The organism is Herbaspirillum frisingense (assembly GCF_047325095.1).
GTDB lineage: Bacteria > Pseudomonadota > Gammaproteobacteria > Burkholderiales > Burkholderiaceae_D > Herbaspirillum > Herbaspirillum frisingense.
On the sequence record NZ_CP168558.1, the window covers coordinates 3582299 to 3637817 of the forward strand.

57 protein-coding genes (2 of these 57 cut by a window edge) are annotated in these 55519 nt (G+C 63.6%); 25 read left to right on the top strand and 32 right to left on the bottom strand.

What is annotated here, in order from left to right; all coding sequences use genetic code 11:
- Positions 1-9: the 5' portion of a winged helix DNA-binding protein gene (locus ACEOAC_RS16490; protein ID WP_006712932.1), read on the bottom strand. It extends 519 nt beyond the left edge of the window; the window shows 9 of its 528 coding nt (coding positions 1-9); it begins with the start codon at positions 7-9; its stop codon lies beyond the left edge, outside the window.
- 211 nt (positions 10-220) lie between these two features.
- Between ACEOAC_RS16490 and pxpB the strand changes: the two genes are divergently transcribed.
- The 6 genes from pxpB to ACEOAC_RS16520 all read left to right on the top strand — a co-directional run bounded on the left by pxpB (position 221) and on the right by ACEOAC_RS16520 (position 5663).
- On the top strand, positions 221-874 hold the full coding sequence (pxpB, locus tag ACEOAC_RS16495; RefSeq protein ID WP_077235629.1) for a 5-oxoprolinase subunit PxpB: 654 nt from the start codon (positions 221-223) through the stop codon (positions 872-874).
- Complete coding sequence (locus ACEOAC_RS16500; RefSeq protein WP_413443473.1) at positions 871-1905, top strand: biotin-dependent carboxyltransferase family protein; 1035 nt, start codon at positions 871-873, stop codon at positions 1903-1905. Before pxpB ends, ACEOAC_RS16500 begins: the two co-directional genes overlap by 4 nt.
- 10 nt (positions 1906-1915) lie before the next feature.
- Entirely contained in the window at positions 1916-2656 is a 741-nt protein-coding gene (pxpA, locus tag ACEOAC_RS16505) for a 5-oxoprolinase subunit PxpA (RefSeq protein ID WP_413443474.1), read from the top strand.
- 213 nt (positions 2657-2869) lie between these two features.
- Positions 2870-3598, top strand: a complete 729-nt coding sequence (locus ACEOAC_RS16510) for a DUF969 domain-containing protein (protein ID WP_324879952.1) — start codon at positions 2870-2872, stop codon at positions 3596-3598.
- Positions 3595-4581, top strand: a complete 987-nt coding sequence (locus ACEOAC_RS16515; RefSeq protein ID WP_413443475.1) for a DUF979 domain-containing protein — start codon at positions 3595-3597, stop codon at positions 4579-4581. Before ACEOAC_RS16510 ends, ACEOAC_RS16515 begins: the two co-directional genes overlap by 4 nt.
- 77 nt (positions 4582-4658) lie before the next feature.
- A complete protein-coding gene (locus tag ACEOAC_RS16520) occupies positions 4659-5663 on the top strand; it encodes a DUF2891 domain-containing protein (protein WP_241813742.1) in 1005 nt (334 codons plus the stop codon).
- Between the two features lie 84 nt (positions 5664-5747).
- Here the strand turns inward: ACEOAC_RS16520 and ACEOAC_RS16525 are convergent, their stop codons facing one another.
- From ACEOAC_RS16525 to rpsO, 3 genes are all read right to left on the bottom strand, one after another.
- On the bottom strand, positions 5748-7040 hold the full coding sequence (locus ACEOAC_RS16525) for an NAD(P)/FAD-dependent oxidoreductase (protein WP_413443476.1): 1293 nt from the start codon (positions 7038-7040) through the stop codon (positions 5748-5750).
- 354 nt (positions 7041-7394) lie between these two features.
- Complete coding sequence (gene pnp / locus ACEOAC_RS16530) at positions 7395-9530, bottom strand: polyribonucleotide nucleotidyltransferase (RefSeq protein ID WP_077235622.1); 2136 nt, start codon at positions 9528-9530, stop codon at positions 7395-7397.
- Positions 9531-9860: 330 nt separating this feature from the next.
- Entirely contained in the window at positions 9861-10130 is a 270-nt protein-coding gene (gene rpsO / locus ACEOAC_RS16535) for a 30S ribosomal protein S15 (protein WP_006712917.1), read from the bottom strand.
- Between the two features lie 214 nt (positions 10131-10344).
- On the opposite strand from rpsO, the gene ACEOAC_RS16540 reads away from it, so the two are divergent.
- Complete coding sequence (locus ACEOAC_RS16540) at positions 10345-10869, top strand: hypothetical protein (RefSeq protein ID WP_241813743.1); 525 nt, start codon at positions 10345-10347, stop codon at positions 10867-10869.
- Between the two features lie 80 nt (positions 10870-10949).
- On the opposite strand, the gene ACEOAC_RS16545 is transcribed toward ACEOAC_RS16540, so the two are convergent.
- From ACEOAC_RS16545 to ACEOAC_RS16560, 4 genes are all read right to left on the bottom strand, one after another.
- Positions 10950-12302, bottom strand: coding sequence for a GntP family permease (locus tag ACEOAC_RS16545; protein ID WP_006712915.1), 1353 nt, complete (start codon positions 12300-12302; stop codon positions 10950-10952).
- Positions 12303-12542: 240 nt separating this feature from the next.
- Positions 12543-12926 (bottom strand): RidA family protein, encoded by a 384-nt coding sequence (locus tag ACEOAC_RS16550; RefSeq protein WP_006712914.1) that lies wholly within the window; start codon positions 12924-12926, stop codon positions 12543-12545.
- Between the two features lie 72 nt (positions 12927-12998).
- Positions 12999-14489, bottom strand: coding sequence for an N-acyl-D-amino-acid deacylase family protein (locus ACEOAC_RS16555; protein WP_413443477.1), 1491 nt, complete (start codon positions 14487-14489; stop codon positions 12999-13001).
- 1 nt (position 14490) lies between these two features.
- Positions 14491-15375: a MurR/RpiR family transcriptional regulator gene (locus ACEOAC_RS16560; protein ID WP_006712912.1), complete on the bottom strand. Its 885-nt coding sequence runs from the start codon at positions 15373-15375 to the stop codon at positions 14491-14493.
- A gap of 161 nt (positions 15376-15536) precedes the next feature.
- On the opposite strand from ACEOAC_RS16560, the gene ACEOAC_RS16565 reads away from it, so the two are divergent.
- Both ACEOAC_RS16565 and ACEOAC_RS16570 read left to right on the top strand, forming a co-directional pair.
- Positions 15537-16829: an amino acid deaminase gene (locus ACEOAC_RS16565; protein ID WP_413443478.1), complete on the top strand. Its 1293-nt coding sequence runs from the start codon at positions 15537-15539 to the stop codon at positions 16827-16829.
- 81 nt (positions 16830-16910) lie between these two features.
- Positions 16911-17834 (top strand): sugar kinase, encoded by a 924-nt coding sequence (locus ACEOAC_RS16570; RefSeq protein WP_413443479.1) that lies wholly within the window; start codon positions 16911-16913, stop codon positions 17832-17834.
- Between the two features lie 14 nt (positions 17835-17848).
- Here ACEOAC_RS16570 and ACEOAC_RS16575 read toward each other — a convergent pair whose 3' ends face one another.
- Complete coding sequence (locus ACEOAC_RS16575; protein ID WP_413443480.1) at positions 17849-19177, bottom strand: tetratricopeptide repeat protein; 1329 nt, start codon at positions 19175-19177, stop codon at positions 17849-17851.
- A gap of 217 nt (positions 19178-19394) precedes the next feature.
- Positions 19395-20960, bottom strand: coding sequence for a PLP-dependent aminotransferase family protein (locus ACEOAC_RS16580; protein ID WP_413443481.1), 1566 nt, complete (start codon positions 20958-20960; stop codon positions 19395-19397).
- Positions 20961-21135: 175 nt separating this feature from the next.
- Between ACEOAC_RS16580 and ACEOAC_RS16585 the strand changes: the two genes are divergently transcribed.
- From ACEOAC_RS16585 to ACEOAC_RS16595, 3 genes are all read left to right on the top strand, one after another.
- Complete coding sequence (locus tag ACEOAC_RS16585) at positions 21136-21504, top strand: hypothetical protein (protein WP_413628456.1); 369 nt, start codon at positions 21136-21138, stop codon at positions 21502-21504.
- A 210-nt stretch (positions 21505-21714) separates the two neighbouring features.
- Positions 21715-23214 (top strand): sensor domain-containing diguanylate cyclase, encoded by a 1500-nt coding sequence (locus ACEOAC_RS16590; RefSeq protein WP_102664712.1) that lies wholly within the window; start codon positions 21715-21717, stop codon positions 23212-23214.
- Positions 23171-23950 carry an alpha/beta hydrolase gene (locus ACEOAC_RS16595; RefSeq protein ID WP_413628457.1) on the top strand — a complete coding sequence of 260 codons (780 nt, stop codon included), beginning with the start codon at positions 23171-23173 and terminating at the stop codon, positions 23948-23950. Before ACEOAC_RS16590 ends, ACEOAC_RS16595 begins: the two co-directional genes overlap by 44 nt.
- 4 nt (positions 23951-23954) lie before the next feature.
- Here ACEOAC_RS16595 and ACEOAC_RS16600 read toward each other — a convergent pair whose 3' ends face one another.
- From ACEOAC_RS16600 to ACEOAC_RS16635, 8 genes are all read right to left on the bottom strand, one after another.
- Positions 23955-24455 (bottom strand): hypothetical protein, encoded by a 501-nt coding sequence (locus ACEOAC_RS16600; RefSeq protein WP_413445425.1) that lies wholly within the window; start codon positions 24453-24455, stop codon positions 23955-23957.
- A gap of 197 nt (positions 24456-24652) precedes the next feature.
- Entirely contained in the window at positions 24653-25513 is an 861-nt protein-coding gene (gene pssA, locus ACEOAC_RS16605) for a CDP-diacylglycerol--serine O-phosphatidyltransferase (protein ID WP_006712897.1), read from the bottom strand.
- A gap of 76 nt (positions 25514-25589) precedes the next feature.
- Positions 25590-26234: a phosphatidylserine decarboxylase gene (locus ACEOAC_RS16610; RefSeq protein ID WP_006712895.1), complete on the bottom strand. Its 645-nt coding sequence runs from the start codon at positions 26232-26234 to the stop codon at positions 25590-25592.
- A gap of 226 nt (positions 26235-26460) precedes the next feature.
- Positions 26461-26991: a hypothetical protein gene (locus tag ACEOAC_RS16615; RefSeq protein ID WP_006712893.1), complete on the bottom strand. Its 531-nt coding sequence runs from the start codon at positions 26989-26991 to the stop codon at positions 26461-26463.
- A gap of 89 nt (positions 26992-27080) precedes the next feature.
- On the bottom strand, positions 27081-27890 hold the full coding sequence (locus ACEOAC_RS16620) for an SIMPL domain-containing protein (RefSeq protein WP_241813752.1): 810 nt from the start codon (positions 27888-27890) through the stop codon (positions 27081-27083).
- A 235-nt stretch (positions 27891-28125) separates the two neighbouring features.
- The gene (gene ilvC / locus ACEOAC_RS16625; protein WP_006712890.1) at positions 28126-29142 is read right to left on the bottom strand and encodes a ketol-acid reductoisomerase; all 1017 of its coding nucleotides are present in this window, start codon (positions 29140-29142) and stop codon (positions 28126-28128) included.
- 72 nt (positions 29143-29214) lie between these two features.
- The gene (ilvN, locus tag ACEOAC_RS16630; RefSeq protein WP_006712888.1) at positions 29215-29706 is read right to left on the bottom strand and encodes an acetolactate synthase small subunit; all 492 of its coding nucleotides are present in this window, start codon (positions 29704-29706) and stop codon (positions 29215-29217) included.
- 2 nt (positions 29707-29708) lie between these two features.
- Positions 29709-31427: an acetolactate synthase 3 catalytic subunit gene (locus ACEOAC_RS16635; RefSeq protein ID WP_077238202.1), complete on the bottom strand. Its 1719-nt coding sequence runs from the start codon at positions 31425-31427 to the stop codon at positions 29709-29711.
- Positions 31428-31983: 556 nt separating this feature from the next.
- Here ACEOAC_RS16635 and ACEOAC_RS16640 point away from each other — a divergent pair.
- The 5 genes from ACEOAC_RS16640 (at position 31984) to ACEOAC_RS16660 (ending at position 35688) form a co-directional block, all read left to right on the top strand.
- Positions 31984-32562 carry an RNA polymerase sigma factor gene (locus ACEOAC_RS16640; protein WP_413445447.1) on the top strand — a complete coding sequence of 193 codons (579 nt, stop codon included), beginning with the start codon at positions 31984-31986 and terminating at the stop codon, positions 32560-32562.
- Positions 32559-32966 (top strand): DUF3619 family protein, encoded by a 408-nt coding sequence (locus tag ACEOAC_RS16645; RefSeq protein ID WP_413445446.1) that lies wholly within the window; start codon positions 32559-32561, stop codon positions 32964-32966. The genes ACEOAC_RS16640 and ACEOAC_RS16645 overlap by 4 nt, the downstream gene beginning before the upstream one ends.
- Before the next feature lie 4 nt (positions 32967-32970).
- Positions 32971-33852, top strand: a complete 882-nt coding sequence (locus ACEOAC_RS16650) for a DUF3106 domain-containing protein (RefSeq protein ID WP_413628458.1) — start codon at positions 32971-32973, stop codon at positions 33850-33852.
- A gap of 285 nt (positions 33853-34137) precedes the next feature.
- Positions 34138-34662: an RDD family protein gene (locus ACEOAC_RS16655; RefSeq protein ID WP_241812812.1), complete on the top strand. Its 525-nt coding sequence runs from the start codon at positions 34138-34140 to the stop codon at positions 34660-34662.
- A gap of 96 nt (positions 34663-34758) precedes the next feature.
- Positions 34759-35688, top strand: a complete 930-nt coding sequence (locus ACEOAC_RS16660; protein ID WP_413445631.1) for an esterase/lipase family protein — start codon at positions 34759-34761, stop codon at positions 35686-35688.
- Between the two features lie 121 nt (positions 35689-35809).
- Here ACEOAC_RS16660 and ACEOAC_RS16665 read toward each other — a convergent pair whose 3' ends face one another.
- Together ACEOAC_RS16665 and ACEOAC_RS16670 are read right to left on the bottom strand one after the other, a co-directional pair.
- A complete protein-coding gene (locus tag ACEOAC_RS16665) occupies positions 35810-36157 on the bottom strand; it encodes a hypothetical protein (protein WP_241812814.1) in 348 nt (115 codons plus the stop codon).
- A gap of 124 nt (positions 36158-36281) precedes the next feature.
- Positions 36282-37127, bottom strand: coding sequence for a ferritin-like domain-containing protein (locus ACEOAC_RS16670; protein WP_413628459.1), 846 nt, complete (start codon positions 37125-37127; stop codon positions 36282-36284).
- A gap of 128 nt (positions 37128-37255) precedes the next feature.
- On the opposite strand from ACEOAC_RS16670, the gene ACEOAC_RS16675 reads away from it, so the two are divergent.
- Together ACEOAC_RS16675 and hslO are read left to right on the top strand one after the other, a co-directional pair.
- Positions 37256-37780 carry a gamma carbonic anhydrase family protein gene (locus ACEOAC_RS16675; RefSeq protein ID WP_006712877.1) on the top strand — a complete coding sequence of 175 codons (525 nt, stop codon included), beginning with the start codon at positions 37256-37258 and terminating at the stop codon, positions 37778-37780.
- Between the two features lie 20 nt (positions 37781-37800).
- On the top strand, positions 37801-38730 hold the full coding sequence (hslO, locus tag ACEOAC_RS16680) for an Hsp33 family molecular chaperone HslO (protein ID WP_077238207.1): 930 nt from the start codon (positions 37801-37803) through the stop codon (positions 38728-38730).
- An 81-nt stretch (positions 38731-38811) separates the two neighbouring features.
- Here hslO and ACEOAC_RS16685 read toward each other — a convergent pair whose 3' ends face one another.
- Positions 38812-39534, bottom strand: a complete 723-nt coding sequence (locus ACEOAC_RS16685; RefSeq protein WP_102664723.1) for a pseudouridine synthase — start codon at positions 39532-39534, stop codon at positions 38812-38814.
- Between the two features lies 1 nt (position 39535).
- On the bottom strand, positions 39536-40363 hold the full coding sequence (locus ACEOAC_RS16690; protein ID WP_077238211.1) for an RNA methyltransferase: 828 nt from the start codon (positions 40361-40363) through the stop codon (positions 39536-39538).
- A gap of 307 nt (positions 40364-40670) precedes the next feature.
- Between ACEOAC_RS16690 and ACEOAC_RS16695 the strand changes: the two genes are divergently transcribed.
- The 5 genes from ACEOAC_RS16695 to ACEOAC_RS16715 all read left to right on the top strand — a co-directional run bounded on the left by ACEOAC_RS16695 (position 40671) and on the right by ACEOAC_RS16715 (position 45137).
- Positions 40671-41468 carry an inositol monophosphatase family protein gene (locus tag ACEOAC_RS16695; protein ID WP_006712869.1) on the top strand — a complete coding sequence of 266 codons (798 nt, stop codon included), beginning with the start codon at positions 40671-40673 and terminating at the stop codon, positions 41466-41468.
- 99 nt (positions 41469-41567) lie between these two features.
- Complete coding sequence (locus ACEOAC_RS16700) at positions 41568-42101, top strand: VOC family protein (RefSeq protein ID WP_102664725.1); 534 nt, start codon at positions 41568-41570, stop codon at positions 42099-42101.
- A gap of 30 nt (positions 42102-42131) precedes the next feature.
- Positions 42132-42887, top strand: a complete 756-nt coding sequence (locus ACEOAC_RS16705; protein ID WP_413445804.1) for an alpha/beta fold hydrolase — start codon at positions 42132-42134, stop codon at positions 42885-42887.
- A 171-nt stretch (positions 42888-43058) separates the two neighbouring features.
- On the top strand, positions 43059-44609 hold the full coding sequence (locus tag ACEOAC_RS16710) for a DEAD/DEAH box helicase (RefSeq protein WP_006464568.1): 1551 nt from the start codon (positions 43059-43061) through the stop codon (positions 44607-44609).
- Between the two features lie 42 nt (positions 44610-44651).
- Positions 44652-45137, top strand: coding sequence for a GNAT family N-acetyltransferase (locus ACEOAC_RS16715; protein WP_413444263.1), 486 nt, complete (start codon positions 44652-44654; stop codon positions 45135-45137).
- A 91-nt stretch (positions 45138-45228) separates the two neighbouring features.
- Here the strand turns inward: ACEOAC_RS16715 and ACEOAC_RS16720 are convergent, their stop codons facing one another.
- The 6 genes from ACEOAC_RS16720 to speB form a co-directional block, all read right to left on the bottom strand.
- Positions 45229-46038, bottom strand: coding sequence for a class II aldolase/adducin family protein (locus ACEOAC_RS16720; protein WP_413444262.1), 810 nt, complete (start codon positions 46036-46038; stop codon positions 45229-45231).
- 3 nt (positions 46039-46041) lie between these two features.
- Positions 46042-46884 (bottom strand): ABC transporter substrate-binding protein, encoded by an 843-nt coding sequence (locus ACEOAC_RS16725; protein ID WP_413444261.1) that lies wholly within the window; start codon positions 46882-46884, stop codon positions 46042-46044.
- A 37-nt stretch (positions 46885-46921) separates the two neighbouring features.
- Positions 46922-47689, bottom strand: coding sequence for an amino acid ABC transporter ATP-binding protein (locus ACEOAC_RS16730; protein WP_413444260.1), 768 nt, complete (start codon positions 47687-47689; stop codon positions 46922-46924).
- Complete coding sequence (locus ACEOAC_RS16735; protein ID WP_413444259.1) at positions 47686-48561, bottom strand: amino acid ABC transporter permease; 876 nt, start codon at positions 48559-48561, stop codon at positions 47686-47688. The genes ACEOAC_RS16730 and ACEOAC_RS16735 overlap by 4 nt, the downstream gene beginning before the upstream one ends.
- Positions 48558-49994: an argininosuccinate lyase gene (gene argH / locus ACEOAC_RS16740; RefSeq protein ID WP_413444258.1), complete on the bottom strand. Its 1437-nt coding sequence runs from the start codon at positions 49992-49994 to the stop codon at positions 48558-48560. Before argH ends, ACEOAC_RS16735 begins: the two co-directional genes overlap by 4 nt.
- A 75-nt stretch (positions 49995-50069) precedes the next feature.
- Complete coding sequence (speB, locus tag ACEOAC_RS16745) at positions 50070-51023, bottom strand: agmatinase (protein ID WP_006464558.1); 954 nt, start codon at positions 51021-51023, stop codon at positions 50070-50072.
- A gap of 158 nt (positions 51024-51181) precedes the next feature.
- Between speB and ACEOAC_RS16750 the strand changes: the two genes are divergently transcribed.
- The gene (locus ACEOAC_RS16750) at positions 51182-52075 is read left to right on the top strand and encodes a LysR family transcriptional regulator (protein ID WP_413444257.1); all 894 of its coding nucleotides are present in this window, start codon (positions 51182-51184) and stop codon (positions 52073-52075) included.
- Positions 52076-52303: 228 nt separating this feature from the next.
- On the opposite strand, the gene ACEOAC_RS16755 is transcribed toward ACEOAC_RS16750, so the two are convergent.
- The 4 genes from ACEOAC_RS16755 to ACEOAC_RS16770 all read right to left on the bottom strand — a co-directional run.
- Positions 52304-53437, bottom strand: a complete 1134-nt coding sequence (locus tag ACEOAC_RS16755; protein WP_182994498.1) for an ABC transporter ATP-binding protein — start codon at positions 53435-53437, stop codon at positions 52304-52306.
- The gene (locus tag ACEOAC_RS16760) at positions 53434-54084 is read right to left on the bottom strand and encodes an ABC transporter permease (protein ID WP_006464554.1); all 651 of its coding nucleotides are present in this window, start codon (positions 54082-54084) and stop codon (positions 53434-53436) included. Before ACEOAC_RS16760 ends, ACEOAC_RS16755 begins: the two co-directional genes overlap by 4 nt.
- A 10-nt stretch (positions 54085-54094) precedes the next feature.
- Positions 54095-55009, bottom strand: a complete 915-nt coding sequence (locus tag ACEOAC_RS16765) for a glycine betaine ABC transporter substrate-binding protein (protein WP_006464553.1) — start codon at positions 55007-55009, stop codon at positions 54095-54097.
- Positions 55010-55083: 74 nt separating this feature from the next.
- Positions 55084-55519, bottom strand: partial view of an ABC transporter permease gene (locus ACEOAC_RS16770; protein ID WP_077238220.1) — the 3' portion only. Its footprint extends 278 nt past the window's final position; the window shows 436 of its 714 coding nt (coding positions 279-714); its start codon lies beyond the right edge, outside the window; the stop codon is at positions 55084-55086.

A 55519-nucleotide genomic window follows, 5' to 3' on the forward strand; every position in this document is an offset into this window, starting at 1 on the left:
CTGGTTCATCAGGGCAAGTTCAGTCACGACAAAATGGCAACACTATATCGCAAAGCAAAATAAATAATTTATCGACACATTGTCTGTATTTTGCGCGGAAGGTAATATCGGCATCCAGGTAGTCGCCTTAAATTTACAAGCCGACAAGAACTGCCGCCGATTCACGCGCCGACGCCATCACGGGCCGATCGCTTCATCCATACCGAGCAACAACAAGAACATGCAGCCCCCGAAGATTCATCCGCTAGGCGACAGCGCGCTGCTCTGCAGCCTGCCCGCGCCTGCGAGCCTGCCCCAGCAGCAACGCATCTGGAACCTGGCCCAATTGGCCGCCCAATGGGACGAAGTCAGCGAAGTGGTCCCCGGCATGAACAACCTGACCCTGTTCCTGCACCGCCCGGTGCGTGATCTGGACACCTTGCGCGAACGCATCACGCAAGCCTGGCCCGGTCTGCATGCCAGCCGCTACCAGGGCCGCGTGGTCGAGATCCCGGTGGTCTACGGCGGCGATGCTGGCCCCGACCTGGAGAACGTGGCGCGCCACACCGGCCTGTCCAGGGAGGAAGTGATCCGCCGCCATAGCGCCGGTGACTACGTGGTCTATTTCCTCGGCTTCATGCCGGGCTTTGCCTACATGGGTGGCCTGGCCCCGGAACTGGCCACGCCACGCCACACCACCCCGCGCATGACCATTCCTGCCGGTTCGGTGGGCATCGGCGGCGAGCAGACCGGCGTCTACCCGATGCCCTCACCCGGTGGCTGGCAGGTGATCGGCCAGACCGCCCTGCACCTGTTCGACCCGGCCCAGGAACCACCGACGCTGCTGCGTCCGGGCGACCATGTGCGCTTCACCGTGGAAAGGATCGACGCATGATCGAGATCCTCCAACCCGGCATGCTGGCCTCAGTACAAGACCTCGGACGGCCCGGCCATCGCAGCCAGGGCATCCATCCCGGTGGCGCCCTGAACGCACTGGCCCTGGCCAGCGCCAACCTGCTGGTCGGCAATGCGCCCGGCGCCGCCGGCATCGAGATCACCATGGGCCTCTGCGAACTGCGCTTCGGTCGCGCCACCCGCATTGCACTGGGTGGCGACGATATCGGTGCCACGCTCGACGGCAAACCGATATCGGCCTATTGGAGCCTGCCGGTCAGCGCCGGCAGTGTACTGCGCTTGGCCCCCGTGGCGTCCGACCTGCCACAGCACCCGGCGCGCCACAGCATGCGCAGCTACCTGGCCGTGGCCGGTGGCATCGATGTGCCCGTGGTCCTGGATTCACGCAGCACCGACCTGAAAGCCGGCTTCGGTGGGCATCAGGGACGCGCCCTCAAGCGTGGCGACAAACTCGCCGTCGGTGACGACCAGGCCGCCCTGCGCGCAGTCAGCGGCCCAGCCTTCGGTGTCCGCGCCCCCGACTGGCGCCGCAGCGACCTGCCAGCGCATCAGCGCGGCGGGCATATCACGCTGCGCGTCTTGCCCGGCCCCGAGATCGAGGAATTCACCAAGGCCGCACGCGAAGCCTTCTGGTCCACGCCCTGGCGTATCACCCCCAGCAGCAACCGCATGGGCTACCGGCTGGAAGGCGAAGAACTCAAGCGCAAGCACGCCCGCGACATGCTCTCCCATGGCGTGGTACCGGGCGTGATCCAGGTCCCCCCTTCGGGCCAGCCCATCATCCTGATGGGTGACGCCCAGACCACCGGAGGCTATCCCAAGATCGGCGTGGTCATCGGCGCCGACCTGTGGAAGCTGGCGCAGGCACCGCTCAATGCCACCCTGCGGCTTGAGCCCTGCACCCTGGAACAAGCCCTGCTCGCGGCCGAGCAACAGCAGCGCTATCTCGATACCATCCGCGATACCGTGGCGGCACTGGACTGGTCGCGCGCCACGCTCTACAAGAAATGAGGATTACGCCATGCACATCGACCTGAATGCCGATCTCGGCGAAGGCTGCGACACCGATGAAGAACTGCTGACCCTGGTCAGCTCGGCCAACATCGCCTGCGGCTGGCATGCCGGCGACGCCGCCACCATGCGCCGCTGCGTGCGCTGGGCGATCCAGAACCACGTCGCCATCGGTGCCCACCCCAGCTTCCCCGATCGCGAAAACTTCGGCCGCAGCACCATGCACCTGCCGCCCGAGGAAATCGTCAGCGGCATGCTCTACCAACTCGGTGCACTGGACGCCATCGTGCGCGCCGAAGGCGGCCGCCTGCGCCACGTCAAGCCGCATGGTGCGCTCTACAACCAGGCCGCCAAGGATGCCGTGCTGGCCAACGCCATCTGCGCCGCCATCCGCACCTTCAATCCGGAACTGAGCCTGGTTGGCCTGGCCGGCAGCGAACTGATTGCCGCCGCCCGTCATGCCGACCTCAACGCGGTGGAAGAAGTCTTCGCCGATCGCGCCTACGAGGCCGATGGCAGCCTGGTGGCACGCAGCAAGCCGGGCGCCATGATCGAGAACGATCAGGACGCCATCGCCCAGACCCTGATGCTGGTCCAGCAGAAGCAGGTCAAGGCCGTCGACGGCAGCATTGTCAGCGTGAACGCCCAGACCGTCTGCCTGCATGGAGACGGCCCGCATGCGCTGGATTTTGCGCGGCAGATCCGCGCCCGCCTGCATGAAGAACGCATCGCCGTGCGTGCCGCGGCCTGAACAGCTTGTCGGCGCTAGCGCGCCTCACGAATTGCCCGGTCCTCCGGACAAATTGCAGTACCCATAACAATTAAAAATGTCGACGCAGGGAGACCATGAGATCGCGGCTACACCATGCCTGCGCCCACCAGGGCGTATCAGCAGGGAGGCCACGATCAGGCTGGCATGGCCCTTGCAGCGACTGGTTCAACTCATTCACAACCAGGAGTCTTCATGGAGAGCACGACACTATTGCCACTGATCGGGATACCGATTGTCGTGGCCGGATTTGCACTACGTTTCAACCCGCTGCTGGTGGTCACGGTCGCGGGGCTGACGACCGGACTCTCGGTCGGCATGGATTTCGGCATGCTGCTGGAAACCTTCGGCGAGAAGTTCGTCAACAGCCGTTCCCTGGCGACCTTCCTGCTGATCCTGCCCATTATCGGGCTGCTCGAACACTACGGTCTGAAGGAACGTGCACAAGCCTGGATTTCAGGCATTGCCAGCGCCACTTCCGCGCGCATCCTGATGCTCTATTTCCTACTGCGTGAAGGAACTGCCGCGCTGGGTCTGATCTATCTCGGCGGCCAGGCGCAGACCGTGCGTCCGCTGCTGGCGCCGATGGCCGAGGGTGCCGCCGTCAATGCCTATGGCGAAGACCTGCCGCAACCCATCCGCGACAAGATCAAGGCGCACGCTGCCGCCTGCGACAACATCGCCGTGTTCTTCGGCGAAGACATCTTTATCGCCTTCGGCGCCGTCCTGCTGATGGATGCCTTCCTCAAGGAAAACGGCATCACCAACATCGAACCCCTGCACATCGGCCTATGGGCCATTCCCACCGCCCTCTCGGCGCTGGTGATCCACATGTTCCGCCTGACCCGCCTGGACGCCTCCATCCGCCGCGACGTGGATGCCTGGAAAGCCGGCCAAAACGACTCTTCCAAGGTGGCCGCATGAACACGCTCATTTCCATCAACCGCATCTACTACCTCATCGGCATCATCGTCATGATGCTGGTGGTGATGACCCTGCGCGACAAGGGCAACCCCAAGCGCCTGAGCACGGCACTGTTCTGGTTCCTGTTCGGCGCCGTCTTCCTGTTCGGCGACCTGCTGGTGGAGAACCTGGGCAAGTCCATGGGTCACCGCATCATCGGCGCTACCGTCATCATCATCTCGCTCATCGCCGGCACCGGCATGCTTTCCATGGGCAGCTACGCCACTTCGAGCTACGAAGAACGCGTGAGCTCGGCCAAGCGTCTGGGCAACTGGCTGTTCTTCCCGGCCGTGCTGATCCCGGTGATCACGGTGGCCTGTACCGTGCTGCTCAAGGGCGTATCGGTTGGCGGCGTGATGCTGCTGGACCAGAAGCAACTGACCCTGGCCGCACTCTGCGTAGCCTGTATCTTCGCCCTCATCGCCGGTTGCGTGCTGACCCGTGGCACGCCGCTGCAGGCAGTGCGCCAGTCGCGCCGGCTGGTGGACTCGATCGGCTGGGCCGCCATCCTGCCGCTGATGCTGGCCATGCTGGGAGGCGTCTTCGTGGCCGCCAAGACCGGTACCTCGGTGCAGCAGGTGGTGAGCCTGTTCGTCAATCCGGACAACCGCTTCCTGGTGGTGGTGATCTATTGCGTGGGCATGGCACTGTTCACCATGGTGATGGGGAACGCCTTTGCCGCCTTCCCGGTGATGAGCGCGGGCATCGCCCTGCCCTTCCTGATCGTCGGCCATCATGCCGACCCGGCACCGCTGGTGGCCATCGGCATGTACTCCGGCTACTGCGGGACCCTGATGACCCCCATGGCCGCCAACTACAACATCGTGCCGGCTGCACTGCTGGAACTGAAGAACAAGTACCAGGTCATCAAGGTACAGATTCCGACCGCCCTGACGCTGCTGACGGTCAACGTGTTCCTGATGTACTTCCTCGCCTTCCGCTGATCCCAGCGATGGGCAAGACGCCGCCATGCACCCATCGGCGCTGGCGGCGTCGCCTCCCCTAGCCTCAAGGAGTCCCCATGCAACTCACCCTCGAACGGGCCGATGCCTTCGCCCGCATGCCACTGGCCTATCTGCGCCAGGAATATCCCAACCACATCATGCATGTGCTCCATGGCGCAGCAGACGTGCTCTCGCCGCGCGCCATGCATCCGGTGTTCTACGGCTGCTACGACTGGCACTCGGCGGTCCATGGCTTCTGGCTGCTGCTGCGCTGCGTGCAACGTTTCCCGGCCCTGCCGGCGCGCAGCGACATCGAAGACATCTTCGATGAGCACTTCACGCGGGAACTGATGGAACGCGAGACCGATTACTTCCGCGTCGGCGGTCGCGGCCCCTTCGAACGCCCCTATGGCTTCGGCTGGATCCTGGCGCTGGACCAGGAACTGGCACAGTCGGCCCTGCCCCGCGCTGCTGCCTGGCGCAGCGCCATGGCGCCGCTGACCATGGAAATCCGCAGCCGCCTGCTGGACTATCTCTCCAAGCTCAGCTATCCCATCCGCGTGGGTACCCACTACAACACCGCCTTCGCACTGGCGCTTTCGCTGGACTATGCGCGCCACGTGCAGGACAGCGAACTGGAAACGGTCATCGTAGACAGCGCCCTGCGGTATTTCAGCAAGGACACCGACTATCCCGCTCACTATGAACCGGGCGGTGACGAGTACATTTCCGGCGCGCTGACCGAAGCACTCCTGATGAGCAAGGCACTTCCCACAGCGGACTTCCCCGCCTGGTTCGACCGCTACCTGCCGCGCGTGGCCGAGGTCTCGCAGATCATGCAGCCGGCGCATGTCTCGGACCCCACCGATCCCAAGATCGCCCACCTGGATGGCCTGAACCTGTCCCGCGCCTGGTGCATGAAGACCGTGCTGCGACACCTGCCCGCCACCCACGCGGCACGCGCTGCCATGGAGACCTCCGTACAGCGTCACATCGGCGCCTCCATCGATCAGGTGGTCGGCAGCCACTACAGCGGCGGACACTGGCTGGCCAGCTTCGCCATGCTGGCGCTGGAAGACTGAGGCCGACACCCTGTCTCCACACAGCACAACGCCCGCGCTTCCAGCCATGGAAACGCGGGCGTTGTTTCTGCGACGCGGCGAAAACTACTCGGCCACTTCCTTGCGCAATGAGGGCGCTTCGGCCTGCGTGGGCATGGTCGCCGAGATCACCCGCGCGCTGCGCTTGAAGGTGAAATAGGCCCAGGCCCAGTCGGCCATCACCATGATGCGGTTGCGGAAGCCGATCAGGAAGTACACGTGCACGAACAGCCAGAACAACCAGGCCGGGTAGCCCGAGAACTTCAGCTTGCCGACCATGGCGATGGCGGCCTTGCGACCGATGGTGGCCAGCGAACCGTAGTCCTGATAGACGAAGGTCTCGGGCTTCTGTCCCGCGACGCGATGCTTGATATTGCGCGCCGCCACCCGCCCCATCTGCTTGGCCGCCGGCGATACGCCCGGTACCGGCTTGCCATCGGACTGCGCGGCCGCCAGGTCACCGATCACATACACATCCTCATGCCCGGCGATATTGAGCTCCGGCGACACCGGTACGCGACCGGCACGGTCCACCTCGACCCCGAGCTGCTTGCCCAGCGGCGAGGCCGCGACCCCCGCCGACCAGATCACGGTGCGCGTGGCCAGGCTCTGCTCGCCGTCGAAATTGGCATAGCGCACGCAGGTCTCGTCGATATGCACCACGCGACAGCCGGTACGCACATCCACGCCCAGCTTTTGCAACTGCTCGCGCGCCTTTTCTGACAGGTCCGGCGGATAGGCCGCCAGCACCCGCTCCGAGCCTTCCACCAGCACCACCCGCGCCGAATGCGGATCGATATTGCGGAATTCGCCGGACAAGGTATGCCGGGCGATTTCCACCAGCGTCCCGGCCATTTCCACGCCGGTGGCACCACCGCCGATGACGGTAAAGGTCAGCCACTCCTGGCGGCGCCGCGCATCGGTTTCGCGCTCGGCCCGCTCGAAGGCCATCAGGATGCGCTTGCGGATCTCGAAGGCATCTTCCAGCGTCTTCAGACCCGGCGCCAGCGCGCTCCACTCGTCGTGACCGAAATAGCTGTGGGTGGAGCCGGCCGCGACGATCAGATGGTCATAGGACAGCACGCTGCCGTCTTCCAGCGTGACGCTCTTGCCGGCGGTATCGATGCCGGTGACCGCGGCCATCAGGGTGGTCAGATTGCTCTGGTGCGCCAGGATGGCGCGGATCGGCGCACTGATGGCCGGCGCCGACAAGCCGGCCGTCGCCACCTGGTACAGCAGCGGCTGGAACAGGTGGTGGTTGCTGCGATCGATCATGGTGATGCGCAGGTCGGCACTGGCCAGCTCGCGCGCGGCAGCCAGGCCGCCGAATCCACAACCGATGATGATGACATGGGGCATCGCCTTCCTTTCAAAAGTAATGTGTTGTTCTGCCTGTATGTACCCACCGGCTCGCGCCGGATCAGGCACTACAGATGTCCCCTACTCTCTATTCGGATGCACCTGCAGACTGGCGCGCGGCTCCCCTTGCGGCCGTGACACCCGGGGACATCGCAGCAAGCTTGATGTCCCTCATTGCAGAAGGACAGGTTCTCATACTTTTGGTTCGAAATCACTGGGACAGATTGTCCCGGCCGGCAAGCACACAAGCGCAAGCGCATGCGCCCAAAGAAAAATCCCCCACGCCGCGAGGCATGGGGGATTTTTCTGTCGGTCACTCGCCGGCAGCCTTGTCAGCGCCGGCAGAGCACGGACTTACTGCGGGTCTTGCGGAGCAGCTTCGCCACCCTCTTCAGCCTGGGCAGCCTTCATCGACAGCTTCAGGCGACCGCGGTCGTCGGTCTCCAGGACCTTCACGCGCACTTGCTGGCCTTCCTTCAGGTAGTCAGCCACGGCATTGACGCGCTCGTTGGCGATCTGGCTGATGTGCAGCAGACCATCCTTGCCCGGCAGGACCTGGACGATGGCGCCGAAGTCCAGCAGCTTCAGGACGGTGCCTTCGTAGATCTTGCCCACTTCCACGGAAGCGGTCAGCTCTTCGATACGGCGCTTGGCTTCCTGGCCAGCCGATGCATCCACGGAGGCGATGGTGACCACGCCTTCGTCGCTGATGTCGATCTGGGTGCCGGTTTCTTCGGTCAGCGCGCGGATCACCGCGCCGCCCTTGCCGATCACGTCACGGATCTTTTCCGGATTGATCTTGATGGTGATCAGGCGCGGTGCGAAGTCGGACAGCTCGGCACGACCGGCCGGGACGGCTTCCTGCATCTTGTCCAGGATGTGGTGGCGGCCTTCCTTGGCCTGCTCCAGCGCGACCTGCATGATTTCCTTGGTGATGCCCTGAATCTTGATGTCCATCTGCAGTGCGGTGATGCCATTGGCAGTACCGGCCACCTTGAAGTCCATGTCGCCCAGGTGATCTTCATCGCCCAGGATGTCGGTCAGCACGGCAAACTTGTTGCCTTCCTTGATCAGGCCCATGGCGATACCGGCCACGTGCGACTTCATCGGCACGCCGGCGTCCATCAGTGCCAGGCAGCCGCCGCAGACCGATGCCATCGAGGAGGAGCCGTTGGACTCGGTGATTTCCGAGACCAGGCGCACCGAGTAGCTGAACTCGTCAGCCGCCGGCAGTGCGGCGATCAGCGCGCGCTTGGCCAGGCGGCCGTGACCGATTTCACGACGCTTCGGGGTACCCACGCGACCGGTTTCGCCGGTGGCGAACGGAGGCATGTTGTAGTGAAGCATGAAGCGGTCGGTGTATTCGCCCAAGAGGCCGTCGATCTTCTGCTCGTCACGGGCGGTACCCAGGGTCGCGATGACCAGGGCCTGGGTTTCGCCACGGGTGAACAGGGCCGAGCCGTGGGTACGCGGCAGCACGCCGGTACGGATCGAGATCGGACGCACGGTGCGGGTGTCACGACCGTCGATACGCGGTTCGCCTTCCAGGATCTGCGAACGCACGATCTTGGCTTCCAGGTCGAACAGGATGGAACCGACTTCGGCAGCGTCAGCAGCCACGCCGTTGTTGGCAGCGGCTTCAGCGACCAGGGCTTCGTTGACCTGGGCCGAGACGGCCTTCAGCTTCTCGGTACGGGCTTGCTTGTCCTTGGTCTGGTAGGCTTCGCGCAGCGGGCCTTCGGCCAGTTGCGACACGCGGGCGATCAGGGCTTCGTTCTTGGCCGGCGCGGTCCACTGGACTTCCGGCTTGCCACCGTCGCGCACCAGCGCGTGGATGGCTTCGATGACGGCCTTGGACTGTTCGTGACCGAACACGACCGCGCCCAGCATCACTTCTTCGGACAGTTGGTCGGCTTCGGATTCCACCATCAGCACGGCGGTTTCGGTACCGGCCACCACCAGATCCAGTTGCGAGGACTTCAGCTGGGTCTGGGTCGGGTTCAGGACGTACTGGCCGTCGATGTAGGCCACGCGGGCGGCGCCCACCGGGCCGTTGAAGGGGATGCCGGCCAGCGACAGGGCAGCCGAGGCGCCGATCATGGCGGGGATGTCCGGATCGATTTCAGGGTTCACCGACAGCACGTGGATGATGACCTGGACTTCGTTGAGGTAGCCTTCCGGGAACAGCGGGCGGATCGGACGATCGATCAGGCGCGAGGTCAGGGTTTCCTTTTCGGAGGGCTTGCCTTCACGCTTGAAGAAACCACCGGGGATACGGCCGGCAGCATAGGTCTTCTCGATGTAGTCGACCGTCAGGGGGAAGAAATCCTGGCCGGGCTTGGCTTCCTTGCGGGCCACCACGGTAGCCAGGATCACGGTGTCTTCCACCGAGACCACGACGGCGCCGGAGGCCTGGCGGGCGATTTCGCCGGTTTCCAGGGTGACTTGATGCTGACCGTACTGGAAGGTCTTGCTTACTTTATTGAACACGGTATTTCCTTTCTTTTATGGAGCCTGCCCCGACTGTGTCCGCGGTGCGCGACTTCCTTTTGCCGACAGATTTTCAGGCGCTGTCGTTCACCTCACCACAGTGGCCGGCGAAACCGGTCACTCACGACGAACGCGGCATTGATCAAACAAACAGCCTGCCGCGATGAAACAATGATCTATTCCTGCCCGGAGGGCGTTGCGCTCCGTTGCGCCCCGGCCTACGCCTGAGCTTGCGGAATCGCAAAAAACAAAATGCCCGCGTCAACGAGTGACGCAGGCATTTCATTGTGGTCCCGGGGCAGAGCCCGGAGACCCAGACGCGAAGTCAAATTACTTACGCAGACCGAGTTTCTCGATCAGGGCGCGGTAACGGTCGGCGTCCTTGTTCTTCAGGTAGGACAGCAGGCTCTTGCGACGGTTGACCATCTTGATCAGGCCACGACGGGAGTGGTGATCCTTGACGTGGGCCTTGAAGTGGCCGTTCAGGTCGTTGATGCGTGCGGTCAGCAGCGCGACTTGCACTTCCGGAGAACCGGTGTCGTTCGTGCCGCGGGCGTTTTCGGAGATAATGGCAGCCTTGGCTGCTTTTTCGATGGACATTGCTTTTACCTTTCACAAGCGGTGTGCGGAGCGTCAAATGATGTGCCCTGCATACCGTGAACAAAAAATGAGAATCCGGCCAACTCGACCGGACGCGAAATTATATAGCAAAAAGCCATTCCAACCAACATTCGCAGACAGGATCACACCTGAACGCCCCATCCATCCCCGGGCGAAGATGCGATACCGGAATGACAACAAGAGGAAATTGACCATGAAGCAACTCTCCCCCCTCCTGCGCCGCGGCCGCCCGCTGCTGGCCGCAGCCCTGCTGGCCAGCGCCGCACTGAGCGGCTGTGCCTCGCTGTTCCAGCCGCCAGTGACGCCCGGCGAGAGCGAAGAACAGGTAGTCGCCCGCCTGGGCGCGCCCAGCAATGTGTATCCGGATGGCGACAGTCGCCTCTTCGAATACGCTGCCGGCGCCTTCGGCCAGTATCAGTACATGGCCCGCATCGGCCCTGATCATCGCCTGGTTTCCTACCAGCAAGTCTGGACGATCGAAAACTTCCGCGCCATCCGCACCAAGCAGGACACCAAGCTTGACGTGCTGCGTCGGGTCGGCCGCCCCACCGAAGTGACACGCTATGCCCGCATCCCCTTCGAGGCCTGGAACTACGGTTTCAAGGAAAGCGGCGTATGGAATTCGCAGATGACCGTCTACTTCACCGACCAGGGCATCGTGGAAAAGGTCGAGAACGGCCCCGATCCGCGCTTCGACGACACCCGCTCGCGCTTCTGAGCCACCCGCTGCCGCCATGAAAAAGGCCGCCCGCTCTGCACTGCAGCGGGCGGCCTTGTCACGAGGACGTTCGGTCAGGCTCAGACCACGGTGGCCAGCGCCAGCGTGAACAGCAGGGCCAGCACCGAGACCAGCGTTTCCATCACGGTCCAGGTCTTGAAGGTCTGCGGCACGGTCATGTTGAAGTATTCCTTGACCAGCCAGAAACCGCCGTCATTGACGTGCGACAGGATCAGCGAACCGGCACCGGTGGCCAGCACCATCAGCTCCGGACGCACGCCACCGACGGTGGAGACGATAGGCGCGACGATGCCGCAGGCGGTGGTCATGGCGACCGTGGCCGAACCGGTGGCCACGCGGATCAGTGCAGCGACGAACCAGCCCAGGATCAGCGGCGACAGATGCGCATCGGTGGCGATACCGACGATGGCCTTGGAGACACCGCCATCCATCAGGATGCGACCGAAGCCGGCACCCGCACCCACCACCAGCGTGATGCTGGCGATCGGGGCCAGACATTCGTTGCTGAATTTCAGGATCTGGTCGGCGCCGAAACCACGGGCACGACCGAAGGTCCAGAAGCTCACCAGGGTAGCGATCAGGAGCGCGATGACCGAGTTGCCGATCAGGCGCAGGAAGTCATTGGCGAAGGTCTTGGGTGCGAAGAACAGGTCAGCCCAGCTACCGATGAGCATCAGTGCCACCGGCAGCAGGATGGTGAAGAGTGTGATGCCGAAGCCCGGCAGTTCACGGTCCTTCTTGCTGTCATCGACGAATTGCGAGATCAGCGGATTGTCCGGATCGGGAATCACCACCTTGGAGATCAGCTTGCCGAAGATCGGGCCGGCGATGATGGCCGTGGGAATACCCACGATCAGCGCAAACAGGATGGTGCGACCGATATCGGCGCTATAGGCGGTCACCGCCAGCAGCGCGGCCGGGTGCGGTGGAATCAGACCGTGCACCACCGACAGGCCGGCGACCATGGGGATACCCACCAGCACCATGTTGGTACCGGTACGCTTGGCGACGTTGAAGGCGATCGGCACCAGCAGCACGAAACCGACTTCGAAGAACACCGGCAGACCGACGATAAAGGCCACCGTCATCATGGCCCAGTGCACGTTCTTTTCACCGAAGGCCTTGATCATGGTGTTGGCGATGCGCTCGGCACCACCGGACTCGGCCATCATCTTGCCCAGCATGGTACCCAGCCCCACCACCAGTGCGATGTGACCCAGCGCGTTGCCCACGCCGGTTTCGAAGGCCTTGACGATGTTACCCATCGGCATGCCCACGGACAGGCCCAGCAGCAGCGAGACCACGATCAGCACGATGAACGGATTCATCTTGAATTTGGCGATCAGCACGATCAGTGCAATCACCGCTACCAGTGCATAGACCAGTAGCGCACTCCCTTGTACAGCCTCCATCTGTTGCTCCTCTTCAGAAGGTAAAAAGACACCCGCCGGCGATACCACACCCCTGCCGGCAAACATGAACTGCCAAATCGAACAGAACTCTTGAAACGTCCGGATGAATCAAATGATTTAAATAATTTAGATTATTGATACGACTCAAATCATCAGACTCACATCATTCACTGCAGCCACTTCATCGGCAGGCCGCATCGGGATACTTGTCGACCCCTTCCATGCCAGCCCGCCAGGCCATCAGCGCTTGAAGGCCACGCAATCGACCTCGACCTTGCAATCCACCACCATGCTCGACACCACGCAAGCGCGGGCAGGGGGATTGGCGCCGAAGTATTCCTTGAAGACCTTGTTGAAGGACTGGAAGTCGCGCGCGTCATCCAGCCAGACGCCACAGCGCACCACGTGTTCCGGTCCGTAGCCGGCTTCCTTCAGGATCGCCAGCACGTTCTGGATGGCCTTGTGCGATTGCGCCACGATGCCGCCATCGATCACTTCGCCGTTTTCCATGGCCACCTGACCCGACACGTACAACCAGCCGTCAGCGGCCACTGCGCGTGCGAATGGCAGATGCTGACCACCGGTACCGCTGCCACCTTCCACGCCAAATCGTTGAATACTCATTGCTGCTCCTTCACTTTGATTCACATTGAAACTTGAAAAACCGAAAAAAACCTAAGCCCGGCTTCACCGTATTCAGGCGGCTTCCTTCTGCAATTTGCGCGCCAGGAAGCGACCGGAGCGTGCAGCGGTGGCCTGCTTGTCCTGGCCGCGATAGGCCAGTTGGCCGTTGACCCAGACGCCCTCGATGCCATGTGCCGGCTGCATCGGATCGGTAAAGCTGGCCGCATCACGGATGGTGTCCGCATCGAACAGCACCAGGTCGGCGTGATAGCCCACCCGCACGAAGCCGCGCAAGTCCAGGCCAAAGCGCTGCGCCGACAGGCCGGTCATCTTGTGCACGGCGGTGGCCAGCGAGAACAGCTTCTGTTCGCGGCTGTAATACCCCAACACGCGCGGGAAGGCACCCCACAGGCGCGGGTGCGGCAGCGGATCGTTGGGCAGCCCGTCGGAGCCGACCACGGTGGCCGGGTGCGAGAGGATGCGATTGACATCGTCATCGGACATGCAGTGATAGACCGCGCCGGCCGGCATCAGGCGCCCGGCCGCCGTGTGCAGATCCACACCCCACTCGGCGGCGATCTGCTTCAACATCTTGCCGCCCTGCTCCGGATGCGGCTCGGACCAGGTGACCTGGATGTCGTAGTCGGCCGTCACCTGCTTCAGATCCAGCGTGGACGAGCTGGCGGTATAGGGATAGCAGTCGCAGCCCACGTGCTGGTGCCGCGCCGCCGCCTCCAGCGCCTGCAGCACTTCGCTGCTGCGGCCCCAGTTTTCCACGCCGGCACATTTCAGGTGCGAGATCACTACCGGCACGCGGGCATGCTTGCCGATGCGGAAGGCCTCGTCCATGGCCTCAAGGATGTCGGCGAATTCGCTGCGCAGGTGGGTGGCATACATGCCACCGAACTCGGCCAGCGGTTCGGCCAGGGACAGCACCTCCTCGGTGGGCGCATTGATGGCATTGCCGTAGGCCAGACCCGTGGAGAGGCCCAGCGCGCCATGCTCCAGCGCCTCGCGCAACTGGGCGCGCATGCCGTCGATTTCGCTCTGCGTGGCAGCGCGATCCAGACGGTCCATATGGTTGTTGCGCAGGGCCGTGTGGCCGACCAGCGCGGCCACGTTGATGGACGGTTGCGCGGCATTGACGGCCTCGACATAGCTGGCAAAGGTCGGATAGTGGAAGGCCTCGGATTTGCCCAGCAGGTTCATCGGGTCCGGCGGATCGGCCTTGAGCGTGACCGGCGCGGCGCTGATGCCGCAATTGCCGACCACGACCGTAGTCACCCCCTGCGAAAGCTTGGGGAACATCTCCGGGGTGCGGATGACGTTGGTGTCGTCATGCGTATGCACGTCGATGAAGCCGGGCGAGAGCACGCGGCCGGTGGCATCGATCTCCTGCGCGGCATGCCAGTGGTCGAGCTGGCCGATGGCGGCAATGCGGCCCTTGTGGACGGCCACGTCGAGCACCTGGGGCTCGGCGCCGGAACCGTCGATCACCAGGGCGTGACGGAACAGGGTGTCGCAGCGACGCTCCCCGTCCTCGGTATGGGTGGTGGATATCATGTCAGTCTCCCAGCGGCTGGTGCAGGTCGCCCCCGCCGCGATGTGCGTCGAGCACGTACTTGAGGCGGCGCAGCCGTTCCTGGCTGCTTTCCTTGTGCAGCAGGGCCAGCTCCAGCACCAGCATGTCCAGCGTCGCCATCATGGCGTAGCGCGACGAGGACGGTTTGAAAATCAGGTCGGTCTCCAGCGTCTTGATGGGCAAGAGCACATCGGCCAGCCTGGCCAGTGGCGAACCGAGGGCGGTGATGGCAATCAGCTTGACGCCGTATTCTCGCGCCACCTCGCAGCTGGCCAGCAGTTCCGGCACGCTGCCGGTGGTGGAGAAGACCAGCAGCACGTCTTCCTTGTCCAGGGTGGCGGCCACCATCTTCTGCAGCACCGCGTCGTGGTAGGTCGCTACCGGTCGCCCCAGGCGCACCAGGCGATAGCGCGCCTCGTCGGACATCATGGTCGAGCCGCCGCCCATGCCGAAGCAGTAGATCATGCGCGCGCCCTGCAGCAGGTGCGCGGCTTGCATGAGCATGTCCGGGTTGAGCATGGCGCGGTTCAGTTCCAGCACCGCATGGATGTCGCGATAGACCACGTCGGCCAGTTCCGGCGGCTGTTCCGACGGCAGGGTCTTGGCGCCATCGAAGAAGCGCTGGCCCACCGCCACCGCCTGTGCCAGCAGGAACTTGAATTCACGCACGTCGCGGCAGCCCATGGCCTTGGCAAAGCGTGTCACGCTGGCCACCGACACCCCGGCCTTCTCGGCCAGCTCACCGATGCTGGCGCTGGCGGCGGCAGAGAGGTCGCCCAGGATGGCCTCGGCCACCTTCTGTTCGGCCAGTCGCAAGGTGCTGCTACGCTCGCTGATGCGGGAAATGATGTCCAATGTCTGCGCCATGGGGTGAAAGGATCAGGTCGGCGGAAAATACCCAGAAAAGTGCATGCCGGATGCACCAAAAAGAGCCGCTAAAATAATTTATGTTATTTACTAACACGGCTTAAACATAGTAAATTCAAGGCTATTATTACGTCAATCCTAATTTCACAGGAATTAATGCGATGAATGATACAAACTACCACGGACCTTATCAGCCCGGCATCGTCGACCCGCTCAACAAGGGTCTGGGCGCCCTGCCCCAGCCGCTGTCGCCGCAGCAGGCCGGCAGTGTGCGCTGGAACCTGCTCAACGAGGACATCAGCCTGCCAGCCGCGGTGTTGTATGAAGAAAAGATCGCCCACAACCTGAAGTGGATGCAGGAATTTGTCGGCCAATACCAGGTCAAGCTGGCCCCGCACGGCAAGACCACCATGGCGCCCAAGCTGTTTGCGCGCCAGCTCGACACCGGCGCCTGGGGCATCACCCTGGCCACTGCGCACCAGACCCTGGCGGCCTACCACCACGGCGTGCGCCGCGTGATCATGGCCAACCAGCTGGTGGGCAAGCGCAACATGGCCATCATCTCGGAATTGCTGGCCGATCCCTCATTCGAATTCTTCTGCCTGGTCGATTCGGCCGACCTGGTGGAGCAGCTCGGCCGCTTCTTCGCCGAACGCAAGCAAACCCTGAACGTGCTGCTGGAACTGGGCCCGGCCGGCGGTCGCACCGGCGTGCGCGATGCCGACCAGCAGGCTGCCGTGCTGGCCGAGATCGAACGCTGGGACAGCCTCGCCCTGGCCGGGGTGGAAGTGTATGAAGGCGTGCTCAAGGAAGAGGTCGATATCCGCCGCTTCCTGCAACGCGCCGTGGCCTGTATCGGCGAACTGGCCGCGCAGGGCAAGCTGGCGCGCCGCCTGGCGCACGGTCCGGCGGTGCTGACCGGAGCCGGTTCGGCCTGGTACGACGTGGTGGCCGAAGAGTTCGGCCAGGCCGATATCGGGGCGGCCCTGGACGTGGTGCTGCGCCCGGGCTGCTACCTGACCCACGACGTGGGCATCTACCGCGCCGCGCAGGCGCAGATCCAGGTCCGTAATCCGGTGGCGCACAGCATGCGCAGCCAGTTGCAGCCGGCGCTGCAACTGTGGGCGTATGTGCAATCCATCCCGGAAAACGACAAGGCCATCATCGCCCTGGGCAAGCGCGACGCCGCCTTCGATGCCGGCCTGCCGGCACCGGTGACGCGCTTCCGTCCGGGCCATGACACCCAACCGCAGGCCACGCCAACGCACTGGGAAGTGACCGGCATGATGGACCAGCACGCCTACCTCAAGATCGCCGCAGGCGACGACATCAAGGTCGGCGACATGATCGCCTTCGACATCTCCCACCCCTGCCTGACCTTCGACAAGTGGCGTCATCTGGTGGTGGTGGATGCCCGCTTCGATGTCACCGACATCGTGCAGACCTTCTTCTGAGGCCGCCCGGTTCATCCGGGTTTTCTTCCCGGTTCTTATTCATTTTCGTTCCTGCGTACTTCGACTTCGTTTCAGCACAACATGAGCAAGCAGATCCTCGCCTATGGCGAAGCCATGGTGGAATTCAACCAGAGCATCGCGTCGCCGCGCAATTTCCTGCAGGGATATGGCGGCGACACCTCCAACTTCGCCATCGCCGCCGCCCGCCAGGGTGCGGCCTCGGCCTATGTCAGCGCCGTCGGCGATGATCATTTCGGGCAGGACCTGCTGGCCCTGTGGCAGCGCGAGCAGGTCGACGTGCAGCACGTGGCCGTGCGCCCGGGCGCCAGCACCGGCATCTACTTCGTCACCCATGACGACAGCGGCCATCAGTTCCACTACCGCCGCGCCGGCTCGGCGGCCAGCCAGTACCAGACGGCCGACCTGCCGCTGGAGAGCGTCGCCGGCGCGGCTGCCCTGCACCTGTCGGGAATCAGCCTGGCCATCAGTGAAAGTGCCTGCGAAGCAGGCCTGGCCGCCATGGCCCAGGCCCGTGCAGCCGGCGTTCCGACCTCGCTGGATACCAATCTGCGCCTGCGTCTGTGGTCGCTGGAGCGCGCCCGCGAAAAGATGGAACAGGCCTTCGGCCTGTGCGATATCTGCCTGCCGAGCTGGGAAGATGTGTCCATGTTGACCGGACTGGAAGATCGCGACGCCATCGTGGACCGCCTGCTGGGCTATGGCGTGCAACTGGTGGCCTTCAAGCTGGGCAAGGAAGGCTGCTACGTGGCCACACCCCAGGAGCGGCGCATGGTGGCGCCCTATCCGGTACAGGCGCTGGATGCCACCGGCGCCGGTGACTGCTTCGGCGGCGCCTTCATGGCCGAGCTGATGCGCGGCAGCGATCCCTTCGCGGCAGCGCGCTACGCCAATGTCGCCGCCGCCCTGTCCACCACCGGCTATGGCGCGGTGGAACCCATCCCCACCCGCAGCCAGGTCGAAGCCGCACTGCACGCGGCGGCCTGAATACGCCTGCCTGATCAGTGGCGGCGGGCCACCAGCAGCATGCCCGCCACCGGCTGTCGCACTTCCTCGCGCAGGATCTCGTCGCTGTCGTGCAGCACCTCCATGCCGTGCGCCTGCAGTACCTGCTGTACGTAATCGCGCCCGTGGCGATAGCGACCGCTGGCATGCAGGCAATAACCGGCCTCGGCGGGGTCCTGGGCCGTCAGCGCCTCGACCGTGAAGGCGAAATAGCCGCCACTGCGCAAAGCGCCAGCGACCGCGCCGAAGACCTGATCCAGGTCGCCGAAGTAGATCATCGTGTCGGCGGCGGTGACGAGGTCGCAGGATTGCGGATGCCGCGCCAGGTAGTCGCCGATCTCGGCCTTCTCCAGATGGGCGTAGAGCCCGGTGCTGGCGGCCTTTTCCAGCATCTTGCCGGCCAGGTCGACGCCGATGATGCGATGCGAGAACGGCGCCACCTGGGCCGCGCACAGACCCGTACCGCAGCCGATGTCGACGGTGGCGAACTGGCGTGACGGCGCCACCAGCCGCGCCAGGCCCTGGGCGATCAGGCTGGGGCCACGATAGGCCAGGCTTTGCAGCAGGTTGGTCTCGAAGGTCTCGGCGTAGCGGTCGAAGTGCGATTCGATGTAGCGGTCCGAGGCACGGGCGGGCACCTCGTCCTGTGAGCAGGCAGCCAGCATGTGGGCTGCGATCGGGTTGTCCGGTTGCTCTTGCAGCCAGGCGCGATAGGCTTGCGCGGCCTCCTCCAGACGGCCGAGGAAATAGAAGGAAATCCCCACCATCTCCCAGGACTTGCCCTCCATCGGCGGCAGCACGTAGGCGCGGCACTGGTAGTGCGAGGCCTGCATCTTGTCGCCCGCGGCTTCATGCAGGCTGCCCAGGTGCAGCAGGGAGGGCACAAACTCGGGCGCAATCTCCACCGCCCGCTCGAAGGCCGCCATGGCGTCTTCCCGGCGCTCTTGCTGGAGCAGGGCGGCGCCCAGGTTGTTCCAGACGGTGTGATCTTGCGGCGTCAGTGCCAGCGCGTCGGCGTAGGCCTGCTCGGCGTCTTCCATTTGGCCCAGCGCAAACAGCACGTTGCCCAGGTCGTTGTGCCAGGCTGCGTTGTCGGGCTCCAGCGCGCTGGAGAGCTCCAGCTTGTCCAGCGCCTCTTCATGGCGCCCGGCCTGATGCAGCCAGATGCCGTAGAAGTGCAATGCCACCGGCTCGATGGGATCCTCTTCCAGCACCGCCTCGTAGACGGCACGGGCCTCGTCCAGGCGCCCGGCCATGTGGGCGTCGATCGCCGCGTGCAAACGCTCCTGGTGGGCGTGCTGCGTCTGCTGCTGGGGTTCAGGCATGGACTGGTCTCCCGGAAAGGACATCGGATCAAGGCGGCACGCGTGAGAATGCAAGCCTTCGTCTTTACATGTTCTTTACAAGTCTGACGCAGCCCGCCCTTTCGGGCAATGCCTGATTCTCTGCCATCCCTGCCTCATCACCGGCCCGGAATGCAAAAAGGCCGCCCCGGGACTGTACCCGGGGCGGCCTGACGAAACCTTCACCTTGCCGACGGCCCTACTGTCCCGCCAAGCTATGCCCGATACTGCCCAGGCGGCGCAGTGCCTGGTCCAGTTCGCGGGTAAAAGGATGACCGCAGCAGATGCGCAGGAAATGCCCATAGCGGTTGGAATTGGAGAAGATGGCACCCGGCGACACCCCCACGCCCTCGGCCAGCGCCCGCTCGAACATCTGCTGCGAGCACACCTGCACCGGCAGCTCCACCCACAGGCCGACACCGCCATTGGGCACATTCAGGCGCGTGCCCTCGGGGAAATAGGCCGCAATCGATTCGGCCATGCGTTCGCGCTGTTCCTTGAGCAACTGGCGCAGGCGGCGCAGGTGGCGGTCGTAGGCCGGGCTGGCGATGAAGTCGGCGGCGGTGACCTGGGTCCATTCCTCGTTGGCGCGGGTATGGGTGAACTTGAGCATCTTGACCCGCTCATGCCAGCGCCCGCCATTCATCCAGCCCAGGCGCATGCCCGGCGCCAGCACCTTGTTGAGGGAGGCACAATAGATCACATTGCCGCTGCGATCGCGGCTCTTGAGACTGGACGGCGGCACGTTGCCGTCGGCCAGTTCGGTGTAGGCATCATCTTCGATCAGCGGCAGGCGCAATTCTTCACACAGGCGCACCAGCTTGTCCTTGTGCTCGTCGGGCATGATGCAGCCCAGCGGGTTCTGCAGGTTGGGCACCACCACCACGCCCTTGATATTGCCGTAGGTGCGCACCGCCAGTTCCAGCGCCTCCACCGAGATGCCGGTATGCGGGCTGGTCGGGATCTCCAGCGCCTTCATGCCCAGGTTTTCCAGGGCCTGCAACAGGCCGAAATAGGTCGGCGACTCCACGGCGATGGTGTCACCGGGGCCGGCCACCGCCCGCAGGGCCAGGTTGAGCGCTTCGATACAGCCGTGGGTGACCACCACTTCTTCGTGATCGATGCGCATGCCATGGTGTAGCGCCCGCCGCGCCACGGCCTGGCGGAAGGTGGCATTGCCGTTGTGCGGCATGGCGCTGGTGAGCAGCTCGGGGCGGTCGCGCAGGGCACGCATGGCGGCCTGCTTGAGGGTTTCCACCGCATACAGCTCGGGCGCGCAGGTCATGCCGGAAAGGTCGATGCGCGGCGCACCGCTCTGGCGCAGGGCGATGTATTGCGACACCTTTTCATGGATGCCGGCGTACTGCTCGGGATCGATGGCCATCAGGCTCTTGGGCTCCTGCACCGGGCGGATGGCCGAGCGGCGCGGCTGGCGCACGAAATAGCCGGAACGCGGACGGGCTTCCAGCCAGCCGCCCTCCTCCATATGACGCAGCGTCTGCAAGGCGGTGGACAGGCTCACCTGGTGCTGGCGCATCAGGTCGCGCACCGAAGGCATGCGGTCGCCGGCCACCAGGGTGCCGGACTGGATCGCGCCCTGATAGTGCTCCGCCAGGCGCCGGTACAGCGGCTGGCGGGTGCCTTCCGGGCTGACCGTGGGCGTGCCGGCATGAGCGCCAACATCGGCGCCAGATTCAGCACCAGATTCAGGAATGGCCGGCGGTAGCGCGGGCTTGAGATCGGGGAGGTGGAGGCTGGTATCCATAACAGTCATCATCTTCTTCCGGCAAGAACCAGAACAGATACAGAGTATTCGAAAAGCAACGGTAACAGAGCAAAAAAACGGCCGCTGTTACGCAGCAGCCCGAATTTTCCTGTGCCTGTTGCGCTGGCTGGCGACTCCCTAGACTGCACTCATCCCCACCACCACGGAGCCAGCCATGCCTACCCCCAGCCACCCCACCCTTCCCGCCGCCCAGCCTACGCCCCGGCGACTGCAACTGGGCTGCGGGCAACACCTGCAACTGTGGCTGCCGGCCGGCAGCCAGCTGCTGTGCCAGGCGCCGCTGTTGCGCATCACCGAAGCGACGTACTGGCAACTGGATCGCCTGGTCAGCCGACAGACCCGTCTGGAGGATGGTGAGTGCCTGGTACTGGAGCGCGAGGGGTGGGTCAGCATCCTGGCGCCGCAAGGCGGCGAATTGCTGTGCCTGGCCACGCCGCAGCCGCCCTGGTACGCCCCCTGGGCCAAGCTCTTGCGGCGGCTGGGCGATTGGCGCAACGTGCGGCTCCCGAGCCGGGCGCGCTGATCGCAGAGGTGCGGGCCGAAGTGGCGCAGTGGAGGCGGTGGACGCGGTGGATGTGGATGATTAACTTTCAATCAACAAAACCACCTTCAAATCCGCGGTTTTCACGGTAATAGCGCAAACAATGGCGTGAATTTACGCAAACGGCCGGCGAAGATGTGCAGGAGAGCATGCAAACCATTACACTTCAGCATCAGCAAAAGATGAAGTGTTATGCAGAACGATCAGCCTCCAGCAAGCCCTGCGCCGGCCGCTATCCCGGCGCTTTCAGAAAAAGATACCTTCGACCTGACTCCGGTTTCCTTATGGAAAGAGGATTACAGCGGCCTCAAGCGCCTGTTCGACCAATGGCGCGCCGAGGGTGTCACCGACCTGCGCAGCTACCTGACCCAGGACACCTCGCGGGCGCAGGCCTGCGCCATGCAGATCAAGGTGGTCGACGTCAACCGCCGTACCCTGGAATGGTACGAGGCACGCGACCTGGCGCATCTGGTGGCGAACCTGGACAAGGTGTTCCGGGACGACATGATCGATACCTTCATCGACGAAATGGTGCAGCTCTGGAACGGCGGTTCGACCTTCTCCAGCTATACCGTCAACTACACCCTGGGCGGCAGGCGGCTGGACATCCAGCTGTCCGGTCGCATCATGCCGGGTAGCGAAGAGAGCTGGGACTACGTGCTGCTGGCCATCGAGAACGTCACTGAACGCGAGACCGCCCGCAAGAAACTCTCGCGCAGCGAAAACTATGCGCGCGGGCTGTTCGAGTATTCGCCCATTTCGCTGTGGGTGGAGGACTTCAGCGCCGTCAAGCGGCTCTTCGACGACCTGCACCGCATCGGCATCACCGATTTCCGCACCTTCACCGACGTCCACCCCGAGTTCGTGGAACGCTGCATGCAGGAAATCCGCGTTATCGACGTCAACCTGCAGACGCTGTCCATGTTCGGCGCGCCGGACAAGGCCACCCTGCTCTCGCGCCTGTCGGACGTGTTCCGCGATGACATGCGGCCGCACTTCAATGAGCAGCTGATCGAGCTGTGGAACGGCAACCTGCTGCACCACCGCGAAGTGGTCAATTACGCGCTCAATGGCGATACGCTGCACGTGCATCTGCAGTTTTCTGTCTTCCCCGGTCACGAAGACAACTGGGACCTGGTGCTGGTGGCGCTGACCGACATCACCGCCCGCAAGAAGGCCGAGGCCTACCTGGAATTCCTGGGCAAGCACGACGAGCTGACCAAGCTGCACAACCGCGCCTACATGGTCGATGAACTGAACCGCCTGGAGCGCAAGGGCCCCTTCCCGGTCAGTGTGATCGTGGCCGACCTGAACGGCCTGAAGGAAGTCAACGATGAGCTCGGCCATGCCACCGGCGACGGCCTGCTGCGCCGGGTGGGCGAAGTGCTGGGCAAGGCGGTCGAACGTCCGGGCAGCGTGGCGCGCACCGGTGGCGACGAATTCGCCATCCTGCTGCCGGCCACCGACGAGCGCGGCTGCCAGTTGCTGATGGACCAGATCCAGAAGCTGGTGGAGATCAACAACCAGTATTACTCCGGCGTGACGCTGAGCCTGTCCATGGGCGCGGCCACCGCCACCCCGGGTGAGCGCCTGGAGCACGTGGTGCAACGTGCCGATGCCTTGATGTATGAAGCCAAACGCCACTTCTATGCCAGCAGCCCCAGCCTGGAACGCCGCCATCCCGGCGACTGAAGCCACCACCCCAGCCACCCTCCAGCTCGCTGACGGCCTGCGGCAGGAAGAACTGGCGCTGGCCGTCGGCGCCGAAACGCTGGCGGCCGACCTCATCCGTGCCGCGGACGGCCAGGCCGTCCATACCCTGGTGCTGCATGGTGCCGGGCAAGGCCACCGGCAGCGCCAGTGGCCGCTACGCCAGACCCTGGCCCGGCTGGGATGCGCCAGCGCGGCCATCGATTTTTCCGGCCATGGTGCCAGCAGCGCCGTGCATCCCAATTCCCTTTCCAAACGGCTGGCTGAAGCCCAGGCGGCGCTGGAGCGCTGCACCGTCGGTCCACGCACTGTGGTGGGCGTGAGCATGAGCGGGGAAATCGCCCTGCGCCTGGCCTGCCGACCCGACAACCAGATCACCCACGTGGTCACGCTGGTAGGTGCCATCTATGATGGCGCGGCCTTTGCCCTGCCCTTCGGACTGGCGTTCAGCACAGCCCTGCGCCGCCCCGGCAGTTGGCGCGAAGCTACGGTACTGGAGATGATTTCGCACTACCGGGGACGCATCACGCTGGTGCGGGCCAGCGAGGATGCCGTGATTCCCGCCGAGGTGGCGGAGCTGGTGCGGCAACACGCCACGGCGGCGGACTGCCGCATCATCGACCTGCCCGGTGTCGATCACCGCATCAGCGAACGCAGCCAGCACGATGCCGCCCTGCGCGAGCAATTGGCCAGGCTGATTGCGGGAGGAAGCGCGTGAGCGCTCAGGCGGTGGTGGAAATGAGACTGCCGACGATGCCCTGATTGATCAGGTCGCCAACGATGGTGCTGGTGAGGCCGGGATCGGACTTGAGCAGCGACGACAGATCGGATGTCAGGCCACTATTGCCGCTGAATTGCCCGTTGCCGTCATAGATGCCGGAGGTCGTCGGCGGGGTCGGGATGCTGGCGAGGATGCCCTGGTAATAGGACTGGCTGGCCTGGTTCTGGGTCAGGTCTGGGGAGGTATTGTCGGCCGAACCGGCGCTGACGATAGCATCAAACAGGCCGGCGGCATTGTAGGTCAGGGCATTCTGCCCCTGGCCACTGCCTGCGCCCCCGCCGCCCAGGCTGACGATCACCGAGGCATCGGTCGACAATTCGATGGCCTGCGCCACCGCTGCCGGATTGTCGCTGGCCTTGACCGGATTGCTGGCGCCACTCTCTGCGGGAAGACCGTAGGAGTTCAGACTACCCAGCGATGTCAGTGTGGTATCGATTGCCATGATCTATTTTCATTCATGTCGCGATTGCGAACTGTGAAGAAATATATAAAGCGATGAACGCAGTTTAGCAAAAACTTGCCGGATGTGAAGGCGACCCCGAAAAACCGCACTGGCCCGGAAGCAAAACACCCGGCACGGGGCCGGGTGTCTGCGTAGCTGGCATGGCCATGACCATGAAGAGCCATGACCCGGGCAACTCAATGCGGCTCGTCCCCATGCTCATCCTTGGTCTGCACGATGCTGACCGGGCGGCCCTTGAGACGGCGCCAGAGATAGACGCCATAGCCGGACAGGCCGTACAGCACGAACAGGCCGAACAAGACCTTGGACGGATCGCTGGAAATGAGCACCAGCGCCACCACCACCAGCAGTGCGGCGATGAAGGGGACCGGCTTGCGGAAATTGACGTCCTTGAAGCTGTAGAACGGCACATTGGTCACCATGGTGATGCCGGCATACAGGGTGATCACCCAGCCATACCAGCTGAGGTCGGTACCGGCAAAGCGCAGGTCATCCATGAGCCAGACGAAACCGGCCACCAGTGCCGCTGCGGCCGGGCTGGGCAAGCCCTGGAAATAGCGCTTGTCGACCACCGCGATATTGGTGTTGAAGCGCGCCAGCCGCAGCGCGCCACCAGCGCAATAGACGAAGGCCGCCAGCCAGCCCAGCTTGCCCATGCCGCGCAGCGACCATTCATAGACCACCAGCGCCGGCGCGGCACCGAAGGAGACCATGTCGGACAGGCTGTCGTACTGGGCGCCGAACTCGCTCTGGGTATTGGTCATGCGGGCGACCCGGCCGTCCAGGCTGTCCAGCACCATGGCCACGAAGATGGCGATGGCGGCATAGTCGAACTTGAGGTTCATCGCCATCACGATGGCGTAGAAACCGCAGAACAGCGCGGCCGTGGTGAAGGCATTGGGCAACAGGTAGATCCCGCGCGACCGGCGCCGCACCACCACCTGCCCGGATTCGTCCAGTTGCGCCGCCTTGGGCTTGCGCAGGGATTTCGGGAAGGGAATGCCGGCCTTGGCCTTGCGTCGTCTTAGTGTTGGCATCGATGTCCAGTAGAGGTTATGCAGAAAACCACCCGCCTCATTCATACAGCGGCGGGTGCAGGCTATGCAGGTGTGATCAGAGTTCGGCCAGAATGGTTTCGGTCGCGGAAACCTTTTCACCCACGCTGACCTTGGGGATAGCGGTCAGCGGCAGGTACACGTCCACCCGCGAGCCGAAGCGGATGAAACCGTAGCGCTGGCCACGGGCCAGGGTGTCACCGGCCTTGACGTAGCACAGGATGCGGCGGGCGATCAGGCCGGCCACTTGCACGCAGGTCACGCTGTGACCGCTGGTGGTGGTGATGGCCAGGGCATTGCGCTCGTTTTCCAGCGAGGCCTTGTCGAGGTCGGCATTGACGAACTTGCCGGGGAAATATTGCACCTTCTCGATCTTGCCATCCACCGGGGAACGGTTGGAGTGGACGTTGAAGACATTCATGAAGACGCTGATCTTCAGGGCTTCACGGTCGGTGTAGGGATCATGGGCACGGGCCACCACCACGATACGGCCATCGGCCGGCGACAGCACCGCATTGGCAGCCTGCGGGATCACGCGCGGCGGATCGCGGAAGAACTGCAGCACGAACAGCGCGATGATCCACAGCGGGAAGGACCAGGCGCCGCAGAAATAGGTGGCCAGCAGTGCCACGACCACGGCGATGGTCAGGAAGGGCCAGCCTTCGCGGGCGATAATGGGGTGGGGATAGTGGTTATTGTTCAATGTTGCTCCAATGATCGCGCAGTGCTCGCGGAAAGTTCAAAAGTAAAAGCGTGCCTATTCTAGTCCAGCGCCCGTTAAATGCAACGAAATGCGCCGCCCGGGGCGCTTGGCGGGCGCTATTTGACGGTCTGGGAGAGGTTTTGCCAATCCGCCCGCGGGGCAGGTCGACACCGGCGGTGGCTGTCGACCCGGGATGGGCGGTGGCGGCCGTACAGACGAGCGGCGGCTAGCGGGGCTGGGGATGCGAGAAGCTGAACTTCAGTTCATTGCGCGCCAGACCTTTCGGTCCGGTCAACTGCATCTGGCCGACCAGCACGGTCGCTTCGACGTCGGCATAGTCGAAACCGGTCACCTCGGTGACCTGGCGCAGGTCACCCTGGCTGCGCTGCTGAGGTTCGTCGGCGATGATGCCGGCAGGTTCCTTGCCCAGCGGTGCACAGGCCTTGATGTCGTTGACCATGCGCTGGTAGGCGCGCCCCAGGTCTGCCGGTGACGCCAGGCGCCAGACGCAGGAATAGACGGATGAGTTGCTGGAGATGGTACAGACCTCGGCCCCATCGAGCATGAAATTGGACAGGTAGACGGGGCCACGTTTGTCGCCCTTGACGACCGAGTCCTGACCATCCTTCTTCCAGCCGTCGAAATGCGAGGGGGCCTGCTGCTGCATGGCCCGCAGGTCGGCACAGATGTCGGCATGGGCGCTACCGGCCAGCAGGACGGCCGCGACGGGAAGGATGAGCTTGGCGATGTTCCGCATGTGGATCCTTAAAACGGAAAGGGAGGCCGATTATAGCCTCCCTCCCCTGTCAGCCCGTGCAGGCTGACAGTTCTTGACACCGGTCGTGCTTACTTGAAACGCACCTTGCCGACCAGACGCATGTTGACGGTGGATTCGCCCGGCTCGAAGCTGGGTTCGGCCACGCTGGCGTTTTCCTGCACCATGTCCGAACGCATCATGGCGGCCTTGGCCATGGGGGCGGCGGCCGGTGCCGCATAGTTGCCCGAGCCTTCGAAGTCGACCGTCTCGATCACGGCGTCCGACGGAGCGCGATGCATGGCGTTGGCGATGAAGCCGACGCGCTCTTCCAGGTTGCGATAGGTGGCATTGACCAGGGCCGCATCCAGCTTGCGGGCCGCCGCCGGGCTCAGCCCGAACTGCAGGCCGTTCAGGTTCAACAGGCTCTGTGCCGACGCCACAGTTTTGGGCAGTGCGCTCAGGTTCTCGGTGGTCATCTCCAGATACTGGCCGACGCGCCAGCCCACCACGGCGCGGGCCTTGGCCGGCTGACGCGGTTGTTGGGGCGTGACCTGGGGCGGCTCGGCATAGACCGCATAGGTGTAGTAGCCGTAGCTCTTGAGCGTGGCTTGCGGGTCCTGGCGCTTCAACAGCTCGATGCCCTGCTTCATCTTCTGGTTCACGCGGGAGGCAGCGGTGGCCTTGTCCTTGTCTTGCTCTTCAACCTGCAGGGTCACGCGGGCCTGGTCATTGGCTACGCTGATCTCGCCATTGGCGGGGACCACTACCATGGTACCGGTGGTGGCGACGGCAGCCGGCATGCTGCCCTGGGCTTGCGCCGTAGTCTGCGCCTGGACCTGCGATGCCAGGCAAGCGGTCGCCAATGCGGCGCCCAACATCAGTTTGCGGGAAGGTGTCATAGGGGATCCTCTTTATTCTTGATCGTGGACGGGTGATGATAACTTCATATTCAAGTCATTCACCCTGCACTTCGACGACTGCCCATCCGCTTGGTTCTTGAGCAAATGCAACAAGCGGTAACGACATGGCCCTTCAGCTCGCGCCCCCCCCCGTCATCCGCATCGATGTGCAGCGGTGCAGGGGCGAAAAAAAACGCCACGGCGAACCGTGGCGTTTTTCTGCGCAAGTGGCAGATCAGTTCTTGCTTTGATCGACCAGCTTGTTGGCCTTGATCCAGGGCATCATGGCGCGCAGCTTCTCGCCCACGATTTCGATCTGGTGTTCGGCGTTGATGCGACGACGCGACATCAGGGTCGGCGCACCGGCCTTGTTTTCCAGGATGAAGCTCTTGGCGTATTCGCCGGTCTGGATGTCTTCCAGCACCTTCTTCATCGCAGCCTTGCTCTCGGCGTTGATCACGCGCGGGCCGGTCACGTACTCGCCGTATTCGGCGTTGTTGGAGATCGAGTAGTTCATGTTGGCGATGCCGCCTTCATAGATCAGGTCCACGATCAGCTTCAGTTCGTGCAGGCACTCGAAGTAGGCCATTTCGGGCGCGTAACCGGCTTCCACCAGGGTTTCGAAACCGGCCTTGATCAGTTCCACGGTACCGCCGCACAGCACGGCCTGTTCGCCGAACAGGTCGGTTTCGGTTTCTTCGCGGAAGTTGGTTTCGATGATGCCGGCACGGCCGCCGCCGTTGGCGGTGGCGTACGACAGGGCCAGGTCACGGGCGCTGCCGGACTTGTCCTGGTGCACGGCGATCAGGTGCGGCACGCCGCCACCCTGGCTGTAGGTCGAACGCACGGTGTGGCCAGGGGCCTTGGGGGCGATCATGATGATGTCCAGGTCAGCGCGCGGCACGACTTGGCCATAGTGGATGTTGAAGCCGTGGGCGAAAGCGACGGTGGCGCCTTGCTTGGCGAACGGTGCGACGTTTTCGGCGTAGACCTGGCCGATGTTTTCGTCGGGCAGCAGGATCATGATGACGTCGGCGTCCTTGACGGCGTCGTTCACTTCAGCGACCTTCAGGCCGGCCTTCTCGGCCTTGGACCAGGAAGCGCCGCCCTTGCGCAGGCCAACGGTGACCTTCACGCCCGAATCCTTCAGGTTCAGCGCGTGGGCGTGACCTTGCGAACCGTAACCGATGATGGTCACGTTCTTGTTCTTGATCAGGGACAGGTCTGCGTCTTTGTCGTAGAAAACTTTCATGATTTTTCCTATATTCCGAATAGCTCGAATTGAATGTATGTATGTGTGATGGGTACTGCCTGGCGCGGTCGATCAGATCTTCAGGATCCGTTCGCCGCGACCGATGCCGGAGCCGCCGGTACGGACCGTTTCCAGGATCGCAGTGCGGTCCAGGGCGTCGATAAAGGCGTCCAGCTTGCTCTTGGCGCCGGTCAGCTCGATCGTATAGGTCTTCTCGGTGACATCGATGATGCGGCCACGGAAGATATCCGCAGTACGCTTCATCTCTTCCCGTTCCTTGCCCACTGCGCGCACCTTGATCAGCATCAGTTCGCGCTCGATGTGCGCGCCTTCCGTCAGATCGACGACCTTCACCACCTCGATCAGGCGGTTCAGGTGTTTGGTGATCTGTTCGATCACATCGTCCGAACCGGAGGTCACGATGGTCATGCGTGACAGGGTCGGGTCTTCGGTGGGTGCAACGGTGAGCGTTTCGATGTTGTAGCCGCGTGCGGAGAACAGACCCACGACACGGGACAATGCGCCGGCTTCGTTTTCCAGCAGCACAGAAATGATATGGCGCATGATTAGAGATCCTCCGAACCCAGCAACATTTCAGTCAAACCCTTGCCCGCCTTGACCATGGGCCAGACGTTCTCGGTTTGATCCGTGATGAAGTTCATGAAGACCAGCCTGTCTTTCATGGCGAAGGCTTCGCGCAGCGCGCCGTCGACATCGCCCGGTTTCTCGATTTTCATGCCGACGTGGCCGTAGGACTCCGCCAGCTTGTTGAAGTCCGGCAGCGAATCCATGTAGGACTCCGAATAGCGCGAACCGTAGTCGATCTGCTGCCACTGACGGACCATGCCCAGGAAGCGGTTGTTCAGGAGGATGATCTTGGGCGTGAGGTGATACTGCTTGCAGGTCGCCAGCTCCTGGATGCACATCTGGATCGAGGCTTCGCCGGTGATGCAGGCCACGGTCGCATCGGGGTTGGCCATCTGCACGCCCATGGCGTACGGCAGGCCCACGCCCATGGTGCCCAGGCCGCCGGAGTTGATCCAGCGACGCGGCTTGTCGAAACCGTAGTATTGCGCGGCCCACATCTGGTGCTGGCCGACGTCGGAGGTGATGAAGGCATCGCCCTTGGTCACTTCCCACACCTTCTGCACCACGGATTGCGGCTTGATGAATTCGTCCGAGGTAGCGAACTTGAGGCAATCACGCTTGCGCCACTCGTTGATCTGCTTCCACCAGTTGTCCAGCGCCGCGCCGTTCTGGCGGGTCTCGGCGGCATCCAGCTGGGCCAGCATTTCCTGCAGCACGTCCTTGACGTTGCCCACGATGGGGATGTCGACCTTGACGCGCTTGGAAATCGACGACGGGTCGATATCGATATGAATGATCTTGCGGGCGTTCGAGGCGAAATGCTTCGGATTGCCGATCACACGGTCGTCGAAACGGGCACCGATGGCGATGAGCACGTCGCAGTGCTGCATGGCCATGTTGGCTTCGTAGGTGCCGTGCATGCCGGGCATGCCCACGAACTTGTCGCTGGACGAACGATAGGCCCCCAGGCCCATCAGGGTGTTGGTACAGGGATAGCCCAGGCGATCGACCAGCTTGTTCAACTCGGGCGAGGCATTGGCCAGGATGATGCCGCCGCCGGTGTAGATCATCGGACGCTCGGCCGACAGCAGCAGCTGCAGTGCCTTGCGGATCTGGCCCGAGTGGCCCTTGTCGACCGGCTTGTAGGAACGCATTTCCACCGCCTTCGGATACTCGTAGGCGCAGGTATGCATGGTGATGTCCTTCGGGATATCGACCAGCACGGGGCCGGGACGGCCGGTGGTGGCGATATAGAAGGCCTTCTTGACGGTTTCCGCCAGGTCCTTCACATCCTTCACGAGGAAGTTGTGCTTCACGCATGGGCGGGTGATACCGACAGTGTCGCACTCCTGGAACGCGTCCTGACCGATGGCGGTCGACGGCACCTGGCCGGAGATCACCACCATGGGGATGGAGTCCATGTAGGCCGTGGCCAGGCCGGTGACGGCATTGGTCACACCGGGGCCGGAGGTGACGATGGCCACGCCGACCCGTTGCGAGCTGCGCGAATACGCGTCCGCAGCGTGCACGGCAGCCTGTTCGTGACGAACCAGGATGTGCTGGAATTTGTCTTGCTTGAAGATTGCGTCGTAGATATAGAGGACGGCGCCACCAGGATAGCCGAAGACGTGTTCCACACCCTCTTCAGCCAGGCAACGGACGAGTATATCCGCGCCGGTGAGTTGCTCAGCACTCATGCTGCTTCCTTTCAAGGTCCATTGGAAATTGATCGGATGTTCTCTCCTGACGGAATCGCATTCGTCGTCTTGCCGGCAGCATCCCTTTATTGTGCGGTCACGCCGTTTCTGCGCTCCAACCGTAGTGGAGTTTGAAACGCCGCTCAACGCGACTCGTTCAGCCTTGGTACAAGTTCGACTCTTACTGATTCCTCGCGCTTGTGGCACGGGTTAGAACAAACAAGCTTTAAACCTATAAAGCATTTCCTGCACCGGCACGACCTTATGTGAAGCACCGGCAAGGAACAAAAACGCCCCAGATGTGGGAGGCGGGAAACAGGACAGTAATGCGTTGCATCATTTTGGTCAAGCTAATTCAGATGGAATGGCGGCGAAATGATGGCCAGCACTCGCGTTTGTGGCGCAGCGCGGGGATAAACTTCAGGACAAAGACAGCCAACTTTGCTAGCATTCGCTCTGCTTTTTGACGATTTCTTGCATTTTTCGCATTTCGGCTGGCCAGACATGAACCTCTTTGCCCGTGTTGGCCGGCAACCCATCCGGCACACCGTATTGCATGGCAACTGACAAAGAACTCTCCGATTTTCTTGAAAGTGTCGAACGCCGCGCCTTCAAACAGGCGGTGTATGCCGTGCGCAAGGACGAAGCCGCGTTGGACATCGTTCAGGATGCGATGATCAAGCTGGCCGAGAAATACGGCGACAAACCGGTCGGCGAATTGCCGATGCTGTTCCAGCGCATCCTGCAAAACACCATCCATGACTTCTTCCGCCGCGAAAAGGTGCGCCACACCTGGGTGAGCCTGTTCTCCAGCTTTGGCGGCAACCACAGTGATGGCGACGGCCCGGACGACTTCGACGTCCTGGAAAGCCTGGAATCGGAAGACGGCTCCGAAGCCGCCGAATCCAGCGCCGACAAGGTCGAGCGCGAGCAGACCCTGAACCTGATCGATGCCGAAATACAAAAGCTGCCAACGCGTCAACGGGAAGCATTCCTGATGCGTTATTGGCAGGACATGGACGTGGCGGAAACGGCCGCCGCCATGGGTTGCTCCGAAGGTAGCGTAAAAACCCATTGCTCCCGCGCAACTCACGCGCTGGCTCAAGCTCTAAGAGCCAAAGGAATCTCATTATGAAGAACAAGGAAATGCAATTCGCCTACAAGGTGAAGCTGGCGCTTGACGCCAATCTGGACAACCTGTCCGACGACACCCTGCAAAGCCTGGCTGCTGCACGCCGGGTCGCGCTGGCACGCAAGAAACACACGCCCATGACCGTGCGCGTGGAACAGCCCGTGCTGGCAGACGCCTTCGGCGGCGGCATGCTGCATCAGGAAAGCCCGTCCTGGTGGAACCGCCTGGGAGTGGCCGCGCCGCTGCTGGTGGGCATCATCCTCTTTGCCGGCATCTATCAGCACGAGAACGCCAAGCGCGTCTCCTACCTGGCCGACATCGATGCGGCCGTGCTCTCCGACGAGCTGCCGCTGTCGGCTTACCTGGACCATGGTTTCAACGCCTTCCTGGCAGAAAAGGGACAATAAAACGATGCGCAAGACCACCGGCACTCCCGTCAACGCCTACGCCCGCCTTTCGCGCATCGCGCTGGCGCTGGCCGTGCTGGCCGGTGGATTGAGCTGCGCCTGGACCGTGGCGCAGAACACGCAGACCGTCGCACCCGCTGCCGCCCCGGCATCGCCATCTGTCGCCAGCCCGGCCAACGCTGGCACCGCAGTAACACCGGCTGCACCGGCTGCAGCTGCAGCAGCTGCGACCACGGCAGGCGCCTCCCATCCCGCCAAGTCCGCCACCAAAACCGCCACCCGCAAGCCCGAGAGCAAGCTGGCCTGGGCCAATCTCTCGCAAGCCCAGCACGAAGCACTGGAACCGCTGACCGGCGAGTGGCCGCGCATGAGTGAGCTGCAGAAGGAAAAATGGCTGGAGATCGGCAAGCGTTACGCCAAAATGAAGCCGGAAGAGCAACAGCGCCTGCATGAACGCATGCGCGACTGGGTCAAGCTGACCCCGGCACAGCGCAGCGCCGCCCGCACCAACTACGCCCGTGCCAAGAAGCTCGATGCGGAAGAAAAGCACGAGCAGTGGACCAAGTACCAACAATTGTCCGAAGAGCAGAAAAAGAAGCTCGCCGAAGCCAAGCTGCCGCGCCGCGTTGCCAAGCTGCCAACCACGCCTTCGGCCGCTGCACCCACCATCCAGCTTCCAGCCGAGGCACTGGATAGGCCGCTGCCTGTCGTCCCGGCCCCAACCCCGGCCGCAGCACCCGCTCCGGCCCTGGTCCCAGGCTCGCAAGCCGCGCCGGTGCCGGCCCTGACACCCACTGCGGCGGCTCCGACCACCGTGGCCATCAGTGCCGCAGCGACCTCGCCAGCCGTGACGGCAGCAACGAACACGACGGCTGACAGCAAGTAAGCCCGCCGTTCTGCCTGGTCCGATCATCCGGCCACGGTCACCCCGTTCGTCGCCCCTCTGCTCCCCCGGCGTTTCCAACGCTTTCGCGCTCGACGCAAGTCGCCACTCCACCACCTTTCCCACCTTGCGCTGGCTCAAGTCAGCGCATAGGCAAGCCGGCCCGATTGCTTTACCATCTGCGGGCCGCGCCAGCGGCATGCATGCCCGCGATCTGGAGAGTGGCCGAACCCCATCACCATCCCTCCCTGCGGCCACCACACCAACAACCAGGACCGAACCAGGACCATGACGGATTTCACCACGCCCTCCCTGCGCCGCCGCCTCAGCAGCATGCTGTATGAATCGATGCTGCTGTTCGGCGTGCTGTTCATGTCCGGCTGGCTGTTCTCCACCCTGCTGCAACAGCGCCACGCACTCTACCTTCGTCATGGCCTCGAAGCCTGGCTGTTCCTGGTGCTGGCGGTCTATTTCATCTGGTTCTGGACCCACGGCGGGCAGACCCTGGCGATGAAGACCTGGCGCTTCAGGGTCGTCGATCGCCAGGGGCAGCCGGTTGGGCTCTGGCGCGCGACGCTGCGTTTCCTGCTGGCTTGGCTATGGATATTGCCGGGACTGGCACTGGCCTCGCTGGCACGCGGACAACACTGGCTGCTGGTCCTGATCCCGGCGGCCAACCTGCTTCTCTGGGCGCTGACCAGCAGAGTCGATCGGCAAGGCCAGTTCCTGCACGACCGCCTCGCCGGCACACGCCTGGTCGACATCACCCCACCGCTGAAAGCGCCCCTGCAGCAAGCCGACGCCAAGTCATGAAGCGGACATGAGCGCAACGCAGCGCTCTGTTATGCTCTCGGGCGACCGCATGCGCCTGCATGCCCGCCCACCCGATCGCCCCGGACGCCAGCCCGCATGATTTCACGCATCTCCAGAACCCTGCTCCTCATCCAGTTCGGCATTGCGATCCTGTTCTACCTCCTGCTGCGGCATTTCGAGTGGCCTATCGTGGCAGCCGCCCTGGGCGGCCTCCTCATCGTCCTGCTGCTGCGCGCGCAGATCACCGCCAACAGCTTCTTCCTGACCTGGCCGTATCGCGGCCGCACCTCCAACCCGGTGGAAATCAGCTGGCTGCAGGTCGGCACCCTGTTCCTGCGGGAGTTCCGCGCGACCATGCTGTGCTCCTCCTGGGCCATGCCCTTCCTGCGTTTCGACCAGTTCAGCTATCCCGACACGACCTCGCTGCCGGTCCTGCTGATCCACGGCTATGGCTGCAACAGCGGCTACTGGCGCTGGATGAGCCTGGAGCTGCGCCAGGCACACATCACCCACTATGCGCTGGACATGGAGCCGGTCTTCGGCAGCATCGACGAGTACGCGCCGCTGGTGCATGCCGCCGTGCAACGCGTGCTGGCCGAGACCGGCCAGAAGAAGATCGTCATCGTCGCCCACAGCATGGGTGGACTGGCCGCCCGCGCCTACCTGCGCGACCACGGCTGCGACCGCGTGGCCCGCGTGATCACCCTGGGCTCGCCCCACCACGGCACGGCCATCGCCAACTTCGGCATCGGCATCAATTGCGGGGAAATGAACTGGCTAGGCCGCTACGAAGAAGGCCGCAGCAGCGAATGGCTGCAAAAGCTGGCCGCCACCGAAGAAGCGGACGCCCTCTCGCACATCGTCTCGATCTACTCCCATCACGACAACATCATCTCGCCGCAGAGTTCGGCTCACCTGGAAGGGGCCTGGAACATCCCGGTCATCGGCATCGGCCACGTAGCGCTGGCGCTGGAGCCCTCCATCCAGGAGATGGTGATCGACCTGATCCACAATGCCCGCGAATAGCGTCTGAAAAGGGCCGCCAAAAAGCACAATGCCGTCCAGCACTGGCGGGACGGCATTGTGAGGACCACCGGGCAACGACCCGGCGGCTCAATAGTGCGCAATAGTGAGTGACTGCTTCGTCTTACTTCTTGCTAGCGTCCTGCAGCTTCTGACCGGCCTGCTCCATCTTTTCGCCGGTCTTCTGCGCCAGGTCCTTGGCGCCTTCCTTGGTCTTTTCGTAGGCTTCCTTGGCCTCGACCTTGGCCTGATCCAGGGCGCCATCGAGCTTGGAGCCGGATTCGCTGGTCTGGTCCTTGGCCTGGCCGGTCACCTCGTCAAGCTTCTTGCCGGCGTCCTGCACGGCGCCATCGATCTTCTTGCCCAGGGCCTCGGCCGGACCCGGCTCTTCCTTCTTCTGGCAGGCCGCCAGCAGGGAAATGGCGGCAACGCTCACGACCACACCGGCCAACAGTTTGGACATCTTGTTCATGTTGTCATCCTTTCCATTCATATAATCGATTCCGAAAGGTCGGAATTCGGGGAAGACGATAGCACAACAGCAAGCCCCGGCCCGCTGTCGCGAAAATTGCTTACATTTCTTGCAAATCCGTCGATCATCGCGAAAGATCGGTGAACATCAGCATTTCCTCGTCCGAAAAGCCGGCCGCCCGCCTGGCCTCCAGATTGAACGGCCCACGCAGGGGTGGCGCCTTGTGGCGCAGGCACAACTGCGCGAAGGTGGCCACCGGGTCCAGCTGGCGCTGTTCGCACAACCAGTTGAACCAGCGATTGCCAATCAGCACATGGCCCACCTCGTCGCGCATGATGATGTCCAGGATCTCCGCCGCCGCCAGGTCGCCCGCCTGCGCCAGCTTGGCACGTACCGGCGGTGCCGCGTCCAGCCCACGGGCTTCCAGCGTACGCGGCACCAGCGCGATGCGCGCCAGGACATCGCCCTTGGTCGATTCCGCCATGTCCCACAAGGCATTGTGGGCAGTGAAATCACCATAGGAATAGCCAAGAGTCTTCAGATGGTCGGCCAACAAACTGAAGTGATAGGCCTCTTCATCGGCGACCTGCATCCAGTCTGCGTAGAAATCGCGGGGCATGCCGGGAAAGCGCCAGACCGCGTCCAGCGCCAGGTTGATGGCATTGAACTCGATATGCGCCAGGGCATGGATCAGCGCCGCCCGGCCCTCGGGCGTACCCATGGAACGATGCTTCACCTCCAGCGGCGATACCAGTTCCGGCCGCGCCGGACGGCCCGGGATGCCGCTGCCCTCGTCCAGCGCCGCCAGATCCTCCTGCTCCAGGGGCAGTTCGCCCGCCGACCACGCAGCCCGCAGGCTGCGCACTGCGCCGCACTTCATCTCCGGACGGGTTTCCTTCAGGCAAGACAGAGCGGCACGACGCAGGCCGGTGAATGAAAAGACTTCATCTGGGGAAGAGGACTGATCCAAGGAACTGACTTTCAGGGAAGGTAAAATACGCGGTTGAGGACGCCGGACTTGTCTCCATATGAAGACAAGTTCACCGCAAGGCAAGGCACCACATACCGACCAGCAGGTAACGAGGAGACAATTTTATTATGGCGATCTACCAATTGGAGCAGGACACCCCCGAAATCCACGATACCGCCTACGTGGCCGAGTCGTCCACCGTGGTGGGCAAGGTGAAGATGGAGGCGCACTCCAGCGTCTGGTTCAACGTGGCCATCCGTGGCGACAATGAACTCATCACCATCGGCGAGAACAGCAACGTCCAGGAAGGGGCTGTGCTGCATACCGACGTAGGCTATCCAATGGTGATCGGCAAGAATGTCACCATCGGCCACCAGGCCATGCTGCACGGCTGCACCATCGGCGAAGGCGCGCTGATCGGCATCCAGGCGGTGGTGCTCAATGGCGCCAGGATCGGCAAGAACTGCCTGGTCGGCGCTGGCGCGCTGGTGACCGAGGGCAAGGAGTTCCCCGACAACTCGCTGATCATCGGCACCCCCGCCAAGGCGGTTCGCCAGTTGAGTGAAGAAGATATCGCGCGCATGCACGCCGGCACGGACAGCTATGTCCAGCGCGCGCAACAGTTCAAGGCCAAGCTCAAGCGCATCGCCTGAGCCGCCAAGCAAAGGAAACAATGAAAGACACGCTGCAAAAATTCCTGGTCGACAACGCTCCCGTGCGGGGCGAGCTGGTCGAAATCTCCGACACCTGGCGCCAGGTCCAGGCCCGCCGCGACTATCCGGTCGCGGTACGCACGCTGCTGGGCGAGATGCTGGCGGCGTCCGCCCTGCTCTCGGCCAACCTGAAGTTCAATGGCATGATCGTCATGCAGATCCACGGCGATGGTCCGGTCAAGCTGCTGGTGGTGGAGTGCGACTCCGAACTGCAGCTGCGCGCCACCGCCAAGCTGGCCGACGATGCGCAGATCGCCGACGACGCCACCCTCACCGACCTGGTCAATGCCAACGGGGATGGCCGCTTCGTCATCACCCTCGACCCCAAGGACAAGCTGCCGGGTCAGCAGGCCTATCAGGGCGTGGTGCCGCTGGATGGCGACAGCGTGGCTACCGTGATCGAAAACTACATGCTGCGTTCCGAGCAACTGGACACCAAGCTCTGGTTGGCCGCCGACGAACACGTCTCACGCGGCCTGCTGCTGCAGAAGCTGCCTACCATCGGCGGCACCGCCGCCCCCACCGCCAAGCCTGAGGGCGAGCTGGAAGCCTGGAACCACATGGTCATGCTGGGCGACACCTTGCGGCGCGAAGAATTGCTCTCCACCGACATCGCCACGCTGATGCACCGCCTGTTCTGGGAACAGAACATCCGCGTCTTCGACCCCGTACATCCACAGTTCCACTGCTCCTGCTCGCGCGAGAAGGTCGGCAACATGCTGAAGATGCTGGGCCAGGAGGAAATCGCCGAAGCACTGACGCAGATGGAGAAGCTGGCCATCGACTGCGATTTCTGCGGGCAGCACTATGAGTTCGATGCGGTGGATTGCGCGCAACTGTTCGTGGCTGATGTAAGTGGCGCGAGCGAGGCGGGAGAGGTTCGGCATTAAGCCCAACCCCTGCCAGTGAAAACGCCATCGGTTTTGCGACCGATGGCGTTTTTTCATGGCATCTCGTCGACGTCGCGAAGCCTATTCCTGATCCGGCACCAGCAGCGCCATCTGTTGCGCATCCAGGTAGGTCCACTCCCCCTCCTCCAGCCCCAGCGCCTCCAGTTGCAAGCCACCGATGGCGACCCGGGACAGGGCGCTGCAATGATTGCCGGCGGCAGCCAGCATGCGCTTGACCTGATGGTATTTGCCCTGCTCCAGCACGATCTCCAGCAGGTGCTCGCCCAGTTGGCGGCAGCGGGTGGCGGCCAGCGGCGCCGGTTCGTCGTGCAGTTGCACGCCCGCCTTCAGCTGGTCGATCAGCGCCTGGGTCACCGGCTCGGCGGTGGTGGCCGCATACACCTTGGGGACGTGGCGCTTGGGTGAGGATTGGGCGTGGATGAAGGCGCCGTCGTCGGACATGAGCAGCAGCCCGGTGGTATCGTGATCCAGCCGCCCCACCGGTTGCACATCGCGCCAGGTGAACTGCTCCGGCAGCAAGGTCAGCACGCCCGGATGATGGCTGGGCTTGCGTGAGCACTCGATGTTGGGCGGCTTGTTGATGGCGATGTAGACGTGCTCGCGGTATTCCCACTCTTCCTCGAAGATGGTCAGCACCAGCCCGGTGGGTTCGGGCGTGGCCCGGTAATCGTCCACCACTTCACCACCGATCGAGACTTCACCATCCTCGATCAGTTCACGACAATACTTGCGCGATCCGAAACCCTGCGATTGCAGGATGCGGTCCAGGGTCAGCTTGGCCATGTCAGCCTTCTCCTTGTTCGTTCTGTCCGGACTTGCCGGCCTTGGCCTGCTTGGGTTCCAGGATCTGGCGGGCGATACCGCGCAGGATGTTGACCTCTTCGGTCTCCAGCTGGGCGCGCGAGAACATGCGCTTCAAGCGCGGCATCAGTTTCTTGGGATTGTCGGGATTGAGGAAATCGATGGACACCAGCGCCTGTTCCAGGTGGGCAAACATCCCCTCGATCTCGGCCACGCTGGCACTCTGGCCATGGAACCCGACCTCGCCCGGCGCGCGCGCATCGCCGCTGGTCTGCATCGGCCCGCCCTGCACCTCCAGCTCTGTCATGCGGCACTCGTAGGCCAGCACCTGCACCGCCTGCGCCAGGTTCAGCGAGGAATAGTCGGGATTGGCCGGGATGTTCAACAACGCCTGGCACTTCTGCACCACCTCGTTGGGCAGTCCAAAGCGCTCGTTGCCGAACAGCAGCGCAGCATTGAGCCCGGTATCGCGTGACAGCTGGCCGGCCAGCTCGCGGGGGGAGACCACCGGCGGCGAAAACTCGCGCAACCGGGCGCTGACGGCGGCGGCGAAGTTGCAGCCTTGCAACGCTTCTTCGACGCTGCCGACGATGCGTGCATTTTGCAACACATCCAGGGCGCCACTGGCGAAGGCAATGGCTTCATCTTCCTTGACCGCGTCCGGAAAGCGCGGATTGACCAGCACCAGCTCCGAAAAGCCCATGGTCTTGATGGCCCGCGCCGCCGAGCCGATATTGCCCGGACTGCTGGTATTGACCAGAACGAAACGCAAACGGCTGAAAAGAGATTGTCCTGACACTTGCTTGTTCATTTAAAATAGCGGGATTCGCGCCCCAGGATAGGATATTGGCAAAACGTCAATATTGCAGCAACAGATCAAACCCAGGTTGGCTCAGGTTGATCGATTTGCGCCCCGGACTGCATGGCAAACCCGCAAGCATAACAGCCGCGGGTGGCGCAACGCTCATTAATTTCATCGTCGCACTGGTTTGACTGCCGGGTTTCGCCTGGCCAGCTGTTCCGCAAGCTTGACGCGGGAGGCCGGCCCGTCGGCCATGGCGACGATGAGCAACGCAGCCATCGTCAACGATGGCCGCAATTTTAACGGAACCATCGGAATGATCATCCCACCCATGCTCAACACGGCGATCAAGGCAGCTCGCCGCGCCGCCACCATCATCAACCGCGCGTCCTTCGACGTGTCGCTGCTGAAGGTCTCCAAGAAGTCGCACAACGACTTCGTCACCGAAGTGGACAAGGCGGCCGAGGATGCCATCATCGACGTGCTCAAGAACGCCTACCCCGACCACGCCATCCTGGCCGAAGAGTCCGGTGCTTCCGACAACCTGCACGATGAAAACGAAAACGTCTGGATCATCGATCCACTGGACGGCACCACCAACTTCATCCACGGCTTCCCGCAATACTGCGTCTCGATCGCCCTGCAACAGCGCGGCATCATCACCCAGGCGGTGGTCTACGACCCTACCCGCAACGACCTGTTCACCGCCTCCAAGGGCGCGGGCGCCTACCTGAACGAAAAGCGCATCCGCGTGGGCAAGCGCGACAAGATCGCTGACGCCCTGATCGGCACCGGCTTTCCCTTCCGCGACCTGGACGGCCTGAACGAATACGTCACCATGTTCAAGGTCATGACCGAGCACAGCGCCGGCCTGCGCCGCCCGGGCGCTGCCGCCCTGGACCTGGCCTATGTCGCCGCCGGCCGCCTGGACGGCTTCTTCGAGAAGGGCCTCAAGCCCTGGGACATCGCCGCCGGCTCCCTGCTGGTGACCGAAGCGGGCGGTATCGTGGGCACCTTCAAGGGCGACTCCGACTACCTCTACAAGGGCGACGTCATCGCCGGCAGCCCGAAGATCTTCGCGCAACAGGTCAACCTGCTGTCCGAATTTGCCTGATCCTTCACTTTTGCTTAAGCTCGTCTCGTGATCACACCCCGGTAGCCGCACTGGCATTGCTGCTATAGTGCCGCTACCGGCGATGACCGAGGAGACGACATGACCACCCCGCCTGACGCAGCCACGCTGCCCCAGTCCAGTCCTTCCGCCTGCGCCTTGCCGGCGGGCTACCACAGCGTCACTCCCTACCTGATCGTGCAGGCTTCCTCCGAGGCCATCGCTTTCTACGGCCGTGCCTTCGGCGCCGTGGAAGTCATGCGCCTGGACGGTCCCCACGGCAAGGTCTGGCACGCCGAAATCCAGATCGGCGATGCCCGCGTGATGCTGGCCGACGAACATCCCGAACTGGGCTTCCTGAGCCCGCAGACGCTGGGCGGCGCAGGCGTGAGCCTGCTGGTCTACGTGGCCGACGTCGATGCCGTCTTCAGCCAGGCGATGGCCGCCGGTGCCGTGCAATTGCGACCGGTGCAGAACCAGTTCTACGGCGACCGCTCCGGCACCCTGCGTGATCCCTTCGGCCACGTCTGGTCGATTGCCACCCACATCGAAGACCTCAGCAACGAAGAAATCTGCGCGCGCTCGCGCGAACTGCTGGCGCGCCGCTGCAAGAAGCTGGTCGATCACAACAACTGAACCCTGCCGCACATCTCCACCCTCCCCACCATGCCCTTTGCCCTGAGCGACAACCGCAAGATCCACTACCAGGTCGAGGGCGAAGGTCCGCCCCTGCTGTTGCACCACGGCTTTACCAGCAGCCTGGAAGCCTGGCGCTTCTTCGGCTTCACCTCGGTGTTGCGCCAGCATTACCAGGTCATCATGTTCGATGCCCTGGGCCATGGCCAGAGCGACAAACCGCACGAAACCGCCGCCTACACCCAGCTGCAGCGCTGCCGCGACGCCGTGGCCGTGCTGGACGCCCTGCAGATCGAGCGCGCCCATTTCTTCGGCTACTCGCTGGGCGGCTGGGTCGGCTACGGGCTGGTACGGCATGCGCCACAGCGCCTGCGCAGCCTCATCCTGGGTGCCGCCCATCCGTATGAAGACCGCAGCTGGGAGGGCTTCCATGGTATCGACGGCCGCGACCCCGAGGCCTTCATCGCCACCTTCGAAGCCCTGCTGGACGAACAGATTTCGCCCCAGGTGAAGATGCTCATCCGCGCCAACGACCTGGTGGCCCTGGCCGCCGCCGCCCAGCAAGCCCGTCCCTCGCAGCAAGACCTGCTGGCACGGATGGACCTGCCCTGCCTGCTCTTCTGTGGCGACGCCGATGCGCGCCATGCCGCCGTCGAGCGCACTGCGGCCTTGTTGCCACAGGCAGAATTTGTCAGCCTGCCCGGCGTCACGCATTTCGGTGGATTGATGCAAAGCGCGCTGGTACTGCCTCCCGTGCAATCCTTCCTGGCCCGGCAACACGGATGAGCTGCCCGCATCCGCATGCAAAATAAATCACGTCGCCCGCAGACTGCGCTGTTATACTGCGGCCTGCGCGGCGTATAGCCAGTCAAGTCCGCGCCCTCCTCAAGTTCCAACCCGTTTGCCTGCGACTGGCGCCCGTACGGGGCCACAGGCCAAACCCATTTTCAGAGTCTCATGTCATTTTCCGCGCTCGGCTTGTCCGACGAAATCGTTCGTGCCGTTTCCGAACAAGGCTATACCTCCCCCACCCCGATCCAGGCCCAAGCCGTCCCCGCCGTGCTCTCCGGTGGCGACCTGCTGGCCGGCGCCCAGACCGGCACCGGCAAGACCGCCGGCTTCACCCTGCCGCTGCTGCAACGCCTCTCGGCCATGCCGCGCAACAAGATCAACGGTCATCTGCCGATCCGCGCCCTGATCCTGGCCCCCACCCGCGAACTGGCGGCCCAGGTCGAGGAAAGCGTGCGCCAGTACGGCAAGTACCTGCCGCTGACCTCGGCCTGCATCTTCGGTGGTGTCGGCATCAATCCGCAAATCACGCTGTTGAAGCGTGGCGTCGATATCCTGGTCGCCACCCCCGGCCGCCTGCTGGACCACATGCAGCAAGGCACCGTGAACCTGCAGCACATCCAGATCCTGGTGCTGGACGAAGCCGACCGCATGCTGGACATGGGCTTCATCCGCGACATCCGCAAGGTGCTCGCCGCCCTGCCGCCCAAGCGCCAGAACCTGCTGTTCTCGGCCACCTTCGCCGACGAGATCAAGAAGCTGGCCGACAGCCTGCTGAACAACCCGGCCCTGATCGAAGTGGCCCGCCGCAACTCCACCGTGGAAGTGATCGCGCAGAAGATCCACCCGGTCGACCGCGACAAGAAGCACCCCATGCTGGCGCACCTGATCAAGACCCACCAGTGGAAGCAGGTGCTGGTCTTCACCCGCACCAAGCACGGCGCCAACAAGCTGGTCGAGCAACTGGCCCGCGACGGCATCACCGCCATGGCGATCCACGGCAACAAGAGCCAGTCGGCTCGCACCAAGGCCCTGGCCGAGTTCAAGGACGGCAAGCTGACCGCCCTGATCGCCACCGACATCGCTGCCCGCGGCATCGACATCGACCAGTTACCGCACGTGGTCAACTATGACCTGCCCAACGTGCCGGAAGACTACGTCCACCGCATCGGCCGTACCGGCCGCGCCGGCGCCACCGGCGAAGCCGTGTCGCTGGTCTGCGTGGACGAGCGCGACCTGCTGCACGACATCGAGCGCTTCATCAAGCGCGAAATCCCGGTGGAAGTGATCGCCGGTTTCGAACCCGACCCCACTGCCAAGCCGCAACCGATCCAGCTGCGCAGCGGCCAGGGTCGTCACCAGAACGCTGGTGGCGGACGTGGCGGTCAACGCAATGCACCGCGCAAGCCGGCTGCAGCCGGCAATGGCCATGGCAATGGCGGCGCCAAGCCGGCCAATGCCGGTGGTGGCGCAGCACAGCAGGCCAAGCCGCGTAATCCTGGCAATGGCAATGCGGCGCGTGGCCAGGGCCGTCCCCAGGGCGGCCAGGCTGGCAACGGCGGCGGCAATGGGGGTGGCAACGGTGGCAATGGCGGCAACAACGCCAATCGCGCCCCCCGCCCGGCCAATGCGCAACCGCGCAGCCAGGGTCAGCAACGCCAGAATGGCCCGCGTCCGTCCGCGCTCACACATGGCGGCCAACGCGCCAGCGGCAAGTAAGCCGGTCGCGGCACGTCGATTCGATCAGAGGAAAGGGAAGATATGGCAGTTTCCGTCGTCAAGGCCGATCTCGACAATGCAGCCCACGCGGCCGCACTGTTCGAGACCCTCAACGCCTATGCCTGCGACGCCATGGGCGGCGGACAGGCCCTGTCGGACTATGTACGCCAGAACCTGGCGGCGGAACTGAAGAAACGTTCCACCGCCCATGTCTTCCTGGCCTTCGACGGCGACACCCCCGCTGGCCTTGCCACCTGTATCGAAGGGTTCTCGACCTTTTCCTGCAAGCCGCTGCTGAACCTGCATGACCTGGCCGTGATGCCGGCCTATCGCGGCCAGGGCGTGGCCCGGCAGTTGCTGGCCAGCGTGGAACAGCAGGCCCGCGCACTGGGCTGCTGCAAGCTCACGCTGGAAGTCCTGGAAGGCAATACGGTGGCCCGTTCGCTGTATCGCGCCAGCGGCTTCGAAGGCTATGAATTGAAGGCCGAGACCGGCAAGGCGATGTTCATGCAGAAACTGCTGGACTGAACCTGCGCCTGCCCCTTACGCCCGCCCGCACATGACAACGCCCGCATCATCGATGCGGGCGTTGTCTTTGGGGTGGCGATAGATAGCGTGCTCAGCAGCGATACCCCGGCCCCGCCTCCTGCACCAGCCGCAAGGCCGCCTCCCAGGCCAGGTCGATGATGCCGCTGGCCTGGTCGTTGTCGAACTGGCGTGCGGCACGCAGGCGCACTTCCTCCGCCGGCAGATGCAAGGCTGCCCCGCCCGCTTGCGCCGCCACCTGCGCCTGGCAAGCCCGTTCCAGGAAATAGATTTCATGAAACGCCGCCGCCACCGTCTCGCCAGCGGCCAGCAAGCCATGGTTGCGCAGGATCATGGCCTTGTGCGACCCCAGCGCTGCTACCAGCCGCTCCCGCTCTTCGGTATCGAGGGCGATGCCTTCGTACTCGTGATAGGCCAGCTTGCCGTAGAACTTGAGCGCATGCTGGCTGATCGGCAGCAGCCCGTCACGCTGGGCCGAGACCGCGATCCCGGCCGTGGTATGCGTGTGGATCACGCAATGCAGGTCCGGCCGCGCCTGGTGTACCGCCGAATGGATCACGAAGCCGGCGCGATTGACCCGCTGCGCCGGCGCGGCAGTGCTGCCCATCTGCACCGCCTGCCCCTGGGCATCCACCTTGACCAGATCGGAAGCGCGCATCTCGTGGAACAGCACGCCATAGCGATTGATCAGGAAGTGACCAGCCTGCCCCGGCACCCGTGCCGAGATGTGCGTATCGATCAGGTCGGTCATGCGGAAATGCGCCAGCAGCCGGTACAGCGCCGCCAGTTCGCAGCGCGCCTGCCACTCCACATCCTCGGCCCCCGTCAGGCCCAGCCGGCGGGCGGCGGCCTGCTCGGCTTCATCAAACTCGACGCCGGCCATGACTCACTTGCCCTGGTTGAGCGCGGCCGGCATGGCGCTACCCTGCAGCTTGTACTTGGCCAGCAGCTTGTCGTAGGTCCCGTTGGCCTGCAGGCGCTTCAGGGCCTCCAGCACGGCGTCGCGCAGGCCCGGTTCGCTCTTGGAGACCGGAATGCCGGTCTCCTGAGCAAACAGCGGCTGCCCCAGCAGGACATAGGTATTGGGCTCCATGCCCTGGAAGTAAGGCAGGGTCTCGCTGCCCTGCACCGCCAGATCGATGCGGCCGGTCTTCAACTGGGTGCGTGCATCCACCGAGCCCTCGGTACCGATCACGGTAATGGCCGGCTTGCCCTTGGCTTCACAGTTATCCTTGCTCCAGCCGGCGATCTGGCCCGGCCAGTTGGTATTGCGGCTGGCGCCGACCTTGGTGCCGCAGACGTCGGCGATGCCCTTGATGCGGGCCGCATTGGCCTGCAGCGTAAAGAATTGCGGGCCGGTCTTCATGTAGTCGATGAAGTCGGCCACCTTCTGGCGTTCGGCCGTGTCGCTGATGGCCACCATGGCGATGTCGGCGCGGCCGGTGGTGAGCGAACTGAAGACCTGGGCGAAGGCGGTTTCCTGGTACTCCACCTTCAGGCCCAGTTCCTTGGCGATGGCCGCCCCGAGGTCGATGTCCAGCCCCATCAGCTCGCCGGTGGCCGGGTCCTTGTAGGCGATGGGCGGGTAGTTGGCCTGCGAGGCGATGACCAGCTTGCCGGCCTTCTTGATGCGATCCGGCAGATCGGCCGCGTGTGCGCCGCTGGCGGCCAGGGTGACGGTGGCGGCCAACGTAGCCAGGCCCAACATGGTCTTGTGTTTCAGCTTCACGGGATTCCCCTTTCTGGTTGAGTTCTGCAATGCCGCATCAGGCCAGGATGGCCGCGATGAATTCCTGGGTACGTCGGTGCTGCGGGCGCGCCAGCACTTCACCGGGGGTGCCGGCCTCGATCACCTGGCCGCCATCCATGAACACCACCCGGTTGGACACTTCACGCGCAAAGCCCAGCTCGTGCGTGACCACGATCATGGTCATGCCGCTTTTGGCCAGATCCTTCATCACCGCCAGCACTTCGCCCACCAGCTCCGGGTCCAGCGCCGAGGTCGGTTCATCGAACAGCATCAGCTTGGGCCGCATGGCCAGTGCGCGGGCAATCGCCACGCGCTGCTGCTGGCCACCGGAAAGTTCAGAGGGATAGGCATCGGCCTTGCCCGCCAGGCCCACCCGGGCCAGCAGGGCCCGCGCCTCTTCCTTCACTTCAGCGCGCCGGCGCTTCTGCACCACCACCGGGCCTTCCATGATGTTCTGCAGCGCCGTCATATGGGCGAACAGGTTGAAGCGCTGGAACACCATGCCGCTGGCCAGGCGTTGGCGGGCGATCTCGCCGTCCGACAGCTCGATCAACTGGTCGCCACGGCGGCGATAGCCCAGCAATTCACCGCCGACCCAGATGGCCCCGCCATCGATGCTTTCCAGCTGGTTGATGCAGCGCAGGAAGGTGCTCTTGCCCGACCCCGAAGGACCGACGATGCAGGTCACGGCACCGGCCTCGACGTCCAGGTTCACGCCCTTGAGCGCGTGGAAGCCACCGTAGTATTTCTGGACCTCATGGGCCACGATCATGGGTGTGCTCATCCTGTGGCTCCCTGTGTGCCGGCCGCACGGGTACGTGCCCGGGCACGGCGCTCGCGGGCAAATACCTGTTCCAGGAAATGCTGGCCGATGGAAAACACCGTCACCACCGCCAGGTACCAGATGGTCGCCACGATCAGCAGTTCGATCACGCGGGCATTGGCGAAATAGATGGTCTGGGCGTTGTGCAGGATTTCGGAAAACTGGATCACGCTGGCCACCGAAGTCAGCTTGATCATGCTGATCACCTCATTGCCCACCGGTGGGATGATCACCCGCATGGCCTGCGGCAGCACGATGCGGCGCAAGGCGGTCAGGCGCGTCATGCCGATGGCCTTGGCGGCCTCGGTCTGGCCATTGTCCACCGCCAGGATGCCGCCGCGCACCACCTCGGCGGTATAGGCACCCTGTCCGATGCCCAGTCCCAGCAGGCTGGCCACGAAGGGCGTGATGATGTCCACCGTGCGCGCCTCGAACCAGCCGGGAATGCCCATGGTCGGGAACACCAGTGCCAGGTTGAACCACAGCAGCATCTGCAGCAGCAGGGGCGTACCCCGGAAGAACCAGATGTAGAAGGTGGCCACCGCCTTGAGCAGCTTGTTGGGCGACATCACCATCACCGCGAAGACCACCCCCAGCACGATGCCCACCACCATCGCATAGATGGTCATGAGGATGGTGTTCAGGAGACCCTGCAGGATCACCTTGGCCGTCATGAACTTGGCCACCACCGCCCACTCGATCTGGCCGTGGGCGAAGGCGTGTACCACGAAGCCCAGCGCCAGCAGGATCAGCGCGGCCGACAGCCAGCGTCCGTAGTAGCGGCGCGGTACCACCTTGAGGTGGTCGATGGCATAGGGAGAGGTGGTGCTCATGCTGTCGTTCCCACTGCTGATGGCAACACCGCCTGCAGCGTCCACTGGCGCTGCGCGGCCACGGTAGCCTGCAATCTTTCCAGCTGAGCCTGCACCTGCAGCGGTGCGGTACCGCCATCGCCGCTACGCGCCGCCACAGCGGCCTCGGGCGTGAGAACCGTTCGTACTTCTGGCAACAGATGTGAACTGATGCTGCTCAACTCTGCATCGCTCAACTGGTGCAGCTCCACTCCGCGTTCTTCGCAGGCGCGCACCATGGCACCGGTGATCTCGTGCGCCTGGGCGAACGGCACACCGCGACGCGACAGCCAGTCCGCCACTTCGGTGGCGAGGGTGAAGCCCTGGGTGGCATCGGCGCGCATGCGCTCCTTGTTCACCTGCAGCGTGCGCATCATGCCGGCCATGGCGGGCAAGACCATGTGCAGCACGTCGATGGCCTCGAAGGCCGAATACTTGTCCTCCGACAGATCGCGATTGTAGGAAAACGGCAGCCCCTTCAGGGCCACCAGCATGTCCATCAGCAGCGAGATCAGACGGGCCGAGCGGCCGCGGGTGAGTTCGGCGATATCGGGGTTCTTCTTCTGCGGCATGATGGAACTGCCGGTGGAGAAGGCATCGTCCAGTTCCACCCAGCGGAACTGGCGCGACACCCACAGCGTGACTTCTTCCGACAGGCGCGAGAGATGCGTCCCCAGCATGGCGCAGACGAACAGGAATTCGGCCACGTGATCACGGCTGCCGACGGCATCGATGGAGTTTTCGCAGGGGCCGTCATAGCCCAGCTCGGCGGCCGAGATCGCCGGATGCAAGGCAATCGCCGACCCCGCCATGGCCGCCGCGCCCAGCGGCGAATAGGCAGCGCGCCGGTCCCAGTCGATCAGGCGCGAGATGTCGCGACTGAAGGTCTGCGCATGGGCCAGCAACTGGTGCGCAAACACCACCGGCTGCGCCGCCTGCAGATGGGTGAAGCCGGGCACCAGCGTATCGAGATGCTGGCCGGCCTGGTGCGTCAGGGCGTCCTGCAAGTCCAGCAGCAAGGCGCCGATGGCGCGTGCCTGCTCGCGCAGGTAGAGCTTGAGGTTGTTGGCCGCCTGGTCATTGCGCGAACGGCCGGCACGCAGCTTGGCGCCGGTCGGGCCGAGCGCTTCCACCAGCACGCGCTCCATGAAGGTATGCACGTCTTCGTCGCCTGCGGTGGGCCGCACGGCGCCACTGGCGATGGCGGCATCGAGTTCGCCGAGCTTGGTGACGATGGCGCTGCATTCGGCCTCGGTCAGCAGCCCGGCCAGGCGCAACTGGCGCGCATGGGCCTGGGACGAGACGATGTCGAAACGGGTCAGCCGGAAATGATCCAGGCCGCCCCGCGAGAGTGTCATCAGGGCCGGGTCGGGTGGCGAACGGAAACGCGCGCCCCAGAGGCGAGTATCAGTCATGCTGCTTCCTTCTCATGCGGTAGTGGCGGGGTGATGCAATGGGTTGCAGTATCGGGCGCGCAATCAGGCACGATATCAGGCACGATATTTCACACCCGGGAAGACACAGAGCATTTCGTATGCCAGGTTGGCCGCCACCAGCGCGGTGGTGCCGGCCTGGTCATAGGGCGGCGAGACCTCGACCACATCGGCCGAGACGATGTCCAGCCCCTTGCAGCCACGGATGATTTCCATCCCCTGCTGCACCGTGAGCCCGCCGATTTCCGGCGTGCCGGTGCCGGGCGCGAAGGCCGGATCGAGGCCATCGATATCGAAGGTGAGATAGACCGGCCCATCGCCCATCTGCGCGCGCACCTCTTCCATCAGCGGCGCCAGCGAGCGATGCCAGCACTCCTCGGCCTGCACCACGCGGAAACCCTGGGCGCGGCACCAGTCGAAATCGTCGGCGTGGTAGCCCGTGCCACGCAGGCCGATCTGCACCACCCGCCTGGGGTCCAGCAGGCCCTCTTCGAAGGCGCGCCGGAAGGGTGTGCCGTGGGCGATCTTCTCGCCGTTCATGGTGTCGTTGACGTCGGCATGGGCGTCCACATGGATCAGCCCGACCGGGCCGCGATGACGCGCCATGGCCCGCAGGATGGGCAGCGTCAGCGTATGGTCGCCGCCCAGACTGATGGTCTTGCAGCCGGTGGCATAGATGGCGTCATAGGCCTCCTCGATCATGCGCACCGAATCCAGCAGGCTGTAGGGATTCAAGGCCACGTCGCCGAGATCGGCCACCTTCAGCGAATCGAAGGGCGCGGCCCGGGTAGCCATGTTGTAGGGGCGCAGCAGCACCGATTCGGTGCGGATCTGGCGCGGACCGAAACGCGTGCCGGAGCGGTTGGAAGTGCCGATATCCAGCGGCACGCCGACGAATCCGACGTCCAGGCCAGCGGGATTTTCCACATGTGGCAGCCGCATCATGGTGGCAATCCCCCCAAAACGGGGCATCACATTACCCCCGAGGGGCTGATATAGTGCATGTTCCATCGATGCTTATCCTTGTATCGCCAATGAGCTTGAATGCATTCTAGCGAGCCAGGATTAGCGAAAATATACCGATGTGGCGACGTTTACATCGATTTCCATCAATGTAAGAATGCGGTCTCCCCCCCGACTTCGCCGCCCTCGCCGCCCGCCCACTCATCATGCTCAACAATGTCTTCGATCTGGACCTGCGGCTGATCCGCGTCTTCCTGGCGGTGGTGGATTCGCATGGGGTGTCGGCGGCGCAGGCCAAGCTCAATGTCGGCCAGTCCACCATCAGCGCCCAGTTGAACACGCTGGAGACGCGCCTGGGCTTTCGCCTCTGCGAGCGCGGCCGGGCCGGTTTCAAGCTCACCGCCAAGGGCGAGAAGTTTGCCGATTCGGCGCGCCGCATGATGGATGCGCTCTCCGAGTTCGGCATGGAAGCCCGCAATCTCGACAAGCGCCTGGTCGGCACCCTCTCCATCGGCTTGATCGGCCACACCCCGGCCCACCACAACACCCGGCTCTCGGACGTGATCCGCCAGTTCCGCCAGCGTGATGAAGCGGTGCGCATCGAACTGCTGGTGCGCACGCCCAGCGAGCTGGAAGAGATGCTCCTGAACGGCAGCATCCAGATCGCCATCGGCTACTTCTGGCGCCGCGTCACCGCCCTGCAGTACACGCAGCTGATGCTGGAGCGTCAGGTGGCCTACTGCGCCCCGCCCCACCCGCTGTTCGACCAGCCCGGCGAGATAGCCCCGGAACAGGCCGCGCAACACGCCTGGGCCTGGCGCGACTACCCGGTGCCACCCGGCCATGTGCCCATCCACCGACGCAACATCATGGCCGTGACCGGCAATATGGAAGCCATGTCCATCCTCATCCTCTCCGGCCAGCACCTGGGCTACCTGCCCGAGGAGATGGGGCGCGAGTATGTCGCCCGCGGGCAGATGCGGGCCTTGAACCGGACCGAGCTGTCCTATGAGGTCGGCATCAGCGTGGTCACCAATCGCGGCAGCGTGAACGAACCCATCGTGGCGGCCTTCCTGGAAGACCTGAAGGCGGCACAGTAAAGTGAATCAGGACGCAAAAAAAGGGCAATGCCTACGCATTGCCCTTGAGCGATGTTGATACGGAGTCTCTCCGAACCGGCCCTTCGATACGACGCTATCACGTCTACTCAGGGCGAACGGAGTCGATGTGCAGCCGCTCCTCTACCACCGACCGTTCGACCTGAGTAGCGCCGCAGGCGCGTATCGAAGGCGCAGCGGTGCTTCCGTTCTTGGCGCGCTACACCACGATCAAGCCGCCATCGCCATCCCGCGCGACTTGCCCGAGCTGAGATAGCTGGCGATCGAATCCTGGGTCACTTCGCCCAGGTAGCTGCCATCGTTGGCGATCACCGGCATCCAGCTGGTGCTGTGCTTGTACATCTTGGAGAGCACCACGCGCAGGTTTTCATCCGGGGCGGCATTCATGGTGAAGGGACGGACCATGTCCTCGGCCACACCGGTATTGCCGCGCACATCACGGCGAGTCAGATAGCCCAGGGCGCGGTTCTCGGCATCGATGATGGTCAGATAGCGCGAATCCTGGTCATCCATCAGCGCCAGGGCCTGGTCGCAGGACACATCCGGCTGCGCCGTGGCCGGGGTGGTGGCGGCCTCGCCGGCACGCACCAGCAGCAGGCGCTTCAAGGTGTGATCCTGGCCGACGAAGGCGCCCACGAAATCATCCTTGGGACGGGCCAGCAAGGTATCGGGATTGTCGAACTGCACCAGCTTGCCGGCGCGGAAGACGGCCACCTTGTCGCCCAGCTTGATGGCTTCGTCGATGTCGTGGCTGACCATGATGACGGTCTTGTTCAACTGCCGCTGCATCTGGAAGAACTCGTTCTGGATCGATTCACGGTTGATCGGATCGACCGCGCCGAAGGGTTCATCCATCAGCAGCACCGGGGCGTCCGCCGCCAGGGCGCGGATGACGCCGATGCGCTGCTGCTGGCCGCCGGACAATTCGCGCGGATAGCGCTTGAGGAATTTCTTCGGGTCCAGCGCCACCATGGCCATCAGCTCGGTAGCGCGCTCGTGGCAGCGCTTCTTGTCCCAGCCCAGAAGGCGCGGAACGATGGTGATGTTTTCCTCGATGGTCATGTTGGGGAACAGGCCGATCTGCTGGATCACGTAGCCGATATGGCGGCGCAGTTCGACTTCATCGATGCCGGAGGTGTCCTGACCGTTCAACAGCACGCGGCCCGAGGTCGGATTGATGAGGCGGTTGATCATCTTCAGGGTGGTGGTCTTGCCGCATCCCGAGGGGCCGAGGAAGACGCAGATTTCGCCTTCGGCCACCTTCAGGCTGACGGCATCCACCGCCTTGACCTGGGTGCCATCCTTTTGGGTGTAGGTCTTGCTCAGTTGGTCCAGTTCGATCATTTTTGAACTCCTTTCGGTGTCAGGATTTTCTGCAGTCGTTGCAGCAGGGTGTCGGCGATGATCGCAAGGACGCTGATCATCACGGCGCCGACCACGAGTTTTTGCATATTGCTCTGGCTGATGGCATGCAGGATCAGCACACCCAGGCCGCCGGCGCCGATGACGGCGGCAATGGCCATCACGCCGATATTCATCACCACGGCGGTACGCACGCCGCCCAGGATCACCGGTACCGCCAGCGGCAGGTCCACCATGCGCAGGCGCTGCCAGAAGGTCATGCCGATGCCGATGCCGGCCTCCTTGACGCCGGCCTCGATGTTTTCCAGCGCGAGGTAGGTGTTGCGCATGATCGGCAACAGCGAATACAGGAACACGGCGGTGATGGCCGGCAAGGGGCCGATGCCCGCGCCGAATTTGGAGAACACCGGGATCATCAGCCCGAACAGGGCGATGGAGGGCAGCGTCAGCACGATGGTCGCCAGGCCCATCAGCGGGCCGGCCAGCCAGCGCACGCGCACCACCAGGATGCCCAGCGGCACACCGAAGAGGATCGCCAGGCTGACCGCGATACCCACCAGCTTCAGGTGTTGCAGGGTCAGTTCAAGGATATTGGGCCAGTCCGATTGCAGGTATTGGAAGATGTTCATGGTGTCCCCCTCAGATCAGGCCGGCTTGCTTGAGGAAGTCGGCGGCCACCTTGGCCACTGGTTCCTGGTCGATGTCGACGCGCTTGTTCAGTTCGGTCATGGTCGCCGTGTCGATCTTGGCGGCCAGTTCGTTCAATTGCGCTGCCAGCTCGGGGTTTTTCTCCAGGATGTCCTGGCGCACCACCGGGGTCGCCTTGTAGGCGGCGAAGTAGCCCTTGTCATCCTCCAGCAGCTGCAGGTCGAAGCCCTTGATGCGGCCGTCCGAGGCATAGGTCAGGCCGACGAAGAGCTGTTCGTTCTTCAGGGCCGTATAGACCAGCCCCGGGTCCATCTGCTTGACCTCGCTGCGATCGAGCTTGAAGCCGTAGAGCGCCTGCATCGGGCCCAGGCCATCGGGACGGGAGGCGAACTCGTAGTCCACGCCCATGAGGTGGGGCTTGTTGCCTTCGCTGTCATCCTCGTTGATGCGCTTGGCCAGGTCCTGCAGTGAATGAATCTGATATTTCTCGGCCAGTTCGCGCGGCATGGCGAAGGCGTAGGTGTTGTTCAACTCGGACTGGTTCAGCCAGGTCAGGCCACGCGGGGCGTCCAGCTCCTTGACCTTCTGGTAGATCTGATCGGGATCGAGCTTGTCCTCGATGTGGTTGTAGACGATCAGGGCGGTGCCGGTGTAGTCCCAGACGATGTCCAGCTGTCCGCTTTCCAGGGCCGAACGCATCAGGGTGGTGCCCAGGCCGTTCTTCAATTCGGTGTCATAGCCCTTGGCGCGCAGGTATTGCGCGGTCATGTCCGAGAGCAGCAATTGCTCGGTGAAATTCTTGCCGCCGATGACCAGGTTCTGCGCCTGCGCACGGGCTGCGCCGAACATGGCCAGGCCCATGGCGAGGGCACACAGGGCGTATTTTGCGATGGTCTTGCTTGTCATGCTTTCCTCTCTACCGCTATGCCGTTACGACGGCGTGCGGTCGTTCTTGTGATGGAAGTCTGCGCTGCGCGGCTTCAGGTACGCAGCCCGCGTCGGGCCAGGTAGAGGCCGGAGAGCGTCGTCACCAGGGCATCGAGCACCAGTGCCAGCAAGGCCGTGGCCGCCGCGCCCAGCAGCAGCTGGCCGTGGTTGTTGAGGTAGATGCCGGGGAAGATCAGGCCACCCAGGCTCTCGCCGCCGATCAGCATCGACAGCGGCGCGGTCCCGACGTTGATCGCCAGCGCGGTGCGCACGCCGCCGACGATGATGGGCAGCGCATTGGGCAATTCCACCCGCAGCAGGATCTGGTGCGGCTTCATGCCGATACCGCGCGCCGCCTCCTTCATGGCGGCCGGCACATTCTTCAAGCCCTCGTAGGTATTGCGCACGATGGGCAGGAGCGAAGCCAGCCACAGCGCCAGGATGGTGGGACCATTGCCGATGCCGAAGAAAGCCAGTGCCAGCGCCAGC

Coding starts and splice junctions, on each gene's coding strand:
- pxpB (WP_077235629.1), top strand. CDS start 221: ATGCAGCCCCCGAAGATTCATCCGCTAGGCGACAGCGCGCTGCTCTGC.
- ACEOAC_RS16500 (WP_413443473.1), top strand. CDS start 871: ATGATCGAGATCCTCCAACCCGGCATGCTGGCCTCAGTACAAGACCTC.
- pxpA (WP_413443474.1), top strand. CDS start 1,916: ATGCACATCGACCTGAATGCCGATCTCGGCGAAGGCTGCGACACCGAT.
- ACEOAC_RS16510 (WP_324879952.1), top strand. CDS start 2,870: ATGGAGAGCACGACACTATTGCCACTGATCGGGATACCGATTGTCGTG.
- ACEOAC_RS16515 (WP_413443475.1), top strand. CDS start 3,595: ATGAACACGCTCATTTCCATCAACCGCATCTACTACCTCATCGGCATC.
- ACEOAC_RS16520 (WP_241813742.1), top strand. CDS start 4,659: ATGCAACTCACCCTCGAACGGGCCGATGCCTTCGCCCGCATGCCACTG.
- ACEOAC_RS16525 (WP_413443476.1), bottom strand. CDS start 7,040: ATGCCCCATGTCATCATCATCGGTTGTGGATTCGGCGGCCTGGCTGCC.
- rpsO (WP_006712917.1), bottom strand. CDS start 10,130: ATGTCCATCGAAAAAGCAGCCAAGGCTGCCATTATCTCCGAAAACGCC.
- ACEOAC_RS16540 (WP_241813743.1), top strand. CDS start 10,345: ATGAAGCAACTCTCCCCCCTCCTGCGCCGCGGCCGCCCGCTGCTGGCC.
- ACEOAC_RS16545 (WP_006712915.1), bottom strand. CDS start 12,302: ATGGAGGCTGTACAAGGGAGTGCGCTACTGGTCTATGCACTGGTAGCG.
- ACEOAC_RS16550 (WP_006712914.1), bottom strand. CDS start 12,926: ATGAGTATTCAACGATTTGGCGTGGAAGGTGGCAGCGGTACCGGTGGT.
- ACEOAC_RS16555 (WP_413443477.1), bottom strand. CDS start 14,489: ATGATATCCACCACCCATACCGAGGACGGGGAGCGTCGCTGCGACACC.
- ACEOAC_RS16560 (WP_006712912.1), bottom strand. CDS start 15,375: ATGGCGCAGACATTGGACATCATTTCCCGCATCAGCGAGCGTAGCAGC.
- ACEOAC_RS16565 (WP_413443478.1), top strand. CDS start 15,537: ATGAATGATACAAACTACCACGGACCTTATCAGCCCGGCATCGTCGAC.
- ACEOAC_RS16570 (WP_413443479.1), top strand. CDS start 16,911: ATGAGCAAGCAGATCCTCGCCTATGGCGAAGCCATGGTGGAATTCAAC.
- ACEOAC_RS16575 (WP_413443480.1), bottom strand. CDS start 19,177: ATGCCTGAACCCCAGCAGCAGACGCAGCACGCCCACCAGGAGCGTTTG.
- ACEOAC_RS16580 (WP_413443481.1), bottom strand. CDS start 20,960: ATGGATACCAGCCTCCACCTCCCCGATCTCAAGCCCGCGCTACCGCCG.
- ACEOAC_RS16585 (WP_413628456.1), top strand. CDS start 21,136: ATGCCTACCCCCAGCCACCCCACCCTTCCCGCCGCCCAGCCTACGCCC.
- ACEOAC_RS16590 (WP_102664712.1), top strand. CDS start 21,715: ATGCAGAACGATCAGCCTCCAGCAAGCCCTGCGCCGGCCGCTATCCCG.
- ACEOAC_RS16595 (WP_413628457.1), top strand. CDS start 23,171: ATGCCAGCAGCCCCAGCCTGGAACGCCGCCATCCCGGCGACTGAAGCC.
- ACEOAC_RS16600 (WP_413445425.1), bottom strand. CDS start 24,455: ATGGCAATCGATACCACACTGACATCGCTGGGTAGTCTGAACTCCTAC.
- pssA (WP_006712897.1), bottom strand. CDS start 25,513: ATGCCAACACTAAGACGACGCAAGGCCAAGGCCGGCATTCCCTTCCCG.
- ACEOAC_RS16615 (WP_006712893.1), bottom strand. CDS start 26,991: ATGCGGAACATCGCCAAGCTCATCCTTCCCGTCGCGGCCGTCCTGCTG.
- ACEOAC_RS16620 (WP_241813752.1), bottom strand. CDS start 27,890: ATGACACCTTCCCGCAAACTGATGTTGGGCGCCGCATTGGCGACCGCT.
- ilvC (WP_006712890.1), bottom strand. CDS start 29,142: ATGAAAGTTTTCTACGACAAAGACGCAGACCTGTCCCTGATCAAGAAC.
- ilvN (WP_006712888.1), bottom strand. CDS start 29,706: ATGCGCCATATCATTTCTGTGCTGCTGGAAAACGAAGCCGGCGCATTG.
- ACEOAC_RS16635 (WP_077238202.1), bottom strand. CDS start 31,427: ATGAGTGCTGAGCAACTCACCGGCGCGGATATACTCGTCCGTTGCCTG.
- ACEOAC_RS16640 (WP_413445447.1), top strand. CDS start 31,984: ATGGCAACTGACAAAGAACTCTCCGATTTTCTTGAAAGTGTCGAACGC.
- ACEOAC_RS16645 (WP_413445446.1), top strand. CDS start 32,559: ATGAAGAACAAGGAAATGCAATTCGCCTACAAGGTGAAGCTGGCGCTT.
- ACEOAC_RS16650 (WP_413628458.1), top strand. CDS start 32,971: ATGCGCAAGACCACCGGCACTCCCGTCAACGCCTACGCCCGCCTTTCG.
- ACEOAC_RS16655 (WP_241812812.1), top strand. CDS start 34,138: ATGACGGATTTCACCACGCCCTCCCTGCGCCGCCGCCTCAGCAGCATG.
- ACEOAC_RS16660 (WP_413445631.1), top strand. CDS start 34,759: ATGATTTCACGCATCTCCAGAACCCTGCTCCTCATCCAGTTCGGCATT.
- ACEOAC_RS16665 (WP_241812814.1), bottom strand. CDS start 36,157: ATGAACAAGATGTCCAAACTGTTGGCCGGTGTGGTCGTGAGCGTTGCC.
- ACEOAC_RS16675 (WP_006712877.1), top strand. CDS start 37,256: ATGGCGATCTACCAATTGGAGCAGGACACCCCCGAAATCCACGATACC.
- hslO (WP_077238207.1), top strand. CDS start 37,801: ATGAAAGACACGCTGCAAAAATTCCTGGTCGACAACGCTCCCGTGCGG.
- ACEOAC_RS16685 (WP_102664723.1), bottom strand. CDS start 39,534: ATGGCCAAGCTGACCCTGGACCGCATCCTGCAATCGCAGGGTTTCGGA.
- ACEOAC_RS16690 (WP_077238211.1), bottom strand. CDS start 40,363: ATGAACAAGCAAGTGTCAGGACAATCTCTTTTCAGCCGTTTGCGTTTC.
- ACEOAC_RS16695 (WP_006712869.1), top strand. CDS start 40,671: ATGATCATCCCACCCATGCTCAACACGGCGATCAAGGCAGCTCGCCGC.
- ACEOAC_RS16700 (WP_102664725.1), top strand. CDS start 41,568: ATGACCACCCCGCCTGACGCAGCCACGCTGCCCCAGTCCAGTCCTTCC.
- ACEOAC_RS16705 (WP_413445804.1), top strand. CDS start 42,132: ATGCCCTTTGCCCTGAGCGACAACCGCAAGATCCACTACCAGGTCGAG.
- ACEOAC_RS16710 (WP_006464568.1), top strand. CDS start 43,059: ATGTCATTTTCCGCGCTCGGCTTGTCCGACGAAATCGTTCGTGCCGTT.
- ACEOAC_RS16715 (WP_413444263.1), top strand. CDS start 44,652: ATGGCAGTTTCCGTCGTCAAGGCCGATCTCGACAATGCAGCCCACGCG.
- ACEOAC_RS16720 (WP_413444262.1), bottom strand. CDS start 46,038: ATGGCCGGCGTCGAGTTTGATGAAGCCGAGCAGGCCGCCGCCCGCCGG.
- ACEOAC_RS16730 (WP_413444260.1), bottom strand. CDS start 47,689: ATGAGCACACCCATGATCGTGGCCCATGAGGTCCAGAAATACTACGGT.
- ACEOAC_RS16735 (WP_413444259.1), bottom strand. CDS start 48,561: ATGAGCACCACCTCTCCCTATGCCATCGACCACCTCAAGGTGGTACCG.
- argH (WP_413444258.1), bottom strand. CDS start 49,994: ATGACTGATACTCGCCTCTGGGGCGCGCGTTTCCGTTCGCCACCCGAC.
- speB (WP_006464558.1), bottom strand. CDS start 51,023: ATGGAACATGCACTATATCAGCCCCTCGGGGGTAATGTGATGCCCCGT.
- ACEOAC_RS16750 (WP_413444257.1), top strand. CDS start 51,182: ATGCTCAACAATGTCTTCGATCTGGACCTGCGGCTGATCCGCGTCTTC.
- ACEOAC_RS16755 (WP_182994498.1), bottom strand. CDS start 53,437: ATGATCGAACTGGACCAACTGAGCAAGACCTACACCCAAAAGGATGGC.
- ACEOAC_RS16760 (WP_006464554.1), bottom strand. CDS start 54,084: ATGAACATCTTCCAATACCTGCAATCGGACTGGCCCAATATCCTTGAA.
- ACEOAC_RS16765 (WP_006464553.1), bottom strand. CDS start 55,009: ATGACAAGCAAGACCATCGCAAAATACGCCCTGTGTGCCCTCGCCATG.